This window comes from bacterium, from assembly GCA_013360215.1.
Classification (GTDB): domain Bacteria; phylum CLD3; class CLD3; order SB21; family SB21; genus JABWCP01.
This window is the reverse complement of record JABWCP010000003.1, coordinates 57,672-115,342: the sequence shown is the minus strand read 5'-3', so window position 1 is coordinate 115,342 and position 57,671 is coordinate 57,672. Positions and strand designations below refer to the sequence as shown.

41 protein-coding genes, 1 tRNA gene and 1 CRISPR repeat array (2 of these 43 cut by a window edge) are annotated in these 57,671 nt (G+C 44.6%); of the genes, 33 read left to right on the top strand and 9 right to left on the bottom strand.

Annotated elements, in window-relative coordinates; translation table 11 throughout:
• The 11 genes from HUU58_03055 to HUU58_03005 all read left to right on the top strand — a co-directional run.
• Positions 1-359, top strand: partial view of a cystathionine beta-synthase gene (locus tag HUU58_03055; GenBank protein NUN44633.1) — the end only. The gene continues 997 nt to the left of window position 1, outside the view; the window shows 359 of its 1,356 coding nt (coding positions 998-1,356); its start codon lies off the left edge, out of view; the stop codon is at positions 357-359.
• Positions 360-384: 25 nt separating this feature from the next.
• The gene (locus tag HUU58_03050; protein NUN44632.1) at positions 385-1,524 is read left to right on the top strand and encodes a cystathionine gamma-synthase; all 1,140 of its coding nucleotides are present in this window, start codon (positions 385-387) and stop codon (positions 1,522-1,524) included.
• Between the two features lie 46 nt (positions 1,525-1,570).
• The gene (locus tag HUU58_03045; protein ID NUN44631.1) at positions 1,571-2,260 is read left to right on the top strand and encodes a hypothetical protein; all 690 of its coding nucleotides are present in this window, start codon (positions 1,571-1,573) and stop codon (positions 2,258-2,260) included.
• Positions 2,261-2,425: 165 nt separating this feature from the next.
• Positions 2,426-3,928, top strand: a complete 1,503-nt coding sequence (locus HUU58_03040) for a DUF92 domain-containing protein (GenBank protein ID NUN44630.1) — start codon at positions 2,426-2,428, stop codon at positions 3,926-3,928.
• 28 nt (positions 3,929-3,956) lie between these two features.
• On the top strand, positions 3,957-4,298 hold the full coding sequence (locus HUU58_03035) for a EutN/CcmL family microcompartment protein (GenBank protein NUN44629.1): 342 nt from the start codon (positions 3,957-3,959) through the stop codon (positions 4,296-4,298).
• A gap of 6 nt (positions 4,299-4,304) precedes the next feature.
• Positions 4,305-6,698, top strand: a complete 2,394-nt coding sequence (locus HUU58_03030) for a BamA/TamA family outer membrane protein (protein ID NUN44628.1) — start codon at positions 4,305-4,307, stop codon at positions 6,696-6,698.
• A complete protein-coding gene (locus HUU58_03025; protein ID NUN44627.1) occupies positions 6,698-7,087 on the top strand; it encodes a VanZ family protein in 390 nt (129 codons plus the stop codon). The genes HUU58_03030 and HUU58_03025 overlap by 1 nt, the downstream gene beginning before the upstream one ends.
• A gap of 1 nt (position 7,088) precedes the next feature.
• Entirely contained in the window at positions 7,089-8,012 is a 924-nt protein-coding gene (ftsY, locus tag HUU58_03020; protein ID NUN44626.1) for a signal recognition particle-docking protein FtsY, read from the top strand.
• A gap of 42 nt (positions 8,013-8,054) precedes the next feature.
• The gene (locus HUU58_03015) at positions 8,055-10,244 is read left to right on the top strand and encodes a DUF1926 domain-containing protein (protein NUN44625.1); all 2,190 of its coding nucleotides are present in this window, start codon (positions 8,055-8,057) and stop codon (positions 10,242-10,244) included.
• Positions 10,245-10,257: 13 nt separating this feature from the next.
• Positions 10,258-11,829 carry a S41 family peptidase gene (locus HUU58_03010; protein ID NUN44624.1) on the top strand — a complete coding sequence of 524 codons (1,572 nt, stop codon included), beginning with the start codon at positions 10,258-10,260 and terminating at the stop codon, positions 11,827-11,829.
• Between the two features lie 19 nt (positions 11,830-11,848).
• Entirely contained in the window at positions 11,849-13,420 is a 1,572-nt protein-coding gene (locus HUU58_03005; protein ID NUN44623.1) for a S41 family peptidase, read from the top strand.
• A 27-nt stretch (positions 13,421-13,447) separates the two neighbouring features.
• Here HUU58_03005 and HUU58_03000 read toward each other — a convergent pair whose 3' ends face one another.
• Positions 13,448-13,855, bottom strand: a complete 408-nt coding sequence (locus tag HUU58_03000) for a hypothetical protein (protein NUN44622.1) — start codon at positions 13,853-13,855, stop codon at positions 13,448-13,450.
• Positions 13,856-14,098: 243 nt separating this feature from the next.
• Between HUU58_03000 and HUU58_02995 the strand changes: the two genes are divergently transcribed.
• From HUU58_02995 to HUU58_02965, 7 genes are all read left to right on the top strand, one after another.
• Positions 14,099-14,530, top strand: a complete 432-nt coding sequence (locus HUU58_02995; protein NUN44621.1) for a BrxA/BrxB family bacilliredoxin — start codon at positions 14,099-14,101, stop codon at positions 14,528-14,530.
• A gap of 41 nt (positions 14,531-14,571) precedes the next feature.
• Complete coding sequence (locus HUU58_02990; GenBank protein ID NUN44620.1) at positions 14,572-15,207, top strand: Crp/Fnr family transcriptional regulator; 636 nt, start codon at positions 14,572-14,574, stop codon at positions 15,205-15,207.
• A 103-nt stretch (positions 15,208-15,310) separates the two neighbouring features.
• Entirely contained in the window at positions 15,311-15,514 is a 204-nt protein-coding gene (locus HUU58_02985; protein NUN44619.1) for a DUF2892 domain-containing protein, read from the top strand.
• A gap of 203 nt (positions 15,515-15,717) precedes the next feature.
• On the top strand, positions 15,718-16,383 hold the full coding sequence (locus tag HUU58_02980) for a metal-dependent transcriptional regulator (GenBank protein ID NUN44618.1): 666 nt from the start codon (positions 15,718-15,720) through the stop codon (positions 16,381-16,383).
• Complete coding sequence (locus HUU58_02975; protein NUN44617.1) at positions 16,380-16,628, top strand: ferrous iron transport protein A; 249 nt, start codon at positions 16,380-16,382, stop codon at positions 16,626-16,628. The genes HUU58_02980 and HUU58_02975 overlap by 4 nt, the downstream gene beginning before the upstream one ends.
• Before the next feature lie 4 nt (positions 16,629-16,632).
• On the top strand, positions 16,633-18,819 hold the full coding sequence (gene feoB, locus HUU58_02970; protein NUN44616.1) for a ferrous iron transport protein B: 2,187 nt from the start codon (positions 16,633-16,635) through the stop codon (positions 18,817-18,819).
• 347 nt (positions 18,820-19,166) lie between these two features.
• On the top strand, positions 19,167-30,494 hold the full coding sequence (locus tag HUU58_02965; GenBank protein NUN44615.1) for a T9SS type A sorting domain-containing protein: 11,328 nt from the start codon (positions 19,167-19,169) through the stop codon (positions 30,492-30,494).
• A gap of 70 nt (positions 30,495-30,564) precedes the next feature.
• On the opposite strand, the gene HUU58_02960 is transcribed toward HUU58_02965, so the two are convergent.
• Positions 30,565-31,251 carry a glycosyltransferase family 2 protein gene (locus tag HUU58_02960; GenBank protein ID NUN44614.1) on the bottom strand — a complete coding sequence of 229 codons (687 nt, stop codon included), beginning with the start codon at positions 31,249-31,251 and terminating at the stop codon, positions 30,565-30,567.
• Between the two features lie 50 nt (positions 31,252-31,301).
• A tRNA-Arg gene (locus tag HUU58_02955) sits at positions 31,302-31,375 on the bottom strand.
• 147 nt (positions 31,376-31,522) lie between these two features.
• Between HUU58_02955 and HUU58_02950 the strand changes: the two genes are divergently transcribed.
• The 8 genes from HUU58_02950 (at position 31,523) to HUU58_02915 (ending at position 42,367) form a co-directional block, all read left to right on the top strand.
• Positions 31,523-32,584: an SO_0444 family Cu/Zn efflux transporter gene (locus HUU58_02950; protein ID NUN44613.1), complete on the top strand. Its 1,062-nt coding sequence runs from the start codon at positions 31,523-31,525 to the stop codon at positions 32,582-32,584.
• Between the two features lie 14 nt (positions 32,585-32,598).
• Positions 32,599-34,896 carry a VCBS repeat-containing protein gene (locus tag HUU58_02945; protein NUN44612.1) on the top strand — a complete coding sequence of 766 codons (2,298 nt, stop codon included), beginning with the start codon at positions 32,599-32,601 and terminating at the stop codon, positions 34,894-34,896.
• A gap of 106 nt (positions 34,897-35,002) precedes the next feature.
• The gene (rpsU, locus tag HUU58_02940) at positions 35,003-35,182 is read left to right on the top strand and encodes a 30S ribosomal protein S21 (protein NUN44611.1); all 180 of its coding nucleotides are present in this window, start codon (positions 35,003-35,005) and stop codon (positions 35,180-35,182) included.
• 20 nt (positions 35,183-35,202) lie between these two features.
• Positions 35,203-36,534: an FAD-dependent oxidoreductase gene (locus HUU58_02935; protein ID NUN44610.1), complete on the top strand. Its 1,332-nt coding sequence runs from the start codon at positions 35,203-35,205 to the stop codon at positions 36,532-36,534.
• A 30-nt stretch (positions 36,535-36,564) separates the two neighbouring features.
• Positions 36,565-37,863: a 4Fe-4S binding protein gene (locus tag HUU58_02930; protein ID NUN44609.1), complete on the top strand. Its 1,299-nt coding sequence runs from the start codon at positions 36,565-36,567 to the stop codon at positions 37,861-37,863.
• Positions 37,864-38,068: 205 nt separating this feature from the next.
• The gene (locus HUU58_02925) at positions 38,069-40,390 is read left to right on the top strand and encodes a right-handed parallel beta-helix repeat-containing protein (GenBank protein ID NUN44608.1); all 2,322 of its coding nucleotides are present in this window, start codon (positions 38,069-38,071) and stop codon (positions 40,388-40,390) included.
• Positions 40,391-40,398: 8 nt separating this feature from the next.
• The gene (locus HUU58_02920) at positions 40,399-41,664 is read left to right on the top strand and encodes a HAMP domain-containing histidine kinase (GenBank protein NUN44607.1); all 1,266 of its coding nucleotides are present in this window, start codon (positions 40,399-40,401) and stop codon (positions 41,662-41,664) included.
• A 13-nt stretch (positions 41,665-41,677) separates the two neighbouring features.
• Positions 41,678-42,367: a response regulator transcription factor gene (locus HUU58_02915; protein ID NUN44606.1), complete on the top strand. Its 690-nt coding sequence runs from the start codon at positions 41,678-41,680 to the stop codon at positions 42,365-42,367.
• Between the two features lie 4 nt (positions 42,368-42,371).
• Here the strand turns inward: HUU58_02915 and HUU58_02910 are convergent, their stop codons facing one another.
• Positions 42,372-43,376 (bottom strand): T9SS type A sorting domain-containing protein, encoded by a 1,005-nt coding sequence (locus HUU58_02910; GenBank protein NUN44605.1) that lies wholly within the window; start codon positions 43,374-43,376, stop codon positions 42,372-42,374.
• A gap of 244 nt (positions 43,377-43,620) precedes the next feature.
• Here HUU58_02910 and HUU58_02905 point away from each other — a divergent pair, with 244 nt between their 5' ends.
• Genes HUU58_02905 through acpS form a run of 5 tightly spaced genes read left to right on the top strand, consistent with a single transcriptional unit; the run spans position 43,621 to position 48,768 of the window.
• On the top strand, positions 43,621-44,076 hold the full coding sequence (locus HUU58_02905; protein NUN44604.1) for an Hsp20/alpha crystallin family protein: 456 nt from the start codon (positions 43,621-43,623) through the stop codon (positions 44,074-44,076).
• A gap of 9 nt (positions 44,077-44,085) precedes the next feature.
• Complete coding sequence (gene lon, locus HUU58_02900) at positions 44,086-46,506, top strand: endopeptidase La (protein NUN44603.1); 2,421 nt, start codon at positions 44,086-44,088, stop codon at positions 46,504-46,506.
• A 10-nt stretch (positions 46,507-46,516) separates the two neighbouring features.
• A complete protein-coding gene (locus tag HUU58_02895; protein ID NUN44602.1) occupies positions 46,517-47,758 on the top strand; it encodes a response regulator in 1,242 nt (413 codons plus the stop codon).
• A 9-nt stretch (positions 47,759-47,767) separates the two neighbouring features.
• Positions 47,768-48,400, top strand: a complete 633-nt coding sequence (locus HUU58_02890; protein NUN44601.1) for a carboxymuconolactone decarboxylase family protein — start codon at positions 47,768-47,770, stop codon at positions 48,398-48,400.
• On the top strand, positions 48,397-48,768 hold the full coding sequence (gene acpS / locus HUU58_02885; protein NUN44600.1) for a holo-ACP synthase: 372 nt from the start codon (positions 48,397-48,399) through the stop codon (positions 48,766-48,768). The genes HUU58_02890 and acpS overlap by 4 nt, the downstream gene beginning before the upstream one ends.
• 13 nt (positions 48,769-48,781) lie before the next feature.
• Here acpS and mgtE read toward each other — a convergent pair whose 3' ends face one another.
• Both mgtE and rsmA read right to left on the bottom strand, forming a co-directional pair.
• Complete coding sequence (gene mgtE / locus HUU58_02880) at positions 48,782-50,143, bottom strand: magnesium transporter (protein ID NUN44599.1); 1,362 nt, start codon at positions 50,141-50,143, stop codon at positions 48,782-48,784.
• Entirely contained in the window at positions 50,133-50,936 is an 804-nt protein-coding gene (gene rsmA / locus HUU58_02875) for a 16S rRNA (adenine(1518)-N(6)/adenine(1519)-N(6))-dimethyltransferase RsmA (GenBank protein NUN44598.1), read from the bottom strand. The genes mgtE and rsmA overlap by 11 nt, the downstream gene beginning before the upstream one ends.
• A gap of 197 nt (positions 50,937-51,133) precedes the next feature.
• Here rsmA and HUU58_02870 point away from each other — a divergent pair, with 197 nt between their 5' ends.
• Positions 51,134-51,832 (top strand): TetR/AcrR family transcriptional regulator, encoded by a 699-nt coding sequence (locus tag HUU58_02870; protein ID NUN44597.1) that lies wholly within the window; start codon positions 51,134-51,136, stop codon positions 51,830-51,832.
• Positions 51,833-51,867: 35 nt separating this feature from the next.
• Entirely contained in the window at positions 51,868-53,004 is a 1,137-nt protein-coding gene (locus HUU58_02865) for a phenylacetate-CoA oxygenase subunit PaaI (protein ID NUN44596.1), read from the top strand.
• A 156-nt stretch (positions 53,005-53,160) separates the two neighbouring features.
• A CRISPR array of direct repeats spans positions 53,161-55,635; the repeat unit is 36 nt; unit sequence GTTGTGGTTTGATTTCAAAGGTGTATGAACGATATT.
• Positions 55,636-55,804: 169 nt separating this feature from the next.
• Here HUU58_02865 and cas2 read toward each other — a convergent pair.
• The 3 genes in view from cas2 to cas9 are tightly spaced (at most 26 nt apart) and all read right to left on the bottom strand, a layout consistent with a single transcriptional unit that may run on beyond the window.
• Positions 55,805-56,143, bottom strand: a complete 339-nt coding sequence (gene cas2, locus HUU58_02860; protein NUN44595.1) for a CRISPR-associated endonuclease Cas2 — start codon at positions 56,141-56,143, stop codon at positions 55,805-55,807.
• A 26-nt stretch (positions 56,144-56,169) separates the two neighbouring features.
• Complete coding sequence (gene cas1 / locus HUU58_02855) at positions 56,170-57,063, bottom strand: type II CRISPR-associated endonuclease Cas1 (GenBank protein NUN44594.1); 894 nt, start codon at positions 57,061-57,063, stop codon at positions 56,170-56,172.
• A protein-coding gene (gene cas9, locus HUU58_02850; GenBank protein ID NUN44593.1) for a type II CRISPR RNA-guided endonuclease Cas9 crosses the window boundary here: on the bottom strand, positions 57,056-57,671 show its final stretch. Its footprint extends 2,696 nt past the window's final position; 616 of the gene's 3,312 nt are visible here — the last part of the coding sequence; its start codon lies off the right edge, out of view; the stop codon is at positions 57,056-57,058. Before cas9 ends, cas1 begins: the two co-directional genes overlap by 8 nt.

Genomic DNA, 57,671 nt, shown 5'->3' with positions numbered 1-57,671 from the left:
AAAACCCGGCACGCCCCGTGCTGATCTGTGCCGATGATATGGAGAGCGTGCGTCAGACGATTTCCAAGATGCGCGAAAAAGGCGTTTCGCAATTGCCGGTTACTTCCGGCGGCGCATTGGTCGGGATCGTATCGGAAAGCGATATCATGGATTATTTGGCCAGCGGTGCCGGTACCCAAGACGCCAAAGTTTCCAAATGCATGACGCGTCAGGTGCGTATGGTCGGTGCGCAAACGCCGATATCTACAGTGCAGGAAAATCTGCGCCAATCCAACGCCGTGGTGGTCGTGGATGATAGCAAACGCCCGATCAGCATTATGACAAAAATTGATTTGCTTGATTATCTGACAACCAAATAATAACGCATAGTAGGAAAGAATAAATATGGGTTTTTCAACGGATGCCATTCACGCCGGCCAAATCCCGGATCCGACGACCGGTGCGGTGATCACGCCGATTTATCAAACTTCGACGTACGCTCAGGAAGAGCTTGGCGTCAGTAAAGGTTTTGATTATGGGCGCACGATCAATCCCACCCGCGTCGCGTTGGAAGCGAATATCGCGGCGCTTGAAAAAGGCAAATACGGTTTCGCTTTCGGCAGCGGTATGGCCGCTATTACCAATATCGCCGCGCTGCTCAACGGCGGTGATCATGTCATCGTTTCCAATAATGTGTACGGCGGTACATTTCGTTTTTTTGACAAAATCATGAAGCGTTTTGGCCTTGAATTTTCCTGGGTGGATACGTCGGACGAAAAAAATATCCGTGCGGCTATCAAGCCAAACACCAAAATGTTGTATGTCGAGACGCCGACCAATCCGATGCTGACGATAACGGATTTGCAGGTCGTTGCGGCCGTCGCCAAAGAACACAAACTGATTTCCGTCGTAGATAATACATTTATGAGTCCCTATTTCCAGACACCGCTTGAGTTTGGTGTGGACATCGTTTTGCACAGTACGACCAAATATATCAACGGCCACAGCGATGTGATCGGCGGAGTGGTGGTAACTTCCAGCGAAGAGTTAAAAGAAAAACTCAAATTTTTACAAAACTCTATCGGCGCCGTACCGTCGCCGTTTGATTGTTGGCTTGTTCTGCGTTCGACGAAAACTCTGGCGCTGCGTATGCGACAGCACAATGAAAATGCAACAGCTATGGCGGAGTTTTTGGCTAAGCATCCTAAAGTAAAAAAAATCTATTACCCCGGTTTGGCATCGCATCCGCAGCACGCGCTGGCCAAAAAACAGATGCGTGGTTTTGGCGGGATGATTTCGATCGAACTGGGTTCGATGGATGCCGGCAAAAATATGCTGCGTAACGTAAAAATATTTGCCCTCGCCGAAAGCCTCGGCGGCGTGGAAAGCCTGATATGCCATCCGGCTTCGATGACACATGGTGCGATTCCGTTGGAAGACCGTTTGAAACTCGGTTTGACCGACGGTTTGGTGCGCTTGTCCGTAGGTTGCGAAGATAAGGAAGATTTGATCGCCGATATCGAAAATGCGTTGAAGGCCGTGTAGTTTTTCTTACGTGGGCTCTATTCTGTATTAAAAAAGGGGAGAATAAATGAAACCGATACGCAGCTGGATCGTTTTGATTTTTGTATTGATGAACGGATGGTCGCTCCAAGGTCAAAACGAAGAGCAAACAGACGAAACTAATTCCAACCGAAAAAAGATTGGGATCGGAATTTCGTTCGGCACGAATACACACCGGTTTGGCGATGACGATGATTATGGTTATTTCAAAACCGGCGCCATTATGGGGATTTATGTTCCGATCAATTTTGGTGACCGATGGCGTATCGAACCGGAAGTGAGTTATAACAACATGTCCGGTAAAATCAGTAGAAGCGATGATGATTATTATTACAAGTCTAACTCAACGGTAAAAATATCCCGCTATGGCGTTGGGATTTTACGTCGAAAAAAACGTGATCATACGGAAACTTATTTTGGCGCACGTTTGGGCAAAGTGTTCATCGAAGATAAAACACGATTCACCTATTCGGCGCCCGGATATGAAGACGGTGATACCGATAAAAGACACAAATCAGATTTGTATTTTGGACCGGTGGCCGGCGGTGAGTATTATTTTTCACCGTATTTCAGTTTTGGCGGCGAAGCGCAGTTGATCTATACTAAAGTTGGTCGTATGTACGGTGATGAATACGAAGATGATCCGGACGAAGATATCAGTTATAATGTCCATGCATGGGATACCCGTGCGCATTTATTTGTACGCTGGTATTTTTAAATTTCAATAAACATGTCGTCTTCACTGCCCATACATTTAATAGGTTTGCATTCCTAGTAGTACGAACGAATTCGGTTAGAAGTTTTTAATAAAACCCAATCGGTTATTATCACGTCTTAGCGTATTGATACTAAACGCATTTATCCTCTCCTTGTTTAGAAGATTATGGATTCAATTTTTTGGCAAGTGACTCTGAGTGATGGGATCGGCTATGCACTGGCCTTTTTGTCGTTAGGTGTCATCTTGGCGACGGTGGAATTATTACGTCGTCGGTTTTTTTGGCCACCGGAAATCACGCGTAAAATAACCCATATTGGCGTCGGCATTCTGATTTTTTTGGCGCCTTCCTGGTTCGATTCGGGAGCGCCGGCCGTATATATCGGCGTTTTTTTTGTTGTGTTTAATATGCTCGCGATTCGCGGGCATTGGTTGCAGGGAATTCACGGAACGGATCGCCGGTCGTATGGGACCGTATATTATCCGATGGCTTTCACGATGTTGGTACTGCTGTGTTGGGAGACGGCCCCGTTAGTTTTAATGTCAGCCATGTTGGTTTTAGCGCTCGGTGATGCATCCGCCGGCTTAGTAGGGCAATTATGGCCTTCACCGCGTCATTATTATCTGACCTCCGACCGAAAAAGCATCGAAGGCTCGATCACTATGTTTGTCGTATCAACGCTTGTGATTGCTTTTTCTTTTTTGTATTATCAAAATGTTCACATTGCGGAATTCTCGAAATTTACGATCATCTGTGCCGCATTGATCGGAGCGCTTTTGGCGACGATCATGGAAGCCATATCACCCGCCGGCTCGGATAATCTGACTATTCCGCTGACGGTGGCGTGGGTCGTATATACGATCACGCATCAAACGGAAGAAGCAACCGTATATTTGATATACGGCGTGGGTTTGGCAGCTTGCGTAGGCTGGGCATCGTTTCGCTTTCGCTTATTGACGGCTGACGGCGCGGCAGGTGCGTTTCTGTTGGGCAGTGTGATTTTTGGAATCGGCGGATGGATGTGGGCTTTACCGATTCTTGTGTTTTTTATATCATCCAGTTTATTATCGCGCTTGGGCAAGCGACGCAAAGCGCAGTTCGATACGATCTTTGAAAAAGGAAGTACCCGTGATGCCGGACAGGTACTCGCCAATGGCGGCTTGGCCGGGGCCGTTGCATTAGCCGCTCAGTTATATCCCGGTGAAGTTTGGTATATCGTTTATTTGGCCGTGATCGCTGCGGCGACGGCGGATACCTGGGCTACCGAAATCGGTACTTTTTTTCAGGCGACCCCGCGCAGTGTTTTACATTGGCGTAAAGTACAACCCGGAACTTCCGGCGGAATTTCATTGCCCGGTACTCTGGGCGCTTTCACCGGTTCGCTGTGGATCGCGATGACCGGGGCATACGTAATGGGTGAAAACCTGAATATACAAGGTTTGTGGTTTGTTACGTTGGCAGGTTTTTTGGGAAGTATAGCCGACAGTTTTTTGGGTGCGACGCTGCAGGCCCAGTACGCTTGCCAAACGTGCGGAAAGCCTACAGAGAAAAAACAACATTGTGATGAACCCACACGTCAAGTGCGCGGTTTGGTATGGATGCACAATGATGCCGTGAATATGATCGCAAGCGGTTTCGGCGGAATATTGGCTTATATAATGATGACTTAAAAATTTTCATTAATCAACGGATTGACGCATGTTCATCGGACGCGTGGTAGGTAATGTTTGGGCGACTAAAAAAGTAGAAAATGTAAAGTCATTACGTTTTCTGATGGTGCATCCCGTAAATATTGATAAAGATCCGAACACCAATGTTGTGGTCGTCGCCGATACGCTGGGGGCCGGCATCGGTGAATTGGTGTTGGTTTCATACGGCCATGCCGCCCGTCGTGCCATTACGGAAGCGCCCAACGAACTCTCCATCGAAGCGGCGGTAATCGGCATCGTGGATGAAATCGAAGTGGACGAGACGTTGTTGCGCGGACTCAATACGGCTAAACTCAAATCTACGTTTCTGCCGGACAAACAATCCAGATAACTTCTTATGACCTTCCGTTTCTTTACATTCCTTATTTGTATCGGTGTTTATTCGATCGCGTACACCTCGGCCAATGCACAGACCGGCGCTTCCGGACGTGTGGAAAAATTTCGCGCGTTATACGAAGATTCGTCAGGCGTTTGGATTGATAGTTTGCCTACGGCGGAGGACAGCGTATTTATAAAAAACAAAAAATATTATTTTACGGGTGTCAATAGCCGGGGTAAAGAAACCGGTTTAGATGCCTTTGATGATCTTACATTAAACCTCAGTCTTACGGTCGGCGAAGAGGAAGAACGTCAGCTCGGATGGTTTACGCGCGCGGTGAGCTGGACGGGGAATAACCTCATTCGTATTTTGTCGCTGACATTTTATGATCCGGAGTGGGGCGCCAATCGGTATTTTTTTAATGCCGAGACGTTTGCCAATGACTTAAAAGTCATCAATCAACTGTACAACGACAAAGGTTATTTTGATGCGACGATCGTAAAATATACGGCCAAATTTGACAAGCATCGCGAAAGCATTGAGATAACAATTTATATTTACGAAGGCGAACCGACAACGTTGGCCGAGGATCCTGATATCCATATTCAAAGCCCGATTCCCGTCGCCGATCCGGGTTCCAAATTTCAGCGTAAAAAAATATTACCGCTGCTCACAACCCGTAAAGGTGACCCGCTGGATCGCATCAATATCGAATCTTCCAAGGCGGCCATTCAGCGTCTCTTTAGTCAAAACGGATATTTTGCCGCTGAAGTAACGGAGCTAATTGACACGGCTTCAACCGAAAAACGTAAAGCACGATTGGAATACACGGTGACACCGGGACGTTATGCGGTGTTCGGCAAAACAAAGATGCAGGGTAATTATTACAAAGATTACCTGCCCAAGGGCACGACGCCGGATACGACCGACAAAATCGTTGAAGACTATGTACCATTGCGTAAAGTGCGCTACCGTGAAGGACGCCCGTTCAATCCGGATCGCCTCAATCTGAGTATGGGCCAGATCAACGGTTTGGGCGTTTTTCGATCGGCGAAGCCGATTATGAATAAAGTACGCGGTTCACTCGATTCCTCAACGATGGTGCCCAGTGAAAAACTCGACTCGATTTTGCACAAATCGTCCAATCGTATCACACAAAAAGGCGCTTTTCTTCCCGACTATGGCATTCCGGTTGATACGCTCCACATTACCATCGCCGTGGCCGAACGCAAAGAACGCAGCATCAAACCGGGTGTGGGGTTTACGACCGACTTCAGCGATTTACCGGAAGGGGAAGCGCACTGGGGCAATCTGCCTTTTCTCGCATTACAACTTTCATGGCAGAGTCGTAATTTTTACGGCGGTGCACGTAAAATGCAGGTTTCCGCACAGGTCAGCAAAGGGTTTGAACAGGATAAATTCTTTGCCAATTTTATGGAAACCAAAATTTCATTTCGCCAGCCGACATTCAAAATACCGATGTGGGATGATGCGGATAATGATTTGTTGACGACGTTATCGGCACAACGTAATAATACCGTTTCATACGATGCGGTTACCGTCGAAGTCACACCGACGATTATTCGTCAAATTACTGCCGCACTGAATGTCAATTTTACGCCGTTCGCGTTTAAAGCAGTGGATACTCGGCGTGCCGCTACGACCAATGATATCAATGAGGCTTTTACCACCAATACCCGCGCCGGTTTGACATATAATACGGCCAATGATTTCTTTTACCCGACGGAAGGCGTTTCGATTTTTTTGACGAGCGATTTTGCGGGATTTGTTTTACCATCCGATCTTAAGTTCATCAAACTCAATCTTGACAACCGTAAGTATTTCGGGCTGACGGACCGTCTTTCGTTAGCGGTTCGTGCGCGCGGCGGTTCGGCGATCCCGTATGAAGGAAGTAAAGGTTCTGAAATTCCGGTAACGGAAAAATTCTACGGCGGTGGTCCCAACAGTGTGCGAAGCTGGGGTATCCGTGAGCTGGGCATCGTTGCACAAAACGGCGGTACGCTAACGTATAGCGGTGGTAATAGTATTATGGAGGCGGGGGTCGAATTTCGTTACTTACTCTATAAAGCGCGCGATCCCAATGAAGCCATTCTCGGAATGGACCTGGCCGTGTTTGCCGACTACGGTAAAGTATGGGAGCGTTACGACTTCAAAAATAATTCCTACAACGGAAAACGATTGCCGGCTATGCCTGTAGCGGCCGTTGGCCTCGGGACGCGCATTCGTACGCTCATCGGACCGTTGCGTGTGGATGTAGGCTATAAACTTCAGGACGTCAGCAAACTCAAAGTCCTCAATGCGTCGGGAACCGCCGTGGAAAACATAACCCGGGACAATGCCGATAACATCTCTCGCATCGCTTTACAGGTGACGTTAGGGCAGGCGTTTTGATGGATACGAAAAATTCTTTCGATCGTAAAAAATTTTGGCCGCTGATTTTTTGGATGGCCGTGATTTTTATTTTGTCGTCTGTTCCCGGAAAAGAATATCCGTCGTATGATATACCGCACTTGGATAAAGTCGTACACTTTGGTTTGTACGGTGTTTTAGGATACGCCGCGTGGTTTGCGTTTGCGGCGTATGGACAAACTAAAGGCAAATCGGCTTCATGGATGGCCGGGGTTGCCGCGTCAGTGGCGTTGATCTATGCGGTTTCGGACGAATTGCATCAGCTGTACGTTCCTTTCAGATCATGCGATGCAGCCGATCTTATCGCCGATGCTATGGGTATCGGTGCGGTAGTCGGATGGAAATATTTTACATTTAAAGATGCAAGGTAGCATGCTTTCACTACTCGGTAAACTCAAAGAAAAATTAACCAAAACGCGCCAAAATCTTTTTGGCCGCATCAGCGCCGTACTCCAGGGAAAAACGATTTTAGATGAAGCCTTGCTGTCAGAAATCGAAGAAATTCTCATAACGGCCGATATCGGAGTTCAGACGGCACATAAAATTTTAGAACGTACACGTCAACGCGTTAAAAAGGAAAAAATCAGCGAAGTCGGTCAAATTTATCGATTACTGGAAGAAGAAATCGAAAATTTGATTATTCCCGTAGCCGGTAAACCGCTCGAAGAAAAAATGTCCGACAAAAAACCGTTTGTTCTTTTGATTGTCGGTGTGAACGGTACAGGCAAGACGACGACCATCGGTAAATTGGCCAATCGGTTTGCACAGACCGGAAAAAAAGTGCTCATGGTGGCCGGCGATACGTTTCGTGCGGCGGCAAGTAATCAACTTGAAATCTGGGCGCGCCGCTCCGAAGTGGATATCATTCGCCAAAACGACGGTGCAGACCCTTCGGCGGTTATTTTTGACGCTATGCAATCGGCGACGACCGGCAAGTATGATGTCGTACTGATTGACACGGCCGGACGTCTGCATACTAAAGTTAATCTGATGGAAGAACTTAAAAAAATGCGTCGCGTGATCGAAAAGCATATTTCTGGAGCACCGCATGAAACGATTTTGGTGCTTGACGGCACAACCGGACAAAATGCCATTCAGCAGGCGCGCCAGTTTTCGCAGGCCGTGCAGGTTTCCGGATTGATTCTGACCAAACTGGACGGTACGGCCAAAGGCGGCGTGGTACTGGCGATTCAGCAGGAATTGAAAATCCCTGTACTGTATATCGGTGTGGGTGAAGGCATTGATGATCTTGAAGCGTTTGACCCGCATGCATTCATTCAAGCCATCGTGGAATAATTTGTTGAGCATTCATTTATACGTGCGTCAAACTGTCGTCGAATGAAAAAAATACGCCTCATACTGGGTATTCACAACCATCAGCCTGTTGGCAATTTTGATTTTGTGTTGGATAAGGCTTATCAAAATGCCTATCGGCCTTTTCTTGATTTGCTGCGGGATTTTCCCGGTGTTCGCGTCGGCATGCATACGTCGGGCATCTTGTACGAATGGCTTGATAAACAGTATCCCGAATACAGCATACAGCTGCGCACTTTGACGGATCGCGGACAGATCGAACTCATCGGCGGCGGATTTTATGAGCCCATACTTCCGATTATCCCACATCGTGATCAGGTCGGGCAAATTCAACGCTTACAAAAATATCTTTTACAACGGTACGAACAAGCCACGCAAGGTATGTGGCTGGCCGAACGTGTGTGGGAACCGCATTTACCGTCGGTGCTCAATCAAGTCGGAGTGCGGTATGTGATACTGGATGATACGCATTTCCTTCACGCCGGCTTATCGGCCGATGATTTGAGCGGATACTACATCACGGAAGATCAGGGCGCAACGCTGGCGCTGTTTCCGATCAGTCAACAGTTGCGGTATCTCATCCCGTTCGAAGCGCCGGAAAAAACGATAGATTACCTGCGCGATCTTGCGGAAAAAAATGAGAACGCCGTAGCCGTATTTGCGGACGATGGCGAAAAGTTTGGCATATGGCCGGACACGTTTCTGCATGTATATGAAAACGGGTGGCTTCAACGTTTTTTTGAAGCACTTGAGGCGAACCGGGATTGGATCGAAGTATGCCATTTTTCCGATGTCCTGCGATCGGTCCCGCCCAAAGGAAAAATTTACCTTCCGACAGCTTCGTATAGTGAAATGTTGCACTGGGCATTGCCGTTAAGCGGTTATCGTAACTATGAATTGTTTCAGTCGAAACTGAAAGAAGAGCAGATCGCTGAGTCTTTCAACGCGTTTGTGCGTGGCGGTTTTTGGCGTAATTTTTTTAGTAAGTACGCCGAGAGCAACCGTATGCATAAAAAAATGTTACGCGTCAGTGCGCGATTGGCCAAAGTAGCAGAAGCTATTCCAAAAGATGATAAGGTAAAACAATCGCTTCTAGAATCCGCCCAAAACCACCTGTGGGCTTCGCAATGCAATTGCCCTTACTGGCACGGCGTATTTGGAGGGATATACCTCAATAATATTCGTTTTGCGGTGTACCGGCATATGCTGAACGCCGAAGTACTGACCGATCAACTGGACGCATATACCCAAGGACAGCCGTATCGTTTGGACGAAACGGATTTTGATGCGAACGGGAAAAATGAAATTCTTTTTGAATCGCCGAAGCTAAATGCCTACCTTGATCCGCATCACGGTGCGACGCTTTTTGAGATTGATTACAAAGAAATTCCCATGCACGTGACGGACATTTTGACCCGGCGGGAAGAAGGATATCATCATCAGTTGGCGGAGGCTTCTATCACCGAGCCATCTGAAAAAAATACCGAATCGGACGACAGCATTGCCAGCATCCATGATCGTGTATTATCCAAAGAACCGGATTTACATAGGCATCTGATCTATGATCAATACGAGCGCCGTTCGTTTAGAGATCATGTGTTGACGGACAATTGTGATTTGGAGGCATGGCAAAATCAGACCTATAGCGTATATGCCGATCTGGCCGATGCATCATATGATGTGGAGCGAAAAGAATACGAACGTTATGTGGAAATCACATGCCTGCGCGAAACGGAACTAAAGATGACGCCGATGCGAATCGAAAAAAAATATAAAATATTCAGCGATGATCCGCGCATTGAGGTACATTACCGCTGGCACAATAAAGGCAAAACCGAAGTTGAAGCAAAATTCGGAACGGAGATCAATCTGACACTTTTGGCCGGGCAAGCGGAGGATCGTTTTTACGCGGTCGGCGGCAGAAAATGGCCGGACGGTGCGATGCAGTCGTCGGGAACATTTGCCGGTATCCGGAGTTTAAATATGATAGACGGGTGGCAAAATCTGAATATCGCACTCGCTTGGTCTGAAGCGGCCGATGTTTGGCGATATCCTATCGAAACGGTTTCACTATCCGAAGAAGGATTTGAACGGGTTTATCAGGGGTCATGCATTTTTGTACATTGGCCGATGTGGGTGAAACCTAATGATCAATGGAACGTAAGTATAGTATTGCACTTTTCCCGCGACACGCGGAAATTCTTTCAAAGTTAATCGGGAGTTTTTCATGCGCAAAAAATGGTTGATTGCCGTCGGCGTAGGTATCGCCGCGATAGGTATCCTCGGGTTTACTGGGCCCGGACAAAACGCCTACAAAAGCATTCAGAAATTACAATATGTACTCTCGATCGTTACACAGACGTACGTCGAAGATGTCAATTCGGACAAACTGGTCGAAGATGCTATCGTCGGTGCCCTCAAAGGACTTGATCCGCATTCGATCTATATCCCGCCTAAAGAAATGAAAACCGTTAAGGAAGAATTTCAGGGAAATTTTGACGGCATCGGCTCACAGCTTGATGTGATCAATGGCATTCCGACGATTGTTACGCCGATACCCGGCAGCCCGTCTGAAAAAGTAGGTTTATTGGCCGGCGATAAAATTTTAAAGATCAATGATGAACCCACCAAAGGGTTTACCATAGATCAGGCCGTTTCAAGACTGCGCGGTCCCAAAGGAACCAAAGTACGTATTGCCGTACAACGCACCGGGGTCAACGAAATGCTTGATTTTGAAATCGTGCGTGACAAAATACCCGTTTACAGTGTCGACGCAAAGTTCATGATTGACGAAAAAACCGGATATATACGTTTTGTACGTTTCGCCGAAACAACGGAAGAAGAAATCGAGCAAGCGCTCAAAGAACTCGAAGCGCAAGGAATGCAGCAACTGGTTTTGGATGTACGCAATAACGGCGGCGGCTATCTCGAAGAAGCGCAACGTATCGTGGATAAATTTATCCCCGGCGGAAAAAAAATAGTTTATACCAAAGGCCGTATTGCTAACGCATCACGCGATTATTTTTCCAGCGATAAAACGACCTATCGCAAATATCCGATCATAATTCTTGTCAATCGCGGATCGGCCTCGGCTTCGGAGATTGTCGCAGGAGCGATCCAGGATTTGGATCGTGGTATCGTTGTCGGTGAACGCACCTTCGGCAAAGGATTGGTACAAAATCAATTTGATTTAAATGACGGCTCATCGGTGCGCGTCACGACGGCCCGTTACTATACGCCGAGCGGTCGTCTTATTCAGCGTCCTTACGACGGCAAATCACTGGATCAATATTACGGCGAAGTGCGCCGCGATACGGTACACTCCGATACGACCCATATTTATTACACGGCATCCGGCCGCAAAGTATTCGGTGGCGGCGGTATTGTGCCGGATTATCACATTGATAACGATACCGTTTCGGCCTACTACGTCAAACTCTGGGGGCGCGGTATCTTTAGAGATTTTACTAACGACTATCTTGAGAAAAACGGACCCAAACTGCGCGATCAGTACAAAGATCAATTCAAAAAATTCACCTCGGGATTCCAGATCAGCGACGAAGATTTTGATGCGTTGATCAAGATGGGCGAATCAAGAGGAATTACCAAAGAAGTCGATGCCATTGCGCGAGACAAAGAGGATATGTCCAATTTTGTCAAAGCAGAAGTAGCGCGATTTATATGGGGTAGTTATGCGGCGGCCCAGGTGCGTTCGATGACGGACAGCGCTATTCTCAAAACGGCAAAATATTTCGGTGAAGCCAAAAAATTTGCCGATCAAAACGCAAAATTGAAATAACGGTCGTAACGGAGCATATATGAAGAAGAAAATAATTTTGCCGGTACTTCTGGTGCTGGTGATCATTGTTGCGGTAACGGGTTTTACATCCACCGGCGATGTGTATAAAAACCTCGTCAAACTCAAGACCATCATGGATCTTGTAGAACAGACGTATGTCGAAGAGGTCAATGGTGATAAAATGGTGGACGATGCGATTGCCGGAGCGCTCAAAGGCTTGGATCCGCATACGGTGTATATTCCGCCCAAAGAGATGAAAACCGTTAAGGAAGAATTTCAGGGTAATTTTGAAGGTATAGGTATTTCGTTTGAAATCGTTGACGGCAATCTGACAGTGGTTACACCGATACCCGGTACACCGTCGGAAAAAGCGGGCCTTCTGGCAGGCGATCGTATCGTCAGAATAGACGGTGACCTTACCAAAGGTATTACGAACGATGGCGTTTTTTCGAAATTACGCGGACCCAAAGGTTCCAAAGTGCACATCACGATCGAACGTCCCGGTGTGTCTGAACAACTCGAGTTTGATATTATTCGCGATAAAATACCGCTGTATAGCGTGGATGCGAAATTCATGCTGGATGATAAGACCGGTTTTATTCACTTCAGCAAATTCAGTGAAACAACCGAAGAGGAAATCGAACAAGCCTTGCGCGAACTCGAAGCCAAAGGAATGCAGCAGTTGATCTTGGATTTGCGTAACAACGGCGGCGGCTATCTCGAACAAGCTCAGATGATCGTGGATAAATTTATCCCCGGCGGTAAAAAAATCGTTTATACCAAAGGACGTATCCCCAATTCGACCAAAGATTATGTGTCCAGTTCTAAATCGGACTATCGCAAAATGCCGATGATCATTCTGATCAATCGTGGTTCGGCTTCGGCTTCCGAAATTGTCTCCGGTGCGCTTCAGGATTTGGATCGAGCGCTGATCGTCGGTGAAAGAAGTTTCGGAAAAGGGTTAGTGCAGTCGCAGTACGAACTCGGAGACGGTTCAGCTTTGCGTGTTACGACAGCGCGTTATTATACGCCGAGCGGCCGTCTGATCCAGCGCCCCTATGACGGTAAATCAATCGACGATTATTACGAAGAAGCGCACGAAGTAGAGTCCGTCAAATCCGACTCCAGTCACGTTTATTTTACCGAGATGGGACGTAAAGTGTTCGGCGGCGGCGGCATCGTTCCGGATTTTCATGTGGATTACGATACCAATAGCGTGTACTACGTGAAACTTTGGAGCAAAAATATCATGCGCGAATTTGTAAACCAATATCTTGAAAAAAATGGTGTACGTTTGCGCGATATCTATAAATCCAAACAAAATGATTTTATTCGTAATTTTAATGTTCCTGAAAATGAAATAGCTAATCTGGCGGCTTATGGCGCTTCCAAGGGGGTACCCGTGGACGAAAAAGCCCTTCAGTTGGATAAACAAGACATGCTGAATGCGGTTAAGGCGGAAGTAGCCCGTTATATTTGGGGTAATTACGAAGCCGCGCAGGTTCGCCTTATGTCGGATAAGATCGTGAAGGAATCCATGAAGTTTTTCCCGGAAGCACGGAAATTTTCGGAGAACAAGAAAAAGAAATAAGAATTAAATCGCCGGTACGATCGTTTATCAAAGCGGGGTTCGCCCCGCTTTTTTATTTTTTGCATCGGATGGTCTTAGTTGCTCATAGTGTGTGAGTTTATCGTAAATAAATTCGGCGATTTCAATTTCTAATCCTGCACTGTGTTGACGAAAACGTTCGGCGATTTGTTGCGCATCAAAAGGGCCGTTGGCTACAAGTACGGGTGTCATAGTGACCACCGAACCGGCGGTGTTTTGCACTTTATCATGAAAATAACCCCGGTCAGAAAACCACGTTATGGCGTGTTCGTGGCGGTATCGGTCATAAGACAATTGAAAGCCATAAAAACTTCCATTCTTATTATACCATACCACAAGATCAAAATAATTATCCTCAAACCATCTTCGAAAAGGCTCGCCCCGGCTTTGGGATACGTTCTTTATTTCGTGAAACATGCCGATAGTCCCGTTTTTTCTACTAAAAAATAGTAATCAGATTGTTGGATGGATGCTGTGATGATTCGCACAGCGAATAAATAATTTGCAGTGCGAAAAATTTATGCAGAATGTTACATATAATATTATACCTTATTGACAAATGGGGTGAAATGAAATAATATTAAAATAAATAGAAAGTAACGCGTCCCCAGCATTAAATCCAAATTTTGAAACTTTACAAATGAAATAATAGGAGAACGTATGCCTTACGATGAACGCCTTGTTGCGCCCATGCGTGCAGAATTGACCAAAATCGGTTTTACGGAATTGAAAACGAAGGCCGCCGTTGACGAAGCGCTGCAAAATCAGGGTACGACATTAGTTGTTGTTAATTCGGTTTGCGGATGCGCGGCAGGAATGGCTCGCCCCGGTGTCGCCATGTCGCTGAATAATGCGAAGCGCCCCGATCATTTAACCACCGTTTTCGCAGGTCAGGATACCGAGGCTGTGGCTCGGGTACGCGAGCATATCAAAGAATTTCCGCCTTCATCGCCGTCGGCCGCGCTGTTTAGAAACGGAAAATTAGTATGGATGCTTCAACGATTTGAGATCGAAGGACAAACGGCAATGGATGTCGCCAATAAGCTCGCCGCAGCTTATGAAAAGCACTGCGTTCCCGCTACCCAAGGGTGAGTCAAATCCTTAAAATGATAATAAACCGGTAGTATTACGTTATGAGTCGGCTACGCACATTGCTTGCTGAAAAATTTCCGGATTTGCAGCATAAAACGCTGATCGCAGAGATCGAAAAACATAGCCGCTTGATGACGGCCAATCCCGGGGACATGCTTGTAAAAACCAACGACTATGTCAAAGTCGTCCCGTTAGTGACCAAAGGTTCGATCAAGGTGAGTCGTGATGACGGCGAAGGCCATGCACTTTTTTTATACCACATTGAGCCCGGTCAATCCTGTGCGATGTCTCTCAAAAGTTGCCTCGGCGAAGAGCGCAGCCGTATCAAAGGCGAAGCCGATTCTTTGACGGAATTGATTGCTATCCCTTCGTCTTTTATTGAGCCCTGGATGACGGAGTTTCCCGCATTCAAACGGTTTGTCATCAATACCTTTAGTCAACGGTATGATGAATTGTTGTCCATGATCGATACGATTGCCTTCGAAAAAATGGATCGCCGTATTATGACATGCCTTCGCCAACATGCACGCGCCGGAGACGGCCGCACGGTGCGTTTAACTCACCAGAAAGTAGCGGATGAACTTAATACTTCCCGCGAAGTTGTTTCCCGATTGCTCAAAGTAATGGAGCGTAATGGTCAGGTACGCCTCGGCCGCACGACGATCGAAATTCTCTAATTTTTTTGTTCTTGGTGACAAATGTTACTGACATGGGTACAAACATGCCCTATCTTGTGATGTGTCATTAAAAGTCCCTTAACCGTTAACTTAGGAGAGTGTCATGACAAAGAATATGGGAAATGCAGATCGTGCGCTGCGAATTATTGCGGCCATCGCTATTATTGCTCTGTACTATGGCGGTATGTTGTCCGGTTGGCTCACGACGGTGCTTTTGATTGTCGCCGTAGCGTTTATCGTAACGAGTTTTATTTCTTGGTGCCCTTTGTACCTGCCTTTTGGCATCAATACCCGTAAAAAAGAATAATCACTTTTCCACTCAGATCAAGTAGCCCCGAAAATCCTTTTATACGTCGTCAAGATGGCGGCTATGATAAGATTTAAGGGGCTTTTTTTTGCTCCATCCTGATTGATACCTATCGTACTTACGTATTTTTGTTCAAATAAATCTTGACATTATTTAGGAATTCATATATAATAGTTTAGTTTAACCTAATCTTTTTATTGGTTATGAAGAATAAAAGCACGGAAGACTACTTAAAGCACATATTTTGGCTGAGTCGTATGCGGGACAAAATAACGACCAAAGCCATAGCCGAACGGATGGGTATTTCGTCCGCGTCCGTGACGGATATGATCAAAAAACTGACGCATCACGGTTATTTGGATTATACACCGTACTACGGAGTCCGTTTGACAACTAAGGGCGACAAACTTGCACTTAAAGTGATTCGTCGCCACCGTCTTCTAGAAGCCTTTCTTGTGAAGGCATTAGGTTATAGTTGGGAAGCCGTACATGATGAGGCGGAACGCCTTGAACATGTCATTTCAGAGGAAATGGAACATCGTCTGGATGAATTTCTCGGTCATCCGCGTTACGACCCGCACGGAGATCCGATCCCGACCCATGAAGGCAAGATGGAAGAAATACATCACCCGTCACTGGCTGAGCTTTCCGTCGGTGACACGGCGCGTATCATGCAAGTGCGTGATTCCGAAGAATTGTTGAAATACATGAAGCGGATCCGTCTGTCGTTGAATTCGCGCATTCGTATTTGTGCCAAAGAAAGTTATGATAACTCAATGCGTCTGCGTATTGACGGTAAAGAAGAACATACGTTGAGTCACGAAGTGACCAGCAATATTTTTGTAAAAAAAGAAAAAGAAAAAAAATGAATGATCACACGGCAACCCCCAAAATCACACTGGACAGCATTCCGATCGGCGCGTCAGTACGTATTGCCGACATGCATATACATGGTATGGCGCGTCGCAGGCTTCTGGATTTTGGTTTTTTGCGTGATGAGCCTATCGAGGTCGTGAGCCGAAGCCCTTTCGGTGACCCGACAGCGTACCGTGTCAAAGGCACGTTGATCGCGTTGCGCCGGGAAGAAGCTAAAAAAATAGAGGTTGTGTTATAAGACTATGAGTATTGTTAAAGAAAATAAAAAACAGAAAAGCATTCAGACTCCCGTTTTTCTTAATATGTCAAAGACGGCGCATGAGATGGTCATTGCGTTGGCCGGCAATCCCAATACCGGAAAAAGTACGGTTTTTAATGCATTAACCGGGCTAAATCAGCATACCGGTAATTGGCCCGGAAAAACGGTCAAGCGTATGGAAGGTCATTTTACCTATGGCGAACGCCGTTACCGCCTGGTAGACTTGCCGGGTACGTATTCATTGCTTTCGGCTTCGACGGACGAAGAGATCGCGCGCAATTTTGTGTTATTCGGTAAACCGGATGTGACCGTCGTCGTCGTGGATGCTACCAATCTGGAGCGCAATCTCAACTTGGCGCTGCAAATCATGCAGATCACGGATCGCGTCATCGTGTGTGTCAATCTGATTGACGAAGCCGAACGTAAAGGTATTCGCATTGATGCCGCGCGCTTGCAGGAAGATTTAGGAATACCGGTGGTCCTCACGGCGGCACGAAGCGGTCGAGGGCTCGATGTTTTACAGGAAACCATTGCTCAACTGAGTAAAAACCTCATACCGGTGAAACCGTTTCGAATAAATTATCCGGAATCGTTGAGAGAGACGGTGGATATTTTGAGTCAGAAAATTCATGCGTATGATCCGAAAATTCCAAATCCCTCCTGGATGGCCGTTCGGTTGTTAGATAAAGATCAGGGTATTCGCGAAGCTTTATTATCCGGCCATTGGCATACGCGTCTTCTGAGTAACGATATACCTGTCCCTGCGCTTACAAACCCTGATCATCCGGGCGTACATGAAATCAGAAGTATCATTGACGAAGCGGATAGCGCATCTGAAAAAATCCAAACCGTACTGCACGACAGTCTTGTCGAGTCGCTATTTTATGATGCAAAACGAATTGCCGGACGTGCGGTGGAGCAAACACGAATAACACGACTTTGGGAAAATGCCTTAGACCGTTGGTTGACTTCACGTTTTATAGGTATTCCGTTGATGCTGTTGGTATTGGCCGTGGTGTTTTATCTCACCATTGCCGGAGCGAATGTACCTTCGGCGATGTTGGCCGATCTGTTGTTTTCCGTAGAAGATTTTTTAGCGGCCGGTATGAATCAACTTGGAGCGCCGTGGTGGTTGACCGGTTTTTTAATTCATGGTGTATTTCGCGGATTGGCTTGGGTAGTGTCTGTTATGTTACCACCGATGGCGATTTTTTTTCCTATGTTTACCATACTCGAAGATTTCGGATATCTGCCGCGTGTAGCGTTTAGTTTGGATCGTTTATTCAAATGGTCGGGTGCACATGGCAAACAGGCGTTGGCTATGGGTATGGGTTTCGGCTGCAATGCGGCAGGTGTGATCGCGACACGGATCATTGATTCACCGAGAGAGCGGTTGATCGCTATACTCACCAATAATTTTGTCCCTTGCAACGGGCGCTGGCCGACGTTGATTATGCTGGCCTCGCTTTTTGTAGCGGCTTCGTTACCGGCTGGGGTGGCTTCGATTGTCGCAGCATCGGCGATCGTAGGCATTACTTTGTTTGGGATTTTAGTTACCCTTTTAGTGGCCAAATTTCTGAGTACGGCGACCAGTCTCAAAGGCGAATCTTCATTTTTTCAGATTGAGTTACCGCCGTATCGTCGTCCGCAGTTTTTCAGGATTTTATATACTTCGCTGATTGATCGTACGGGTTTGGTCTTGTGGCGCGCGGTGGTTATGGCGGCTCCGGCCGGAGGCTTGTGCTGGGTTTTGGCTAATGTGCAATATGATGGTCTGTCGCTTTTTGCTCATGGTGCAGCTTGGCTAGACCCTTTAGGAAAATCCATCGGGCTCGACGGCATCATCTTACTTGCATACATTATTGCTATACCGGCCAATGAAATAATCGTTCCCACGATCATAATGGGTTATATGGCCGCCGGGCAAATGACAGAGTTGGATTCGGATACCGAACTGAAAGCCTTATTTATTCAAAACGGTTGGACGTCCTTAACGGCCATATCGTTGATGTTTTTTTCACTTCTTCACTACCCATGCAGTACGACGACACTCACGATTTGGAAAGAAACGCGCAGTGTCAAATGGACAGTGGTTTCCAATCTCATGCCCCTCGTTATTGCGTTGGCCGTATGTTTTCTTATCACCCAAATAGGGTATTGGTTGGGGTAGTGGCGTATCTTTGTAAAATCGATAAAGCCATAGATGAAAAAGTAGTATTTTACTCCTTCACGTATATCTACGTATTTTATACTAAATCCTGAAAGTTTATTAACATCTTGTTTTTTTAAACAAAACATGACCGTTTTGTCAAAAGCTTGTAAAAACATGCTGTATGCCCGTGTCATTTGGGTCGGCAAAATTACTTACAAAAATATTTGACAATGTGAGCTAATTATTTTAATATTATGACATTATGAATAAAAGTGTATCCGTCAATTCTTTTGATGAGATCAAAACCCGTTCTGAAAAGAATTAAAAATTTAATATATCAACCTAAAACCTTAGGGAATTCCAGTATGAGAAAGTCTCTACTGCATGTGATTGCGTTGTTGGTTTCAGTTGCGGCCAATGTGGTTGCGCAGGACGTTTTTACATTAAACGCGACCGGTACATGGACGACCGGCGGTAACTGGGTGATTACCCGCGATGGTAATAATCCCGGTACCAATACCTATCCCGGCCAAAGCACGGTCAATGACAGCCCGGATGGGGCCGACATCGTGATCATTCCGGCGGGTACATTCCGTACGGTTTCGATCAATGCGGTATCTCCGACAATCGGCGGATTGAGCATCGTCAACGGTAAAGTCAATATGTCTTCAAATAACACTAATGTTATTTTGACGGTGGTTGATTCGGTTCATATTTATTCGGGTTCTACCTTGACTGATACTTCCGGCAACGGCGGTTGCGATCTTCAGCTTGCAGGTATGTTGTTTAATGACGGAACGTTGGATTTTGAGACGGCGTCAGGTAACACAGTTATGACTTTTAACGGCTCCGGTCATTCTCGCATTTATGGTAGCGGCACGTTTGATCTTCGTAACTTGGTGATGAGCAAAACAGTTGCCACGGATTCAATAGCCAACCATTCTTCGACTTTTTCTCAAGGTGTTGATCCTGCGGCTACAGCCGGTGCGGCTATTTTTGTATCCGGTGTATACAGTCACCAAAATCCTGATACGGCGATTTTCAGTAACGGCGCGGTGACAGTCGGGGTAAATGCTCGCGTTCATGTTCCACAAGGTGTGGTAAAATTAGTTAATTCTACCGCTAATACTACAGCGACTCTGACGGGAGCTTTGGTTATAGATGGAGGTATCGTACGCGTTTCTCAAGGTACAAATACGGCTGCTTTTCAAAGTTTAGCATCCGGCGGCTCTTCCGCGTCTTTGACAATGTCAAACGGTGGTCGCTTGTACGTAGGTAATGATGGTATTTTTGGTGATATTCGGTTTGATAATGGCGGTTCTTTTAATATATCCGGGGCTTCCACACAAGTTTATGCCGGGCGCTTGGTGTCTGGAAATAACGTTTCCACTACCGTATCAGGTACCGTTGACGCAGCTACAGTTCGATTAGGCTACGGCAGAACGACCGCAGGAACGGTATATTTTCTCCGTGGTGGAAGCGCACATAGTTTTACAAATGGTGCACAGGTTCTCTTAGGGAGGGACACAGTGGGTGATTTTGTGGCGGACCAAACATTTGTGGGAGCCTCACCGTCCCTGTTAGTGTCCGGTTCGACAACAGTATTTAATGTTAAAGGCGAAATCACAGCTGCGACCGCTAATGTCCCTTTCAAGTTAGATATAAACGGTGGAACGGTTTATGTCGGAGATTCTTTGGACGTTTTGAGTACGAATCCGACGTGGATCAACTTAGGTAATGTTACAGGCGGTTCAGATACGCTGATTATCCGAGGCGGCGGGCGACTGGAGTTTGGCCGGAATGTCAATACCGTGAATGCTACCGGTGGAAATGTGACTTTTTTTATGACTGGAAATTCAATATTAGATGTTCAGGATGGCTATTTGGTTTTGTGTGCAAACCCGTCCCTGACGTCTATTACTGCCGGAAATTTGTTTAACGTTGCAAGTAATGTGCGAATAAACGTTGGTGACGGTTCCGGGGCGGACAGTTCGGCGGGTATTATTGTAGCGCCTAATTTGGCTGCTGAATTGCCTACGCCGACGACGTTGAATTTGTTTGATCTAGATGGCACCGGGAATAAGATGTATGTGTATTCCGATGGTCATGTGCAAGTAGGCGGCGGCAATAAAAGCAATATGCGTTTAATTGGAAACGCAAACGGGCTTGCCGGGGGATCAAAGCTTCATATGTTCGGCGGAAAGATCAATGTAACCGGATCGCTTGTTGTGAATACCGGCGATTCTGTATATGTACAGGGTGGTACATTGAATATCGGCTTGGTGGCGAGCAGCGGTACAAACACCATAACTTTTAATACGGCCGATCCGGGCGATACAACAGCTTTTATCGTTGATGGCGGTTCTGTTTATGTCGGCGATGGTAATTCGGTTGTCAATATCCAGGCGGATAACGATAATATTCCGAACTTTGATACGGCAGCAATAGACGCCTACAATAAACTTGAAATCAGAAGCGGCCTTTTGTACCTCAACGGCCGTATCACATTACTAGACCCCACGGGGCGGTTCGAAATGTCCGGTGGTAATCTGTATATCAATCCTACTGGTTCCCAGGATCTGACCGGTACAAATTCAATTTTATTACTCCAACGCGGTGTTGTCAACTTTACAGGAGGCACGATCACGCTTGTAAACCCCAATCCGTACTCAGGAACCGGTGTTGCGCTGCAGGTGAACGGGCAGGCTACGGTCGGTGGAACAACTGTAGCTGCGAATCAGCTTTCCGGTTTACCCACAGCACTTAATGAAGTAACTGATGTAGTATTTCAAGGAACGACATCCTTTGGCGATGGTAGTGCTTCTGAAGACGGTTCCAGTGATGGTTTTGATATTACCCTCGCTGATTTTGGAGGTTCTAATCCTTACGGTAAATTCTTGATCAATAACCCAAACGGCAGTAACCGTCATGTTTCACTTACGCTTCAGAATTCCGGCGGTTCGCATGACTCGGTGCTCACAGTGAATGATAGTTTGGTTATACGTGCCGGTGAGTTCCGTCAAAATAGAAATCGTATTGATTATGACGGATCAGGCGTGGCTGGTATGGAAATCGGTTCCTCCGGTACATTACGTATCAGCAGTGTTCAGAACTTTGATTATTTTCCTCAGGGGTTCAATTCCTATACTCTTGCTTCCACTAGTACAGTGATGTATGATGGTGCAAGCACAGGTACAACTGTGGTTGATGCCGGTGGTTCTGCTCAGTTCGGAAACCTTACTATTTCCGGCAACGGAACCAAACAGATGAATTCGTCTCAAACGGTACGCGGGACTTTGCTTTTGACGTCGGCGACCTTAGCGGCTGGTTCCAATCTGACTATGGCCAGCGGCTCTACGATTAAACGTGATGCAGGCACTATGACGGCATCCAATAATCTTGGCGGAAATGATTATACGATCGAATACATCGGTACAAGCAAAAACACAGCTGCCGGTGAATGGTCGGGTACAGGTAAAAAACATCTTAAGGTCAATATGACCAGCGGAAATACACTAACCATGCATGCCAATTTACCAACAACCGGCCGTATTATAGATAGTTTGGTTATTGAGTCGGGGTCAACCTTGGCCGACGGTGGTTTTGAAGCCATCGTATCTGGAAATTTACGTGTTAATGGTACGCATAGTGGTACGGGCTTTATTCGTTTGGATAGCGCCACGACACATACGATCACCGGCGACGGCTCGGGAACGATCAACCGTCTTTCGATATTTGGCGTTTCAGGAACCGATGTAACCGTGACAGCGGCGTCCGATTTTACTATCAATGATTCATTGCTTTTTGAAGCTTCGGCGGCTGCGGATGATCGTATTTTGCACATCGGTGCTAATACGCTCACAATGGGCAGCAAAATGACACCGTTTTTTACCAATATCAGTGCGTCGTCGCCTGCACGTTATATTACAACTAACGGAAGCACATCCGACGACGGCATGGTTAAGCCATACGGCAGCACAGGTTCGTTTACATGGCCATTTGGTGTATCAGGTAAATATACGCCGGCAACTATTGATTTAACGACAGCGGCCGTACTTGGTAACGTCACTTTAAAGCCGATCAATAGTGCGCATCCTGTCACTACGGACCCCACTAACTTGGAATTGGCTTATTACTGGATTGCGTCAACAACAATCGCATCCCCGGTTGTGAACTCCAAGTTCGCTTACGTGGATGCAGATCAATCCGGACGTGGAACGGAAAGCGCGTATATCCCGGCTAAATACACACCGACGACTTGGACACGTATCAATGACGTAACTGCCGTATCCGATGGTAATGCTACAGACACCATCTATTTTAATGGTGTTAGTTATATTACAGGTGATTATACGGCAGGTGAACCGGCAGATTTTGGTTCAGTTTTGACGTACTATTCACGTCAAACCGGAAATTGGACAGACCCCAACACGTGGTCCACTACGGGTGTAGGTGGCTCTGCTGCAGGAACTACTCCAGGCTCAAGCCGACCTGTTGTGATTGGTTCTGGTCATATCGTCTATGTAAATAATAATAACCTTACTTCTGCAAGTATGGAAATACAGTCTGGAGCACAGTTGGATATCAACCCTGGAATTACTGGATCTAATTTTGGTGTTTCATCAGGTACGGGTACGCTGATATTGCGTTCGAGTACATCGACGCCACCTACATTCCCGTCTGGTGATTGGAGTTCATTTTTGGGTTCTTCAGGTGGAACGGTTGCTTATTCAGGTGTTGGATCGTATACGTTACCATCAAGCCCAACAACTTACAATAATCTGACAATAACAAATTCGGGTGCTGGTGATCGTACGATGCCGAATACGACATTATCAATTTCAGGAAATATGACGCTTAATGCAGCTCAGACGGTATACTTTGATAGTAGCGCATCGGGTAATGTTACGATCGGCGGTGACCTACGCGTGTCCCATGCATCGGCCATTCTCCAGCTCCGAGGTTCATTAAACGCCAGAACGATATCTGTATCCGGCGATGTCGAAAATTCAGGTACGATTAGTATCGGTTCATCTACCGGAAGCCTCACGCATGCTTTATCCATTGGAGATAGTTTGATCAATAATGGTACTTTTAACATGGTCAATGGTACTAATGTTTGCAATGTTACTTTTACAGGTTCGTCGGACGCAGCTATCACTGGCTCCGGAACGACGACATTTAACCGACTTATTGTAAACAAAGGAACGTCGCAAACCCCTGTTTTGACACTAAATCTAACGAATGCTCCTACGATCAACGGTTCCGTAAGCGCAGTTAATAAAGCGTTGACTTTGACAAGCGGCACCCTGCGTTTAGCTGGTTCATTCAATTTTCCCTATACGATATCTACTGGAAATGACTACACGATACCGGCCTCTGCCCGTTTGTGGGTTGACAATTCCAATGCAACATTGACGTTGGATAACAGTAGTGGAAGTAACAGCTTGAAATTATACGGAACTTTGCAAATTTCAAATGGTACGGTGAATGTGGGTGTTTCCGCAGGAGGTACCAATACATGTGATATAAGTTATGATACTGCGAATGGTTTGGGGGTGGTGCCAGCAATAAATGTTAGTGGAGGAACGCTTACTGTTGCAGGGAAAATTAGACCGCTTTCTGATCCGACCGCTAATGTTCAACCATTGAATTATACGCAGAGTGCAGGAACTGTGAGTGTATCAAGATATCAGGCTGAAAGTGCCAATAGTACGGCTTATGGTGTATCCGATTTTACACTTCGTAGTACTACCGGCGTATTTACCATGTCAGGCGGTACGTTGAACGTTGTCCGTCGAGGCGCTTCAAGCAATGGTAGAGGCTTGTTGATTTTAGTCGGTTCAAATTACAGTGTGAGTGGCGGTACAGTTCAAATCCTCACTTCTAATTTTACAGGCAATTTTAACTGTGTCGTTCATTCTGATGCACCTTTCTGGAATCTTATCATTGGAGCTGGTACAAGTTATACGGCAAATATAGGTGGATCCAATTCCGCCGCGACGAACTGCACGGTTTTGAATGATTTTACATTAAATATCGGTGGGCAATTCTATGTGAGTAGTCTTGCAAGTTTGAATGCGCAACAACATAATCTAGTTATTGGGGGTTCTTTTATAAGGCAAAATGGTACGTTGAGCATGGGTTTTAACACGACTCAACAATCAACAGGTAATTCCGTATTAATATTCAATGGAAGCGGATTAACCAACCAAACTCGTCCTCAAGTTTTCAATTATGGCGGGACGGTAAATTTACGTTCGCTTACTATCAGTAATACCAATAGCGATACTGTGCGCCTTGCATCTGGGACACATCTCAATATTGCTCGTGATCTGACAATTTCTTCCGGTGTGTTTGATGCGACGACAAATGATAACCGACTTACTTTTACGACGACGGATAATTTTAATCAGACGATCACAGGCAATGCAAGACTTAGTGTTGTTGCGGTCAGTAAGACCACGGCGAACGCAAGCCTAACTTTGGCAACCGGAGCAAGCCTAACAATTGAAGATACTTTACGCCTTAGTAATGGACTCTTTAATATAGGCCAGGGATCGCTAACCATTCTTAGCACGAGTGCTTCGGCAATCCAAGATGGGGGTGCCGGTGCTGCATTTAGCGCTACGCGTATGATTGTCATTGATAGCACTACCTCCTCGCTTGGTGTGACCCGCTCGTATCCCAACACAACTACCTCTGGAATGCTTTTTCCAATAGGTATTTCAGGATATTATGTTCCTGCGAATATAGATATAAGTAGTGGCTCACCCGGTACCGGTACAATCAATGTAAAAGTTGTAGGCGGTGCACACCCTAACTCTAATGCAGCCTCGGCACTAAGCATGTATTGGGTTACGACGACATCTGGCTTTACAAGCGCACCGACATTGTTGCATACTTATATCTATGACGAATCGGATATCGTTGGAACGGAGTCCTCTTACTTACCACAGAGATATAACGGATCATCTTGGGCCGCTGGAGTTACAGATAGCGTTCGTTTTGGATCAACTCCATCGTATTTTACAGACGCAACTTCTGCTAATTTATCAAGTGCTTCGTTTACCGCTGGTTATTCCTTTAGTAATCCAGTCACTTTTTATAGTTGGAATTCCGGAGTGATTGGCGGTAGTATGAATTGGAGTGACGCTGCGACAGCTCTTTCTGGTACTAGCGCTTGGTCTGGCGATTCGGCATCCTTTGTCTCAGTTGTTGGGCAAGGATTGAGTGGAGGTAATATTCCTGGTTCAACAAACCCAGTCGTCATACGAAATCATCATACGGTCACCTTAACAGGCTCGTCTCAAGCAGCTAGCCTTCAAATAGACTCAGCTGCGACATTGAGCATGGGTGCACAGACCATTTCGCTAGGCTCTGGTGTTACTGGAAAAGGTACAATACATACCACTTCTGGCAGCAATTTACCCTCACTTTCAGCGGGATTTGTCGGTAGTGATGGCGGTGTAGTAAATTTTGGTGGAACTACAAGATACAGTCTACCTGCTCAAACGACTTATCATTCGCTCATCATTAGCGGAACACAGGCAAAGATATTGACAGCTAATGTTGCATTATCAGGAAATTTATATATAGATGGTACGTCCGCAGGCGATACATTGGACTTAAATACATTTACGCTTAATCGTTCAACATCAGGCGGATCATTTACGATGGATGCTACGACGACTCTTGTTGTTCGCAATCTTACTAATTTTCCTTCAAACTACGCGACGTACTCGTTTAGTAATACGAGCTTGGTGTCGTATATTATGAACGGAGCTCAGACGATTGGCGCACTCAATGGCACTAACGGCGGTGGCTATGGAAATTTATCAATAACTAGGGCCGGCGGAACAGCAATAACGAATAGATTGTTAGCAGGTAATACCATCGTAAAAGGAAATCTCACCGTTAATCAAGATTGCGGTATCAGCTTGACTTCAAACAACTATTCTCTGACGGTCGGTGGTAACTTGACTTTTACAGGAACCGGCGCTGATAGTACAAATTTTATTCCGTTTTCGGGCGATCTAATCTTAAATGGAAGTGGTACACAGACGGTTAGTAGTCAAATGCGTATGCGTCTATACAACGTTATAGTTAACGGAACAGGTTCAGTTATCTTATCAGCAACTCAATGGGGCGTAGGTAACAAGCTCTACATCAAGAGCGGAACATTTACTATAGGTACGAATAATATTGAAATTGGTGGATCGTTGCGAAATTTTGGTACATGGACTACGCCTGCGAATACAATTACTTTTACTGGGACAACTGCTACAGATACGATAGGTGGTTCAAATGCCATTGCTTTCCGGAACCTGACTCTTACTAAGGCGGCATCTCAAAATCTGAGATTAGAAACACCGGTAACTGTAAAAAATTCACTGACAATGTCAAATGATGGGAACATTATTTTAACCGGTAGTAATGCACTGACTATCGATACTTCTGCAACGGTAAGCGCAGGTTCGGGCTCATTTAGTGCTTCCCGTTGTATTATTCAAACAGGAGCATTAGGTGGTCCGCAGATTATTAAAAATCTTGCAGCAGCACCTGTTGTAGCATCGTTTACTTTCCCGATCGGTTACGGTTCGTATTATCTTCCTGCGGTGATGACTTTTGGAACTCGTACTGGTACGGGTAATATCGCTGTTCGCGCTGTATCTGGTGCTAATCCGAATATTATTGTGCCTTCTAAAGCACTTGATCAATATTGGACAGTAGATGTAACCTCATTTACAAACGTCAAACTCCTACAGTCGTTCTACTATAACAATGCAGAAGCTCAAGGTACTGAAACCAACTATGTTCCGCGCTATTGGGCAGGATCAAGCCCATGGTTAACTCCTTCCAATGGCTTTGAGAGCTCAGCAGGCGATGTGTTTGGTCACCAAGATAGCATGACATTCACACCTGGCACTTATGAATGGGTACCTGGCGAGGCATCCGCATTCAATCCGCCCTTGTACTCTCGTACGGCAGCTGCCGCAAATTCGGATACGGCTAGCTGGACAAATCCCAATACATGGACGGCTAATTCTGACGGTTCTGGAGCAGCAGCAGGTACTGTGCCTGATAATACAGTACCAGTTACAATTCTTTCAGGCCATGGTGTAAAAACTGTGACAAACAGTGATGCGTCTACCTCATTAACGTTAAATGGTCGTTTGACGATTGATAGTACGACTGGAAATAATTTTGGTGAAATAGACGGAGCAGGGACTTTGATATTAAAACGTGGTTCATTCCCTACTTATACGGTTCTAGGTTCTGATTTCTTTACTGTAGGGACCGGTGGTACTGTTATTTATGCCGGGGTTAATGCAAGTTATACTTTACCGGCTTCTCCAACTGACTATAATAATCTAGTTATTGATAGTGGTGGAACAAAAACTCTGGCAGGTTATACTACTGTTAATTCCTTAACCGTTGGTGCGGCAAGTACATTGGGACAAGCGACGACCCTTGCAACGAATAATAATACTATTGAAATAAAAGACGATTATGAACTTAATGGTTCTTTTACACACGGCACCGGTACGGTTTATTTTAATGGTTCTACAGGTTCGCAAAGCCTTGGCGCCAATAGCGTTGCAGCTACTCTGAATTTCCACCACTTGATATTTGATAATAATACGGCTAAAACGTTAGGTAAGCCGATTACTACGACCGGCAATCTGACCATTACGAGTTCAGCTTCTATTATTACACAATCAAGCAATGACATTACAGTGGCCGGAAACTGGTTAAATAATGGCCTATCCACTGTTTTGAGTACAACAACTGGTGATGTAATATTTAACTCTACCACTGCCGCACAGAGTTTAACAGGATCGACCAATTTTGCTGATTTGACAATTTCCAAAACAGGTCAAGTGATAACGCTCAATGACTCAATACGTGTAACTGGCGATTTAAGTATTACCGGCGGTACGCTAGCTCTTGCAAACGAATCAATGTCCATCAACGGTAATATTTCAAACGCAGGATCCATCACGCATTCGTCAGGAACGGTTCATTTTACGGGTAATTCCACACAGACACTGAACGGTGCAGGTAGCGCTTCATTGAATAATGTGACGGTTAACGGAAGTTCAAATACTGTTGCCGCCAACGCAAACTACGATGTAACAGGTAACTTGCGAGTTGTAGCAGGAACGTTTGCGCCGTCGGCTTCGGATGCGTACTACAACGTGGATAGTTTGATTGTACATAGTGGCGGTACCTTTGATGGAGCTAATTTAACGGCAACATGGTTGAGCGGAAGCTTCCGTAATCATGGTACACTGACCGCTTTGGCCGATACTACGGTATTTAGAGCAACAGCTGCAGGTTTAACGGTTACTGGCGGACCCACGTTTGAAAACCTTCGTATCATTGATAGCGGTAGAGTGACATTATCATCGAATACATCGGTTTCTGATGAATTGCAATTAGTGGGCGGGTTCATTGTGACGGGATCGAATTCGTTGATCTTAACAAAAACGGCAACTGACCCAGTAACAGGCGGTGATTCGTTGTCCTTCGTGGATGGTAATGTAGTAATTACATGGCCCGCCTCCCAAACTTATGTTGCGCGAACATTCCCTACGGGTAATGCCTTATATCGGTTCTTCCGCCCAATAGAAATAGCCGCCAGTACAGATGCTACACCTCCGACGGTAAGAACTTCATTAGCCCACTCCTCGGCAAATGCCGGAACTTTAAATGGTGGGTTAGTCAAGGTTTCCGATATTAGATATCATACCGTTACGCGCACGGCTGGAAATGATTTCACAGGCAGTGATTTGACCGCGCGTTTAGTGTATGCGCGCAGGGCTATTAGCGATTTTGCGTCAGTTGAAGCTAATCTGCGAGTAGCACGTTCTACGGACTTCAGTACATGGGATAATATTGGCGGTGTTGGTGTTGATACTTTAGAATCGGCAACTACCGATGGCGATACGGCGGGTTACATATTGTCCAATGCAACTTCACTTGCAGGTTTGAATAGTCCGACGTATTTCACCTTAGGTACTACGACTTTTGACAATTCGTTGCCTGTTGAATTAGCTTATTTCCGTGCAACGACGACGGACGGTCAAATTCGTGTCGAATGGAGAACTGAAAGTGAAACGGAAAATGCATATTGGCTTATCCAACGTCGTGAAGTAAATGATGAAGAAGCTGAACATTATCGTTCAACAGGTAAACTTTCGAATGCCAATGCGCAGTATCAAACTGTTTCAAGCATCGAAGGTCAAGGTACCAAAGCTTCTGCGACAGACTACAATTATCTTGACAAGTCTGCTGAAACAGGGAAGATGTATGCTTATCGTATTTCGGATGTCGGTTATGATGGTACTGTCACAGCGCACAACGTAGTTGTCGTATCCATGGATATGCCGCGTACGTTTGCTTTGAAGTCTAATTATCCGAATCCGTTTAATCCGACGACAACAATACGTTACGAATTGCCTGTATCTGCTAAAGTTACCATTAAGGTGTATAACATCCTTGGACAAGAAGTTACAACACTTGTTGATGCTGACCAAACATCAGGATTCCAAAAAGTTGTTTGGAATGGTTTGAATAAATACAACCAACAAGTAGCAAGCGGTGTATATATTTACCGAATGATAGCCGTATCGAAAGATGGTAAACAATCTTTCACGCAGACCAAGAAGATGATGATGTTGAAATAAGCATCTTTTAAGAAGTAATAACAAAAAAGCCCATCAATTGATGGGCTTTTTTGTTTTAATATACTGAAAACTAAATAGATTTCAGTAAAAGCCGTATAAAGCGGACGGTATCACGCAAGTGATTGATATGACTGTGGGATAAATTGTTGATTGTTGGAATCGGAAAATTAGAATATTGGATCTTATATTTTGAAGCGCGAAGTAAAAATTCAGATTCGGTATCAAAATTATCCGTATGCAACTCAATCTTATCCAGTAGATCAATTTTGATAAACCTAAAACCGCATTGACTATCTTTAATATCTAAACCGCTCATTCTACGAATAATTTTTGTGGTAATTTTGTTAGAGAGAAAACGCCCCAAACTCATTGATTTTAAGCTTATATTTCTCTCGCCAATAACCAAATCGTAGTCGCCGCGCAACCCAAACGAAACCATCTCAAGCAGTTGATTGGGATCGTGCTGTCCGTCGGCATCCATCGTTACGACATAGTTATACTTTTCATCGGAAGCAAACTTAAAACCTGATTTTAAAGCAGCGCCTTTGCCTTTATTGAGTGTGTGTGTAATAATATGTCCGTAGCCTGAATTAAGGTGAGTTTCTAGCCTGGGCTCTGAACCGTCGTCTACAACAAGCGTGTCTAGGTCAATATCAAGCGGTCGGGAACGATCTTTAAATTGATTTAAAACAGATAAAATGCCATTGATTGTTGAATGGGCATTAAAAGCAGGTATGATAACGAGAATGCGGTGCATCGAAGTGCCGTAAAGTAAAAAAGGCTTTAGAAAAACTAAAGCCTTTGTTGTGCACCCGTAGGGAGTCGAACCCCAAACCTTCTGATCCGTAGTCAGATGCTCTATCCAATTGAGCTACAGGTGCCAATGACGTCGCAAATATATACGGCGAGACATGGAAATGCAAGAAAATTCTTTAAGTAATAACAGTACAGTTTATGATGTAATTGATACAGTGAAATATCAATGATGGACTTGGTTTAACGTCAGATAGAGCATATATTACACACATATGTTAGAATCTATTTTTATATCAATTGCCGATACACTTGTTGATGCGTCATTTTATTTACTTATTGGTTTTATCTTAGCAGGTATACTGAGAGGTCTCTTTACAGTTGAAATGCTCGGTAAGCATCTTGGGGATTCTTCTTGGAAGTCGGTATGGAAAGCGGCTCTGATAGGAGTTCCCTTGCCGTTATGTTCATGCAGTGTGGTTCCGGTCGGAATGTCGTTGAAAAAAAACGGAGCCAGTAATGGCGCTACAATGAGCTTTCTAGTGTCCACTCCGGAGACAGGAGTGGACTCCATCGCTGTATCGTATGCTTTTTTGGATCCTATCATGACGATTATTAGACCCATTGCGGCATTCATTACTGCCATAGTCAGTGGTTCACTTGAAAATATTTTTGGGTCACAAAAACAGAACGACACTATACAGCAAACTGACGATCCGCAGACTTCGTGTAATTGTTCAACAAATTGTAATAATGAAACTGACAAAATTGTAGAGACGCGATTTGATCGTTTAAAATCAGGAATTGTTTATGCCTTTACGGATTTACTGGGTGATGTAGCTTATTATTTACTTCTTGGGCTGATTGCCTCTGGCATTTTATCGGCAATCATACCAGAAAACTTTTTTATTGATGTGATGCATAGCCCGCTGGTGAATATGATGATAATGCTTGCGGTGGGAATTCCAATATATGTGTGTGCCAGTGCGTCAACACCCATAGCCGCTGCTTTGATCATGAAAGGCATTACTCCAGGAGCCGCACTGGTTTTTTTGTTAGCAGGGCCTGCAACGAACATTTCAACGATTGCGTTAGTGCGTTCTAAACTTGGGCAAAGGTCACTAATTATTTATTTGTTTTCTATTGCTATGATTGCATTGGCAATGGGGTCATTAACTGACAGTGTATATTCCTACTTTGATATAAAGCCGCAAGTATCTATAGGTACGATGCACGATGTGATTCCGGAGAGTATTCATATTATTAGTGCCGTGATATTTTTACCTATATTGCTGTTAGCTTGTTTCCGTGAGATCAGACACCGTTTCTTTAAGTAGCTTATTATCTCATTATGATCGTTAGATATTCTCTATTTCTTCTATGCGCGGCGGGCGTACTTTACTCGCAAAATTATTTCAAAGATACCGAAGCGTTGACATTCTACGATCAGGATGGCATGATCCCATACGCATCGCACGGCGGGATGTATGTACCTAAGACGGAGTTTGCAGATATTGATTCGGATGGTGATCCGGATTTGTTCATCGTACAAACCGATGGACGTATAACGCATTACATGAATAGCGGCGTGGAAGGGCCTTTGCGGTGGCTATGGATAACGGATAATTTTGCCAGTTTAGAAGTGAATCAATGGGTACGTTTTATTGATGCCGATGCGGATGGGGATTTGGATTTATTTTGTGGGGTTTCCGGTGCACGTATGGGTTACTATAAGAATGAAGGGAGCGCGGTAAATGCACATTTTGTGTTGCAAACGGAAACCGTGTTGGATACCCTCAATGCACCCGTCTTAACGGAAGACCAGACTGTACCCGTTTTTAAAGACATTGACTCTGATGGTGATTATGATTTTTTTTCTGGTAGAAGTGTCGGAACACTGTCGTATTATGAAAATGTGGGGAACGAACACAGTTTTTTATTAAAATTTATTACTGATGCGTTTCAAGATATTGCGATCATCACCCCTGCTAAGCGAAGCGAAGAGCAAAGACATGGTGCAAGCGCAGTTTGTTTTTTTGATATAGATGATGATCGGGATCCGGATTTATTTTGGGGCGATTTCTTCAGTACGGGTTTGTATTTTTTACCAAATCTTGGCGATTCGGCGCATCCTTTTATTCCGGATACGGCTACATCTACTTACCCATCGCGGCAGTTAAAAACATTAGGATACAACATGCCTTCGTTTGTAGACGCCGATGGTGACGGCGACGGTGATCTTTTGGTAAGCGTACTATACCGTGAAGAAGACCGGGATAATTTGTGGTATTATAGAAACATAGGAACACCGCAATCGGCCCAATTTCAGTTAATCACAAAGAATCTATTACAAAACATTGATGTCGGTCGTAACGCCCACCCCATAATGGCTGATCTGGATAACGACGGCCGGTTGGATATTATCCTTGGTAGCTATAGCGGGGCGATCCTATTTTATCGTCAGACAGCCAACGGGGTTTTCCAAAGCAATTCTTCATGGTTTGTCACAATACCACAAGATGAATTTATTACGGCACCTGCTTTAGGAGATATAGATAATGACGGCGATTTGGATTTATTTGTCGGAAAATTCGACGGTAAAATAATGTTTTACCGCAATACTGGCAGCTCAACGAGCCCGGAATTCACATTAGAAAATCAATTTTATGCAAATTTGGACATAGGCAATAATAGCTCGCCATTTTTATCAGATTTTGAGGGCGACGGCGATCTGGATTTGATTATTGGAGAAGAGAGTGGAGAAGTTCAACTCATATCTAATAACGGCACTCTGTTAAATCCTGATTTTTCTACGGCAACCGTTACATTAATCGCTGCAAACGGTCTTTCCGATGCCGTCCCCATATTATTGGATTGGGATGGTGATTCGGATCGAGATTTGATCGTAGGCTACAAAGACGGAACACTACGCTATTATGAGCGGCAGAATGCAAATGTATTTCAGGAGATCGCAGGAAAGTTTTCGACTATTAAAGTGACAGGCCAAGCTGTGCCGTTTGCTTTAGATTGGGATAATGACGGTGATAGAGATATAGTGTGCGGTAATTTGCGAGGCGGTATCGAATTCTATAGAGCCGGTACACAAAAACCAATCATAAAAATTCCAAACAAACAAAAAATTCGATCGGATTCGTCATGGACGTATCGTCTTATCGCCAACGGTAATCCTGCGCCGCGTTGGCAAATATTATCAGGGCCCTCATCACTGAAGTGCGATTCGATTTCCGGTATAGTGCAGTGGAAACCGGGGGTTACGGATATAGGCACTCATGTCGTAGAAGTGCGTGCCTACAACATAGACGGAGCCGATACAGTTAAATTTGAGATCAACGTTTCAGTGTACGAAGAAAGCCCGCTCCAACTACTTTGCAACAGCCCCAACCCATTCGATGAACGAACCAGCATCGTTATGAAAGTAAATAAAACGATGGAAGTGAAAGCATGTATATACGATGTGCGGGGTGGCCTGGTGCATAGATTAGTTAACGGCCAACTTTCGCCAGGGATATATAAGCGTGAATGGAATGGAAAAAATACGCACGGTAATAAAGTAGCCAGCGGTATATATTTCGTAACGGTCGTAGCTAACGGGAAAACCTACTCTCGAAAGATTTTGTTTATCAAATAACAGGGAATAAAAACTCACAGTGTAAGTTACATGAAGCAACCGGAAACTTTGGCCAGGGGTTTGCGTATATGCGGTATATCCTTCTATCTAACCTGTGAGGTGTACCATGTTATCAACGATTGTTCGGAAGAACGAACCCATTGAGAAAGCTATCCGTCGTTTTGAAACAGAAGTGCGCAAGGCGCGGATTATTCAAACATGTATCGAAAAATCAAACTATGTCAGCCCTAGTGAACGAAAACATATTGCCCATAAACGAAAAAAACGTAATACGGGCAACGCATAACCCGTTTTAATAAATCCATTATGTCCCAAATTATTATTATCGGTAATGGTATAGCCGGTACTACCGTAGCTCGCCATGTCCGTAAACGCAACGATCAACCGATTACTATTATTTCCGGTGAAAGTGATTATTTTTTTTCCCGTACGGCACTGATGTATATCTATATGGGGCACATGAAGTACGAGCACACTAAGCCCTATGAAGATGATTTTTGGAAAAAAAATGAAATCCAACTCAGGCGTGGATTAGTCGAACGCGTCGTACCTGCCGAAAAACAGATTTACCTGAAAAACGGCGAGACCATGAAGTACGATAAATTAGTTATTGCCACCGGATCTGTCTATCAAACATTCGGCTGGCCGGGTCAAAATCTTCAAGGTGTGCAGGGACTATTTTCTTTGCAAGATCTTGAACTGATGGAGCGAAACACCAAGTCGGTAAAGCGTGCTGTGATCGTGGGAGGAGGTTTGATCGGTATCGAGATGGCCGAAATGCTGATCTCTCGCGGCATTCACGTGACTTTCCTTGTACGAGAAAAATCTTACTGGAATAATATTTTGCCGGCGGAAGAATCGGATATGATTAATCGTCACATCCGTGCGCATCACGTAGATTTGCGATTGAATACCGAACTTCAGGAGATTCGTGGCAACGATAAAGGTCGCGTGGATGCGGTTGTAACTAAGTCCGGAGAAGTTATACCATGCGAGTTTGTTGGTTTGACGGCCGGTGTAAAACCTAATATTGAATTTTTACGTACTTCCGGAATTCCGCTGAATCGCGGTGTGTTGGTCAATCAATTTTTGGAAACGCCGATTGCTGATATTTATGCCGCCGGTGATTGTGCGGAGTTCATAGAACCCAAGCCTGCGCATCCCAAAATTGAACAACTTTGGTACACGGGTCGCATGCAAGGTGAAGCGTTGGCGCGTGTTTTGACGGGTGAACGCCAAGCTTATGATCGTGGGATTTGGTTTAACTCGGCTAAATTTTTTGACATCGAATATCAGACATATGGTGTAGTGCCGAACGTACCCCGTGACGGCGAAGAGCATCTCTGGTGGGAACATCCTGACGGACAGCATGGTATCCGAATTGTTTTTCGAAAAGATAACCGGATTGTAATCGGATTTAATCTGATGGGGATACGCTACAGACAAAATGTATGTCAACGTTGGATAAAAGAAAGCCGAACGATCGACTATGTTCTACAAAATTTGGGCGAAGCTAATTGCGACCCCGAATTTTTTATGCAGTACGAGTCGCATATCATTGCCGAATACAACCGAAGGTATCCTGCACAAAATCTTCTTTTGCAGGTCCAGCGCGGCCTTCACTTCATTGTACGATAAATTATTAAATCTTACATAGATCATCCCCCTATGAATCAACCCGTTCCGATTCAGATACCCCTTGTTACGCTAAGATTGCATCAAAAGTTATCTCTCGCTTTTGTCGCTATAGGTTTTTTGATGCTTGGCGTTGCTTTAAGTCCGATATCCGAACAATATCCAATCGGGATGTTTTTACTTTCCAGTGGGCTTATAACTATAGGAGCATTAGCCTACATCATGCCCATGTGGTATGACAGAAAACCCGGTATAAAACATGATCGAATTTTTTTTAATTCCTTCGTCAACCGCGGGGTATGGGGATGGATTGCCGCCGTATTTTTTACCGGATTTTATGTAGTACTTTACTGGTTTCCTGAACGCTTAGAGTACCTGATACGTACGACAGATTGGTTGAGTGGCATTCTAAGAAATAAACCTGCTGATCAATGGTTTCTTTACGGATTCTATTATACGCTGGCTGTGATGATAATGGGTTTGCGTATGATGGCGAAAAACAGGCATAGCCGTTACCAACTGATCCGAACCGTTTCAGTAATTTTTTTTCAACTAGGTTTTGCATTTCTCTTACCCGGATTACTTCAAAAATTCAATCAACCCGAGTTTTATTTTTCATATTTCTGGCCTCTGAAATACAATTATTTGTTTCCTAATGACATTAACTGGTTAGTATCACAACCCGGAGGGCTTGGTACATTTATGGTGTTTTGGGGCGCCGTGATGAGTTTTATTGCAACGCCCATACTTACATATTTTTTCGGGAAACGGTGGTATTGTTCATGGGTTTGCGGCTGTGGTGGTTTAGCGGAGACTCTGGGTGATCCTTACAGGCATTTATCCGATAAATCGTTGCGCTCGTGGAAGATCGAACGGTATTCGGTTTATGGTGTTTTAGCTTTTGTAGTGATCACAACTGCGGTTGTTTGGATTAATAGTTTATCCAATGGCCTTATGCTTGGAAGTGTATCTGCGTCTTTTTCGAATGTGTACGGATTTGTTATCGGCGCATTATTTTCCGGTGTGATCGGCGTCGGTTTTTATCCTTTGATGGGCAGTCGCGTATGGTGCCGCTTTGGTTGCCCTATGGCCGCCTATCTCGGCATACTGCAAAAATACTTTTCTCGTTTTCGGATCACCACCAATGGCGGACAATGTATTAGTTGCGGTAATTGTTCGACGTATTGTGAAATGGGAATTGATGTTCGCTCCTACGCTCAGCGTGGACAGAATATCGTGCGAGCTTCGTGCGTCGGGTGCGGAATATGTTCAGCGGTGTGTCCTAGAGGTGTACTTAATTTGGAAAACGGACCGATTCATTCCCGACAGTAATCAAACAGTATACATTGTTTCACTGAACCCTCATTAAGTTGCCGTTTAATGAGGGTTTACCATTTTTGGTGAATGTCAGAAAATTTTGATTTACATTACAAACCATATGCCTTTTATATCAAAAATAATATGTGTTACCTGTGTATCGGTCTTTCTTCTCTGGACGCAGGTGAACGGTCAAGTTTCCCGTTCTACGAGGAGACCGGTGGTACAGAGACCTTATGCTGTTGCTTCGGATGGCGCGGGGCGCTATCGCACTATACAAGAAGCGATTGATAAATCGGAACTGAATTCGATTATACGCATCAAAGCCGGGATATATAGAGAGAATCTAATCCTGAGGAATTTTATATCCCTTGAAGGCGATCCTGCGGGACGAACACTCGTGATCGGATCACCAACGGCACCCGTCATTCAAGCCTACAACATAAGTTCACTTCGGCTTCGCGATTTGAGTTTTGAATTTGATCAATCTACGGCTTTTCCTGTTTTGCTGGCACGGTATTCCAATTTTTCAGCCGATCGCGTGGCTTTCAGGCGCGGCGCCGTAGGCGTGGAAATGAAAAGCAATAGCACAGTCATATTACGCGAGTGCAGTATCAGCGATAATACCGGTTACGGTATCAGTGTATCAGACCGAAGTCAAGGTACGATCACACAGTCCTTTATTTATCAAAACGAAGCTTCCGGAATTAGCGTCAGTGATAAATCATCGCCGCTGATTGAACGCAATATTATCCGTGATAACAAAAAAGACGGTTTATTGATTCATCTCGGATCTGTCGGGAAAGTCATAGGCAATACCATCTATCGCAATGGTGAAAATGGAATCACTATTGACGGGCAGTCCAATCCGTTAATACGGAATAATACCATAGTCCTTCATAAAAATGATACGAGCCGGTATGCTGAAAAGGAAATCGGTTATGGTGTTTTGATAAGAAATGCATCGGGCCTGGCCTTGATCAATAATAATGTAGTGTGGAATCGTATCGGTATCGGGCAAAAACAAGGCGCTCTTGCTTTGCTATCCAATAATAATTTGTGGAATAATGGCGTACTATATGAAGGCATCGAAGCGCATCGAACCGATGTGAGTCATGATCCGATGTTTTTGAATGCGGCGAGTTCAGACTTTAGAATTGATACGACATCCAAAATATATATGGCCGGCGAAGACCGATTGTCTATTGGCTCGCATTATGATTATGTTCGTAGCGATAAAAAAACACGTCTTGATTACCTCAAAACACAGGCCGCCAAAGACCTGGCTAAAGAAAATTGGTATCAGGCTTTCCAAAATGCGAAAGAGATATTAGAAATTGATAAAACCGATACGGAAGGGAAATCACTACATAAACGGGCAGCCAGTCAACTTGCCGATATGTACACCAAAAATGCGCGTACGGAGTATGAAAAAGACAGTTATCGCATTGCGCGGGGGTTTCTCGATATGGCATTAGGATTTGATCCCGAATTTGCCGACGCATTAGAACTCAAACAAGAAATAGAAGAAGAGTCGCGCTGGATCAATATTCGTTTCACTTTTGTGGCTGTTTCCGGATGTTTGGTTTTGGCCGTCCTTATTTTTTATATGCGTAAGCGATCACGTCGTCAGGAGTTGCGCCGACAGGCGCAGTGGTGGGTGGATGATGCCGATGAAAACATCGTATTGGCACGTACGGCTGAAGCCGAAATGATCGCACCGGAAGATTTTAAATCCGCCTTGGAAAAATTCTCCGCTTTGCAGAGGGCTTTTGCTGAAATGCAGTATGATTTATGTGAGTCATTATCAGCCGAAGTGGTGCGTCTGGCGATCCGTGCCAAGGAGTCCGCGGAGCGTTATAAGCAGTTGCGCAAAGAAGCGTTGCTTGAAGTGTCCAATGCTGAACTAGATTTGAAAAGTTTTTCTGAATCTGAAGACGGCGCTTCATTTCCAAAAGAAATTTCCGAGTATCGCTTTTATTTAGAACGTGCTCAAGACGCTTTAGTTCAAAAGCATTATGTCATGGCCAAAGAAATAGCGGATGATATTCAGCGCAATACTCGTGATTTGCGTCAACGGTTGCAAACACAACGCGAAACGACGGTGATAACGTTGATACAAGAAACGGAAGCTTGTATCATCGAAGCGCTTGCCGGTCACTCCAGTGCAGATATTATTATGGCCGTTATGGATTTTCGTTCGGAGCTTCAGGTGCTCAAGTCCGGTTTTGAAAACGGTCAACTGTCCGTCACCGAGGTAACGCCGCAGGTTGAACAGATCAAATCATTTGTTGAAGAAGCTATGCGATTGGGCGGAGTTCACCCCTCATCGGCCAGTAAGGCGCACCGTTCGTATTATGATATACTTGGCGTCAAAGAGGATGCGAGCATTGATCAAATCAAAGCCGTATATCGCAAACTGAGCATGATATACCATCCGGATGCAAACGCCGCCGATGATACAGGTATCGTCGGTGATGAACGTTTTAAAGAAATAAAAGCGGCTTACGAAGCCCTGCTTAAAGATAAACAAACCTTGTAAATACCGCCGTGAAACTACAAAAGAAAACCATAGTTATTTTTATCGTTATCGTGCTTCTGTGCCTGGCCCAGATTTTTTGGTGGATGTATTTTCAGGTACAGCAAAATCGTACCGTGATGAATTTGCATAAAAAGATGATAAGCAGTAAAGCATCGGAGTTGCGTCGTTTTCTGACATTGGAATACCGCGATCTGATACAAGGATCGTTGAACCACCCCTTGCATATACTTCGTCATGCTCAAGAAAATGATTGGCCGCGTTCACATTTCGTGGTTACACCCGATACGATATTCCTTCGCTATCAGGATCTGATTTATTTTTTTCCGATTAATTGGCCGTTTCTAGAACAAAAATTAGCCGCGTCGGATAGCGGATTTATACTGCAAAAAAACCCTCCGATCAGTTCTACACCGGTAACCTATTTGGAATTGCCCTTAACGGTGATTCCTAAATACAAAGCCGAAGATAATTTACAGGAGCAGATGGACCGCCGGACCGTCATGTTTTTATCGGAAGGAAGTTTTTTTGCCTTGATGGTGATGATTGCGATTTATTTTTTATATGCCGCATTCCGGCGCGAGTTACAATTACAGGAGCACCAGAAAAATTTTATCCTGAGCATGACGCATGAATTACGTTCGCCGCTTTCTTCGATCAAACTGTATTTGCAAACGCTTCAACGACGGCTGATTACCGAAGAACGCAGGGAACAGTTTGTTCAACACTCCCTTGCCGATGTGGAACGTTTACAACGCTTAGTGGAAAATGTTTTGGATGCCGCCCGTATTGAACGTAATGATTATGATTATCAGATGGGTACGCTTGATATGGCGCAGCTGGTTAAATCCGTTTTAGATAAATGGAAAACATCCGATACGGAAAGCGTTATTTCGTTTTCAGGTAACATTGCGTCCGATATTAACATTCACGCCGATGCGCATGCCATGATTTCCGTAGTCAATAATCTTATCGAAAATGCCGTAAAATATTCGCAAACACCTAAACAGGTTAATGTCTTACTGTCTATGATAGGCGACCGCGCGGTATTAACCGTAACCGATAATGGCCCGGGCGTAGCGCCCGAGGATCGTAAAAAAGTATTCGAACGTTTTTACAGGGCGGGTGATGAGATGACACGAACCACGAAAGGAACCGGATTGGGTTTGTATATCGTAAAACGCATCGTAGAAGCTCACCGAGGAACGATTGATTGTCAATCGGCAACGGAAGGTGGCACTGTTTTTACGGTTAGTATTCCATCGCTTACAAAATAAAGGGATATAAAATATGACGAATAAATCGCAAATCCTATTGGTCGAAGACGAAACCCATATTGCGGAATCATTGCAGTTCAATTTAGAGACTGAGTACAATGTTATCTGGGCTCAAACCGGTGAGGATGCGTTAGTGCAATGGAAAAAAAATAAGTTTGATTTGATTGTTTTGGATGTCATGCTGCCCAAAAAGAGCGGTTACGATGTTTGTGCCGAAATCCGAAAAACGGATTCGGAAACGGCCATACTTTTTTTGACCGCCAAAGGTGATGCGCGTGATCGTATCGAAGGCCTAAAACTCGGTGCCGATGATTATTTAGGTAAACCGTTTGAGTTGGACGAATTTTTATTGCGTGTCAAAGCTTTACTTAAGCGCCGTAATGCCGTCAATGAATCATCAACAAGTAAATTTAGTTTTGATAAAAATGAAATTGATTTTGAAAACTACATAGCTGTCGCGCGGGGAAAAAAAATACAACTGACGCCTAAGGAATGCATGCTGATGAAACTACTGATCGAACGTCAGGAGCAAGTCGTGACGCGCGAGGAGATATTAACGAAAGTATGGGGTTACGAGGCGATACCTTCAACGCGAACGGTAGATAACTTTATCGTACGTTTGCGTAACTATTTTGAAATAAACCCCAAAGATCCGACGCATATTATTTCAGTGCACGGTGTCGGTTACAAATTCGTTCCGTAGCGATTTATTTGATTAACACCATCTTTTTTGTTTGTACAATACCGTTCACGGTAAGGCGGGCAAAATAAATGCCGCTGGATACCGGTGTGTTATTGTTATCTGTGCCATCCCAAGTATAGGTATGACGCCCCGCCGAAAGTTCGCCGGTGAAGATTGGTTTCATCATATTGCCCAGCAAATCATATATCTGGAGTTCAGCGCTTCCGGGCCGTATCATTTCAAAATCAATCCGAGTGGCCATATTAAACGGGTTGGGATAATTTTGGTACAACGTAAAATATGACGGTGTGATTGTTTTGGTGCGCTTGAGAGATGGGCGCTGTAGATCGTGCTCCGGCATAGTGCGTATATATTCGAAAATCGTGTCATGGCCTGAAAAGAAACGAAAATCATCGATATCGCCGTACAAATAATTGGGAAATGAAGATTCGGCACGCGTGCCTATATAGGTTTGTGTTCCGGACTGTACCTGTACTACGCGTGTAAAAGGATGGGAAGCAACGGATGCTCCGTTTACAAAAAAAGTAACCGAGTCGCCGAGCCCGTCGCAAACTACACCGATATGTTGCCACTGATTAGGCATGAGCAAGCGATTGGACGAAAAAATCTCTTTGGTACCGTCCCGAATTTCAAAACGGATCATGCCGTCATCCAAAAATAAACGATAGCCATTGATGAAACCGTTGTCGCTGCTGATAATATCACCGTTTTGTGTGCCGGCAGGAACACGGAGCCACATAGATATCGAAAAAGATATATTACCGGAAACCTGAAGGCCGGCGCGTTCAGGGATTTGAAGATATTGCTGGATACCGTTTAGTGAAATATAGCTTCCGCCGCCCGGACTTTGCGGTAAATCATTGCGTAACGTGAAATCGCCCCACGTTTCGATATCAAGATTAGAGTATGTGGCTTTTTCCATACCCGGGTCTGTGGCCCACAAAAGATCATTTTTGCGGTCAAAGCCGAGCTCCAGACGCAACTGTCCCCACGCTGCTACAGTGGGCATGCCATAAAAAAAGCATATTAATAAAAGGAAACGCGTAGAGCTTTGTGTAGCAAGGATCAAATCCGAACCTCACTTTCCGTTCATTGGGGTGAACGAGCTAATGTAGCCACGGTATAAACGATAGGCAAATGATAATTTTTTATAGGCAAAGAAGCTTAAATGCGCTTGCTTTTACAGTGTACAACTGATTATATTTATCTTCGTATAAGTAAAACCCTCCGCGCAATATCCAAAAGGTATTTTTATGGATGATATGGAAGACGATAAAAAATATTCCATCCACCGTTTACGCGGCGTAGATGATGATATGGATTTTATTTTTTCCAACCTTTTTAATACCAAGTTTCCCATTTTGCTGCACTCCGAAAAACGTTGGCACCCGCCCACCGATGTCTTGGAGACGGATGATGAATTTATCGTAGTGATGGATATCGCCAACGTCAAACAGGACGATATACGATTGACATACGAAGCCGGCATTCTGACGGTGAGCGGCCATCGTCATGAAATGAAATTCAGCGAAAAAAGACATTACCATAAAATGGAAATAGATTTCGGCCCTTTTGAACGGCGCATCAAAGTCAATACACGCATACAAGATCAGGCCATCAAAGCCGGTTACGAAAACGGTTTTCTTATCGTACGATTAAAAAAAGATACCTCGCGCTCATCGCGTGTTACAAACATAGTGATCGAATAATAACTATCTATGCCTGAAGCAAATATTTCGACAGACATGAAATCCGATTCCATAGCGATTCCGGAAAAACTACCCATACTTCCGTTACGGGATAATGTGATTTTTCCTTTTGTAGTATTTCCTCTTGTGGTAATGGAAAAAAACCATGTTCAGCTTGTGCAAGAAGCGCTTTCGTCCCACAAAATCATCGGCGTATTTACTTTACGTCAACCCGACAAAGAAAATCCGTCATTTGAAGATCTCTACGGTGTCGGTACGGCGGTCAATGTGCTTAAGATGTTTCAGGTTCCCGATGGCAGTGTGCGTTTGCTCATTCAGGGTTTTTCGCGTATTCGCCTCAAAGCGGCAACACCGGAGGGTCTCTATCTGAGCGGTCAGGTGGAACCGATCCATGTGCCGTCAGCGGATGATTTGGAAACCGATGCCCTGAAACGCGGTGTGTCGGAAAGTTTTCAGAAAATGGTTACGCTCTCGCCCATATTGCCCGATGAACTCAAAGTTATTGTCAGCAACATTCGTGAGCCTGATAAGCTGGCCGATATGGTTGCTTCGAGTCTTAATATCGAATTGAACGAAAAGCAGGAAATATTAGAATCTATCGGCGTGAAAGAGCGGCTCACGAAGGTAATGTCGGCCATCAGCCGTGAGATACAATTGCTGGAGCTCAATAACAAGATACAAACGGAAGTCAACGCCGAACTCAGCAAAAATCAGCGTGAATATTTTTTGCGTGAACAAATTAAGGCCATTCGTCACGAATTAGGTGAAGATGATGACGGTTCGGTCGAAGTCGAAGAGCTTAAGGCGGCCGTCGAAAAAAAGAAAATGCCCGCCGAAGCCAAGGAAGCGGCCATGAAGGAAATCAGCCGTCTGTCGCAAATGTCGCCTAGTGCAGCAGAGTATACCGTGAGCAAAACGTACGTGGACTGGCTGCTCGAGCTGCCCTGGTATAATGCCACGCGGGATAGGATTGATCTCAAAAAAGCCAAAAAGATTTTGGATGAAGACCATTACGATCTGGATGATGTTAAAAACCGCATATTGGAATTTCTTGCCGTCAAAAAATTACGGAAAGACAGCAAAAGCCCGATCCTATGTTTTTTGGGTCCTCCGGGCGTCGGTAAAACATCGCTTGGTCGCTCGATTGCGCGAGCTATCGGTAGAAAATTTGTCCGTTTTAGCCTCGGTGGTGTCAAAGATGAAGCCGAAATACGTGGTCATCGCCGTACCTATATCGGAGCATTACCGGGAAAAATAATACAAGAAATCCGCCGTTGCCAAAGTTCGAATCCCGTTTTTATGCTGGATGAAATAGATAAAATCGGGCAGGATTTCCGCGGCGACCCGTCCAGCGCGCTTTTAGAAGTGCTCGATCCGGCACAAAACGGTTCATTTAACGATCACTATGTTGACATTCCTTTTGATCTGAGCGATGTAATGTTTATCGCTACGGCCAATGAAATTTCCCCGATACCTGCGCCGCTGCTGGATCGTATGGAAGTTATTCGCCTGTCGGGTTACATCGCGGAGGACAAGCTGCAGATTGCCAGAAAATATATTATCCCGCGGCAGATCGAAGAAAACGGATTAAAAGAAAGCGATATCGAAATAACCGATGAAGCTGTGTATCAGATCATCGCATCCTATACCTGGGAATCGGGCGTACGTAATCTGGAACGCGAAATAGCCAATGTTTGTCGCAAAATCGCTCGTAAAAAAGCCGAAGGAAATAAAAATAAAGCCAAAGTCCAGTTGCCGGATATCGTCGAATACCTCGGTCCGCAAAAAGTATTTCCTGAAGTGGCGCGACGTACCTCGGAGACCGGTGTAGCAACCGGTTTGGCATGGACTATGAACGGCGGTGAGATTCTTTTTATCGAAGCGCGCCTTATGCAAGGCAACCGCGGTATGCAGATGACGGGGCAATTGGGGAATGTTATGAAAGAATCGGCGCAAGCGGCGATCTCATATATTCGTTCCAAAGCCGGCGACTTGGGTATTGATCCCAAGATTTTTGATAAAAATGAAATACACATGCATATCCCGTCGGGAGCAACACCCAAAGACGGTCCGTCGGCCGGTGTGACGATCGTCGTGTGTCTGACCTCGCTGCTTACCGGAAAAAAAGTTCGCCATGATATTGCCATGACCGGTGAAATTACTCTACGCGGAAAGGTGATGCCCGTGGGCGGTATTCGTGAAAAAGTGGTCGCCGCCCGACGCGCCGGTATTAAGACTGTGATACTACCAAAGCTCAATAAAAACGATCTTGATGATGTACCGGAATATGTGAAGTCATCGCTTACCTTTATTTTTGCTGATCATATTGACGACGTGTTGCCGCATGTATTTGAAAACGATCGCTCTAAAAAAATATCACGCAACCTGCGTACGCCGTCATCTTCTTCAAAACGACGTCGCAAAGGATAATATACGCATTATGTTCAATCGTATTGGTAAAGAACAAGATTCGCCTGAAAGCCGCGCAAAACTCAAAGTTCTATGTGTGGATGATGAGTACGTGATTACCAATATCATGGAGCGTATTCTCGACGAGCATTATCAGGTATTCACTGCGAGCAGCGGTTTTGAAGGCTTGGATATTCTAAAACAGCACCCGGATACCGTCGTGATCGTATCCGATCAAAAAATGGAAGGCATGACCGGCAACGAATTTCTGATGAAGTCACAGGAAATAGCTCCCGAGGCCATGCGTATCATGGTTACAGCCTATTCGGATATTGATTTGGTGATTGACTCGATCAATAAAGGTCAGATTTATAAATTCATTCCCAAACCGTTTGATGCCGAACATTTTCGTGTGACTATTCATCGCGCGGTTGATCATTACCATCATAAGATCGCATACGAAAAAGCGTTTCGTGAATTGCAAGCCGCGCAGGAAGGACTTGTCCGAGCGGAAAAATTATCCGCGCTGGGCAAACTTTTAAGCGATGTAAGTCACGAACTGGGCGGCCCGATCGCCAATATCAATCATGCCGTAACTTTGGCGCAGCATGAATGGAAAGATCTGAAAGAATTTTTGGACACCGTAACATCTGCCAATTTTTCGGCGATCGATGTTCAGCTTTTGATGCGCGAAAAACGGGTAGCTGAACTCACGCATGATTTTGAACAAATGATGGAGACGATCGCCAATGCGTCTGTTTTTGCGATGGACTTATTGAGCGAACTTAAAGGATTTGCCCGTAATGATGATCAGCAATGGATCGCGGTGGATATCGAAAAACAAATCGAACGCGCTCTGCATCTTCTTCGCATCAAATACAAAAACAAAATAACCTTTCATAAAGATTATACCCCGTTACCCTCCATCAAAGGTTTACCGGGACCGCTGACACAAGTTATGGTCAATCTTTTACAAAACTCGGCGCAGTCTATTCAGAAAGAAGGCCATATTTGGATTCGCACCTGGCGCGGTCCGGACGGCATTCGCGTATCCATCAAAGATGACGGGCAAGGAATAGCCGAAGAACATATTTCTCAGGTTTTCGATCCGGGTTTTACGACAAAACCGGAAGCTGAAGGCACGGGATTTGGACTTGCTATTTCGCAGGCGATTATTCAAAAACACGGCGGCTCGATCGCTGTGACCAGCGTTTTAGGTAAGGGTACGGAATTTATCATCAGCCTGCCGTGGGAACAGGCGCTAAGCGCATAAATAACGGTTATGAGTGCAACGCCTTCCGCTTTATCTCCCGAATTAAATCTGTTTTGCCGTCTATCGGCGTGTGTCGCCATACACGATGCCGAGCCGATGCGCGAAAGTATTGCAACGGCACTGGATGCCGGGTATGACGTATTGCGCATCAAAGAAGTGATACTGCAAAATTATCTTTTCAGCGGGTTTCCATCGGCGATCGAAGGCTTGATCGTACTTGGCGCGACGCTCAAACACCGCGGTATTGCTGATAACAATTGGGTCGAGATGCGAACAGAAGAACAAATCAAATCAGACGGTATGGCCTTGTGTGCGATGATTTACGATAAAAATTTTGATAAACTTATGCATAATATGCAGTCGCTCAGCACCGATATCCGGGACTGGATGATTTTTGAAGGATACGGCAAAGTCCTGAGTCGGCCTATACTGACGGCCAAAGAGCGCGAGCTGTGCGTGATCAGCGCGCTGGCGGCGATGGGTCGAGAACGGCAACTCATGTCCCATTTGCGAGGTGCCGTACACGTCGGAGCAAGCGATGGCGAGATTTCGGAAGCGCTTCAATCGATTTCACAAACCGCCGCCCGCGGAAAATTTTCTGAGGCGATGCGCCTATGGGATGAAACACGGAGCCGATCATGATCGCAGGGATAGGCACGGACATTGTCGAAATAGCGCGTATACGCCAAAGCTGTGAAGCGTATGGGGACCGTTTTATTCATCGGGTATTTACCTCGGGAGAAATAACGTACGCGTATTCTAAAAAAGATCCGTATCCGTCGCTGGCCGTTCGATTTGCCGTCAAAGAAGCGTTGATCAAAGCGGCGCGGGTGGGTAAATTTCATCCCCACGGATGGCTGGATGCGGAGGTCATCACGGATGCACGGGGTGTGCCTTCGATAGAACTTTATGGTGAATTAAAAAAAGAATTGGCGGGGCAGCAGATACACATTACGGTTTCGCATGCCGATCATTATGCCACGGCGACCGTGATCATCGAAAAAAAATAATGCTTCAAAATCTCTATCGTATTAGCAGCAACGTCGCGATACCCAGATAAATCAGAATACCGATCGTATCGTTGGTCATTGTGACAAAAGGTCCTGCAGCTAAAGCGGGATCAATATTGAGTTTTTTGAGCAAAAGAGGGAATAAGGTGCCGTTGAAGGCGGCAAAAAATATAACGCAGATCAGAGCGATACCCACCACAAAGGCCACTTGCATATTTCCGATCCATAGCGCGACGATCATCCCCAAAGCGATGCCCAATGCGAACCCGTTGATGGTTGCGACGCGCAACTCTTTGAATATTTGGCGCTGAATATCAATGATACTGATTTCACCGGTGGCGAGACCGCGAATGACGATGGATGAACATTGTATGGCGATATTACCGGCCATTGCCATAATGATCGGAACGAAAAAAGCCAAGGCCAATATCGCGTTGAGCGACGATTCGAATCGGCTCAAAACAAAAGCGGCAACCGTTTCACCGGCCAGAGCCGTAAAAAGCCAAGGCAAACGCGACTTGGAAATACGAAATGTAGATTGTTCGCTGACATCTTCATCCACGGAGCCGGCCATTTTGGAAACGTCTTCGGAAGCTTCCTGCTCGATAACGTCCACGATGTCGTCAATGGTGATACGGCCTACCAGTTTACCGGCGCGTGTCACGACCGGCAAAGCGATCAGATCGTATTTTTTGAATAAATGGGCGACTTCTTCCTGATCCTCGTCTGTTTTGGCAAACGGGATTTCCTGATGCATTACTTCGGCGACATGTTTTTCAGCCGGTTCCACGAGTAATTTTTCGATGGAGATTGAACCGACTAAGTGACCGTAGCTGTTGACGACATAGATATCGTGTATTTTTTCGACGTCCGCGGCTTTTTTACGCGCTTCGTTAGTCGCTTGCACCATCGTACTGGTATCAATCACGGATACAAACTCAAGCTGCATGAGACCGCCGGCCGTATCCTCGTCATATTTCAGCAGTTCCTTGACTTCCTGCTGATCTTCATAATCAAGTTGGTCTAGAACGCGTTTGGCCGTTTCGTCGTCGAGTTCCTGTACGATATTGGCCGCATCGTCCGTTTGCATCTCTTCGATGATCTCGGTGATTTGTTCTTCATCCAGATTATCGAGTACGTTTTCGCGCGACGTAGCATTCAGTTCAAGGATGACTTCCGAGGCTTTTTCAGGTTCGATCACCTGAAAAACGTAATTCCGTTCCTCTTCATCCAAGTGATCCAAGATTTCTGAAATGTCGGACGGGTGCAGATCGCTCAGAATATTACGAACAAGAAGTTCTGCTTTGGAATCGACGAGATCTTTGATGTCGTCAATCAATTCTTTGTCAATTTCGATTTCCGCTTTAGGCCGCATAATGCCTCTGATGCATAGCAAGTTCATCGGTTAGCCGGATAAAATCTTCTACCGAAAGATTTTCCGGGCGTTGACTCAAATCTATCGTGACGTTGTTGATGCCTTCAAACGAAGAAAGGGAATTACGCAACATTTTCCGACGCTGATTAAATCCGGTCTTGACGATTTTTACAAAAAGCGGATAATGAGGCCAGGGCGTCATATCGCGATGGAAGGTCATCCGTACAATGGATGACGTCACTTTGGGTGCCGGGAAAAAAGCGCCGGGTGGCAAATCAAAAAGTTTTTCACAGGCTGCATGGTATTGGCAAAAAATGGAAAGAATGCCGTAATCTTTGCTGTGCGGTTTTCCCACGATGCGTTCGGCGACTTCTTTTTGTACCATGATCAGGGCTTGTCGGATGATCGGCCCGGATTCCATCAAATGAAATAAAATCGGACTGGAAATATGATACGGGAGGTTGCCGATAACGGTCAAAGGAAAACCGGAAGCCATACCGTGAAAATCAAAAGTAAGTATGTCCTGATGATGCAATGTAAAACGCGGATGTTGGGAAAAACGTTCCGTGAGAATACGGATCATATCGGGATCGATTTCAACACCGTGAAGGGTCGCGCCGCTCTCCAGCAGAAGTTCGGTCAGCGCACCTTTACCGCATCCGATTTCGACCGCGGTGTCGCCGGAGGATAAATTTGCCGCATCCACGATCTTTCGCACATAATGCGGATTAGTCAGAAAATTCTGACTGAATTTTCTCTTGGGTGCAGGCGTTTTGACGGCAACTGAAGACATGAAAAAAAAATCAAATTTGGGAAATGGAGATGTATTTTGAATATATACGAATCATGACAGGAAGTTTCAACGGGAAAGTCATGAACGGATAAAATAAACGACGGGATTGCCGTAAAAAAATAAATTTGACAATATGCCGACGGTCGCTTAGATTTCGAACGTTCGTTCGAATTGTATAACCGAATCAAACCTGATTTATGAACACTGCCGTCACCAAATCATCCGTACGCAGTACCGTGCCCAAACGCCGGTTATATATGCCTGAAAATGCAGGTGACCAGGCGCGATTTCATCTGCGGCTCAACGACATCCTGGAGCGCTCAGCGACTCTTTTTTCCGAGCAAGGATATCACAATACGTCCATGCGCGACATAGCCGGAGCAATGCATACGAGTTTGGCCGGTTTGTATTATTATTTTAAAACTAAAGAAGAGCTTTTGTTTTTGATTTCGCAGTACTCATTTAACTCGGTTATCGGTTCGCTGCACGAAAAACTTGCACACGTCCACGATCCGGTGTTGAAACTGCACATCCTCGTTCAAAATCATTTGCTCTATTTTGTCACGCACCTTGACGCTATGAAAATACTCGCGTTGGAGAGCGATTCGCTGACCGGAGAGTATCATCGCATTATTAATGAAAAGAAGAAAAATTATCTTAAAATTTTAGAAACCATACTCTCCGAAATGGTAATCTCCAAAAACAACAAATCTGCCCGTCGGACGACGCCGGAGATCAAAATTGCCGCGTTGGCTCTTTTCGGTATGATGAACTGGACTTATACGTGGTACAATCCCAAAAAACGTACCCACAATACCACTAATATCGCCCGTATTTCCAAGCAGATGGTGGATATTTTTCTGAGCGGTTTCTTACAAAAGAATTTACAATCATAATTCACATAAATAACTCCTAACCGAAAGGCCGCGTTATGATCAAAGCACAGGTTTCCACATTTGACGATTGGATTGATCTTTTCCAAGAATGGAAAAAAGACATCGGCTATGATGAAAAAACTTTTAAGCGGTTTCTTCCCAACTACAAATTGGAACCCAAGTACGAAGCGCTGAAGTACAACGAAATCGAATTCGGCGATTTTAGAGGTGATCGTAAGTGGGAACGCGTGCTGGACATACCCAATCAGGGTATTCGCGATGCGTTGCAGCAGTTGATCGTATTCCAAGGCGATACGGAATTTGCCTCGGTCGAACAGCAGCGGTATCTGGTGGATCGTGCGCCCAGCGATTACGATCTCTATGCGCTGATGCGTATTAACGCGGAAGAAATGCGCCACGGTTGGCAAATGAGTCACATCTTAGTGACGCACTTCGGCGATGCCGGCCGCAAAGAAGCGATGAAACTCCTGGAGCGCCGTGCGTTTGAACAAAAACGGTTACTGGGTTCATTTAATGAAGTGATGGAAAACTGGCTCGATCTTTACACCTATACCGAATTCATTGATCGGGACGGTAAGTTTCAGCTCAAAATGCTGAGCCATTCGGCATTTATGCCGCTCTCGATGAGTATGAATCCTATGCTCAAAGAAGAATCATTTCACCTTGGCACAGGTAATAACGGCCTCAAGCGTATCATCAAAGCGGGCAAAATACCGGTCGAGATTATTCAGAAATATTTTAACAAATGGGTTCCTACCGCCTACGATCTTTTCGGAACGGATAATTCGTCCAACGCGCACTGGGCATATGTATGGGGTCTCAAAGGTCGTTTTAATGAACATGAGACGGATGAAGAAGTGCAGAAAGACAAACTCAATCAGCTTGCACGCGATCTGTATATCGCCGAGATCAGCAAACTCGTGGAGGACATGAATACTCTGATCCCTCGCGAAATGCCCAAATTGATCGTGCCCGATGTAAAGTTTAACCGCAGCATCGGTCTGCATGCCAAACAGCCGTACACAGTGGACGGTCGTCTTTTGAGTGAAGAGCAATACAAGACCTATCGCGAAACGGTATTGCCCACTGATAAAGATCGTGAACTGTTGAAAGACATTTTCAAAGAAAATGACTGGATCGAATTCAAACCTTTCAAAGGTGCGGAAGCCTGATCCGATTAATATTTTTCTCGTTAAAAAAACCGCTCGGGAGACCGCGCGGTTTTTTTATTGGGAATGCTTCGGTGAGATAAACAAAAGTATTTTGTTGTTTAATTTCGATAATCTTTGAGCGATCTTTACAAAGAATAATTTATTTATAGTTACACGGTTGTGGTTTGATTTCAAAGGTGTATGAACGATATTCAATGTGCGCTTTAAGTTCAATTGCTTCTGGTTGTGGTTTGATTTCAAAGGTGTATGAACGATATTTTATCGCGCGATGTAGAGAAGCGTGGTGGGTTGTGGTTTGATTTCAAAGGTGTATGAACGATATTAGCGTCCATCATGGCGATGATTTCCTCACGGTTGTGGTTTGATTTCAAAGGTGTATGAACGATATTTACTATGAATGTATCGTGGACTGAAGGACTGTTGTGGTTTGATTTCAAAGGTGTATGAACGATATTGAGTATGAGCGACGTATCACGCGATGAATAGTTGTGGTTTGATTTCAAAGGTGTATGAACGATATTCGTATATAAAGTTATGATGCACCTATATCAGTTGTGGTTTGATTTCAAAGGTGTATGAACGATATTCGCGACACTATCGGTAACCACGTCGCGTGGTTGTGGTTTGATTTCAAAGGTGTATGAACGATATTTCACAATCATAATGATGATCGCATTGGTCGGTTGTGGTTTGATTTCAAAGGTGTATGAACGATATTGTAAAGATGGCGACGAATTGCACGGTTGGGTTGTGGTTTGATTTCAAAGGTGTATGAACGATATTATTTGGACAAGCCGGGCCGAATCTAAGTGAGTTGTGGTTTGATTTCAAAGGTGTATGAACGATATTAGACGTACCTGATTCACTGCAACGACTTCGGTTGTGGTTTGATTTCAAAGGTGTATGAACGATATTGCATATCGTGCACACCAGCGGCTACGTTCAGTTGTGGTTTGATTTCAAAGGTGTATGAACGATATTAAGTGAACCATTTTTCCTGTTTCCGGATCTGTTGTGGTTTGATTTCAAAGGTGTATGAACGATATTCGCTCTCACTAAGGTCTTTTATTGCCGGTTGTTGTGGTTTGATTTCAAAGGTGTATGAACGATATTCAAAGAGTCCGGCAAACTCCCTGCGTGGAGGTTGTGGTTTGATTTCAAAGGTGTATGAACGATATTTATCCTGACAACATTCTGATAGGCGCTCAAGTTGTGGTTTGATTTCAAAGGTGTATGAACGATATTAGCTTGTCATTATAGGCAAGCTGTTAAAAGGTTGTGGTTTGATTTCAAAGGTGTATGAACGATATTACCGTACCGTTTTTTAAGCCGACACGAACAGTTGTGGTTTGATTTCAAAGGTGTATGAACGATATTCAACCGAGCAAATTTATAGTCATGAATAGCGTTGTGGTTTGATTTCAAAGGTGTATGAACGATATTTGATTTGACTTTAACTCACAGACATGGACAGTTGTGGTTTGATTTCAAAGGTGTATGAACGATATTTAAACCGTTCTTTGGATAAATCTTTTTCACGTTGTGGTTTGATTTCAAAGGTGTATGAACGATATTTAGGAGTAAAAATACTGTCCGTATCACAATGTTGTGGTTTGATTTCAAAGGTGTATGAACGATATTTCACCGCCGCACCGCAGGATGTACAAACTGGTTGTGGTTTGATTTCAAAGGTGTATGAACGATATTTCTTCTACGGTTGTCTCACGCACACTGTCTGTTGTGGTTTGATTTCAAAGGTGTATGAACGATATTAAAGGCTGCCAGCATTGCTGAAGGTATTGTGTTGTGGTTTGATTTCAAAGGTGTATGAACGATATTATAACCGATAAAATAGCCGGAAAGTGGTCTGTTGTGGTTTGATTTCAAAGGTGTATGAACGATATTGGCAGACGCCGAATACAAAAGCCTGATCGGGTTGTGGTTTGATTTCAAAGGTGTATGAACGATATTTATATTCTTGTATTACTTTCCTTGCCGTTTGTTGTGGTTTGATTTCAAAGGTGTATGAACGATATTAGAAACGTGAAACGATTTAGAATGGCTATCGTTGTGGTTTGATTTCAAAGGTGTATGAACGATATTGCATCGTATAAACCTTTAAAGCCCAGCGTTGTTGTGGTTTGATTTCAAAGGTGTATGAACGATATTGACGGCGGAAACGATAGATACTGGACTTTAGTTGTGGTTTGATTTCAAAGGTGTATGAACGATATTCGGTTTAACCGGAACGACGGCATGAGTACTGTTGTGGTTTGATTTCAAAGGTGTATGAACGATATTCATCGGAAACATTTGAATCGCAAACTGAAGGTTGTGGTTTGATTTCAAAGGTGTATGAACGATATTCTACGATAACGCAACTTAAAGAATCAAACAGTTGTGGTTTGATTTCAAAGGTGTATGAACGATATTGAGGGAAACAACCGTCAAATAACGCACTCTGTTGTGGTTTGATTTCAAAGGTGTATGAACGATATTAAGCCTAAAACAGCGATTGCCAAAAAAATCGTTGTGGTTTGATTTCAAAGGTGTATGAACGATATTAAAGCGTAATGTTGAGCAATGGGCAAGCCGGTTGTGGTTTGATTTCAAAGGTGTATGAACGATATTCGATGTGATTGTAACTCACACAATCGTTCGACTTAGAGGGCTTAAATATCGTTTAAAAATGAAAAAAGATGCTCTTTTTGCAATAAAGGGCATCTTTTTCTTTTTTTAATTTTTTGAATTACTGCGAAACTAAGACGTCGGCTTATTTTGTGCTTTTGGCGAAAAATTGTTAGAAAAATTCCAACTGGGCAGGCGGTGATTCAAGTGGTTCGGTTTTGGCGCCCCAGATATTGAGTATATCTCCGTACTGCTTATCGGTAATACGCAAAATACTGACATGGCCTTTTTTGGGCATAAAAGCTTTGACGCGACGAATATGCGCTTCCGCGCTTTCTGCGCTGGCGCAGTGACGCACATACACTGAAAATTGCATCATCGTAAAGCCGTCTTTCATCAATTCTTTACGAAACTGCGCATGGGCTTTGCGCTCAGGTTTAGTTTCGGTAGGGAGATCAAAAAAAACAAAAACCCACATAACTCGGTACGCATTAATTCGGTCGAACTGCATAGTGCGGCTCGTCAATGATTAAGCGGTCAATTCATTTCAGGATAGAGAAGCTGTCGTATGTTTTCTTCATAACTTTTTGAGAGCGACGTGGCCGTTCTTTCGATGGCCACTAACATGGGACTTCTCTCGCCCAGCATTTTTACATCCGATGATAGGGTATGTATCAACCGCGCTTTGATTTCTCTATTAAGTTCGGTTGTATCCCGCATGTCGTTGATAATTTCAACAATACAGCTGTCTATAAAAGGACGATAAGGCTCCATCATATCATCCGCCAATGGATAGGCATTGTACCGATTGTGATGAAAAATCCCAAGTGCCGGAAGCAATCCATTGCCCACAAGAGCACGGGCGACCGCAGCACGCAAAATAGCATATCCGTAGTTAAGCGCGGCATTAGGCCATGCACCGTCAGGATCGCGCCGAAAGTCCATATTCGGAAATAAATTTTTCCAATAATGACGCGACGCTTTGGCTTCCTCTCCTGAAGTATCGCCGCTTTTGACCTCGTCTGCATGACGTTTTACCGCTTCAAACGGATACCCCAAGCTTTCTAAAAGTTTAGCTTGATTTCGTATTTTGTATTTGATGGTATATTGCCACAGTTGTTTTTTGAGCGGTTCTGAAGCTTGTATTTGAGTCGCTAATCGTTCACTATGCAGATAATGTCCTTCTAATGGCAATAGTAATCCGGCAGGAAGATGCTTTGCATCGCAGACAATCACCGCCGTGTTATTGGCTTGAAGTTCCTGCAAAGCGGCCAATGTGATGGTCGTATTAGGATGATCCAATATCACAAAACCCAAATCTTCGACGGGCATGGTAGTTTCTTTACCATCCTCTTTAGGTGTCAATATCAGTTGTTTCAGACGGCAACTGATGTGAAAAGGATTGGTGATGTAAACGGTTCGTTTAAGCATCCTCGACAATGTTTCCTAATGGGTCAATTTTTACTTTTATTGGATTAAAAGTTAGCCAACCTTTTTTTCCTGCTCCCAAGCTACTAATTATAAGGTATTCCGGGAAATCATTGTTTTTTTGAGTTGATTCGCAGTGAAGCCTAAACTCATAATACTTTGATGAAATAGCTTCTACTTTATAAAGATGTTTGCTTAGGATGTCAGGCCTTGAAAAATAAGTTCTGAATTGTGACTTAGCTAACCCAAGTACGAAAAGGTCGTTTTTTTGAATAGATTCAAAGTACTGCTTGTTTTCGTGAATACTAATAAGCGATTGCTTATTGATTTTTCTTTTTGTTGCTTCAAAAAAATTTAAAACTTCTTCATACAATGTTCCTTGTTGATCACGATATAAAATAACCATCAAATTTGTTTTGGGATCAACCCATTGATTAACCCCTTCTCGCATCTGAAGTATATTTGATGATTCGACACGAATTCTCACCTTAAAAACCGGTACAGGGTCGCCATTTTTGTTTCGTAAGTATATCGGTTTAGCAAACGCGTCTTTGGGTATTTCAAATTTTTTATCGTTAGGATTTATGTCGTACTTCATTAGACGTTCCCAT

Coding starts and splice junctions, on each gene's coding strand:
- HUU58_02905 (NUN44604.1), top strand. CDS start 43,621: ATGGATGATATGGAAGACGATAAAAAATATTCCATCCACCGTTTACGC.
- HUU58_03045 (NUN44631.1), top strand. CDS start 1,571: ATGAAACCGATACGCAGCTGGATCGTTTTGATTTTTGTATTGATGAAC.
- cas1 (NUN44594.1), bottom strand. CDS start 57,063: ATGCTTAAACGAACCGTTTACATCACCAATCCTTTTCACATCAGTTGC.
- HUU58_02895 (NUN44602.1), top strand. CDS start 46,517: ATGTTCAATCGTATTGGTAAAGAACAAGATTCGCCTGAAAGCCGCGCA.
- HUU58_03000 (NUN44622.1), bottom strand. CDS start 13,855: ATGTTTCACGAAATAAAGAACGTATCCCAAAGCCGGGGCGAGCCTTTT.
- HUU58_03030 (NUN44628.1), top strand. CDS start 4,305: ATGACCTTCCGTTTCTTTACATTCCTTATTTGTATCGGTGTTTATTCG.
- HUU58_02910 (NUN44605.1), bottom strand. CDS start 43,376: ATGCCCACTGTAGCAGCGTGGGGACAGTTGCGTCTGGAGCTCGGCTTT.
- HUU58_02975 (NUN44617.1), top strand. CDS start 16,380: ATGAATGATCACACGGCAACCCCCAAAATCACACTGGACAGCATTCCG.
- HUU58_03010 (NUN44624.1), top strand. CDS start 10,258: ATGCGCAAAAAATGGTTGATTGCCGTCGGCGTAGGTATCGCCGCGATA.
- HUU58_03025 (NUN44627.1), top strand. CDS start 6,698: ATGGATACGAAAAATTCTTTCGATCGTAAAAAATTTTGGCCGCTGATT.
- HUU58_02990 (NUN44620.1), top strand. CDS start 14,572: ATGAGTCGGCTACGCACATTGCTTGCTGAAAAATTTCCGGATTTGCAG.
- HUU58_03005 (NUN44623.1), top strand. CDS start 11,849: ATGAAGAAGAAAATAATTTTGCCGGTACTTCTGGTGCTGGTGATCATT.
- HUU58_02930 (NUN44609.1), top strand. CDS start 36,565: ATGAATCAACCCGTTCCGATTCAGATACCCCTTGTTACGCTAAGATTG.
- HUU58_02985 (NUN44619.1), top strand. CDS start 15,311: ATGACAAAGAATATGGGAAATGCAGATCGTGCGCTGCGAATTATTGCG.
- HUU58_02980 (NUN44618.1), top strand. CDS start 15,718: ATGAAGAATAAAAGCACGGAAGACTACTTAAAGCACATATTTTGGCTG.
- HUU58_02890 (NUN44601.1), top strand. CDS start 47,768: ATGAGTGCAACGCCTTCCGCTTTATCTCCCGAATTAAATCTGTTTTGC.
- HUU58_02870 (NUN44597.1), top strand. CDS start 51,134: ATGAACACTGCCGTCACCAAATCATCCGTACGCAGTACCGTGCCCAAA.
- rpsU (NUN44611.1), top strand. CDS start 35,003: ATGTTATCAACGATTGTTCGGAAGAACGAACCCATTGAGAAAGCTATC.
- HUU58_02945 (NUN44612.1), top strand. CDS start 32,599: ATGATCGTTAGATATTCTCTATTTCTTCTATGCGCGGCGGGCGTACTT.
- acpS (NUN44600.1), top strand. CDS start 48,397: ATGATCGCAGGGATAGGCACGGACATTGTCGAAATAGCGCGTATACGC.
- HUU58_02865 (NUN44596.1), top strand. CDS start 51,868: ATGATCAAAGCACAGGTTTCCACATTTGACGATTGGATTGATCTTTTC.
- rsmA (NUN44598.1), bottom strand. CDS start 50,936: ATGTCTTCAGTTGCCGTCAAAACGCCTGCACCCAAGAGAAAATTCAGT.
- HUU58_02965 (NUN44615.1), top strand. CDS start 19,167: ATGAGAAAGTCTCTACTGCATGTGATTGCGTTGTTGGTTTCAGTTGCG.
- ftsY (NUN44626.1), top strand. CDS start 7,089: ATGCTTTCACTACTCGGTAAACTCAAAGAAAAATTAACCAAAACGCGC.
- mgtE (NUN44599.1), bottom strand. CDS start 50,143: ATGCGGCCTAAAGCGGAAATCGAAATTGACAAAGAATTGATTGACGAC.
- feoB (NUN44616.1), top strand. CDS start 16,633: ATGAGTATTGTTAAAGAAAATAAAAAACAGAAAAGCATTCAGACTCCC.
- HUU58_03040 (NUN44630.1), top strand. CDS start 2,426: ATGGATTCAATTTTTTGGCAAGTGACTCTGAGTGATGGGATCGGCTAT.
- HUU58_02935 (NUN44610.1), top strand. CDS start 35,203: ATGTCCCAAATTATTATTATCGGTAATGGTATAGCCGGTACTACCGTA.
- HUU58_02950 (NUN44613.1), top strand. CDS start 31,523: ATGTTAGAATCTATTTTTATATCAATTGCCGATACACTTGTTGATGCG.
- HUU58_02915 (NUN44606.1), top strand. CDS start 41,678: ATGACGAATAAATCGCAAATCCTATTGGTCGAAGACGAAACCCATATT.
- HUU58_02960 (NUN44614.1), bottom strand. CDS start 31,251: ATGCACCGCATTCTCGTTATCATACCTGCTTTTAATGCCCATTCAACA.
- cas2 (NUN44595.1), bottom strand. CDS start 56,143: ATGCAGTTCGACCGAATTAATGCGTACCGAGTTATGTGGGTTTTTGTT.
- HUU58_02995 (NUN44621.1), top strand. CDS start 14,099: ATGCCTTACGATGAACGCCTTGTTGCGCCCATGCGTGCAGAATTGACC.
- HUU58_03050 (NUN44632.1), top strand. CDS start 385: ATGGGTTTTTCAACGGATGCCATTCACGCCGGCCAAATCCCGGATCCG.
- HUU58_03035 (NUN44629.1), top strand. CDS start 3,957: ATGTTCATCGGACGCGTGGTAGGTAATGTTTGGGCGACTAAAAAAGTA.
- HUU58_03015 (NUN44625.1), top strand. CDS start 8,055: ATGAAAAAAATACGCCTCATACTGGGTATTCACAACCATCAGCCTGTT.
- lon (NUN44603.1), top strand. CDS start 44,086: ATGCCTGAAGCAAATATTTCGACAGACATGAAATCCGATTCCATAGCG.